This is a genomic window from Amycolatopsis thailandensis, assembly GCF_002234405.1.
Classification (GTDB): domain Bacteria; phylum Actinomycetota; class Actinomycetes; order Mycobacteriales; family Pseudonocardiaceae; genus Amycolatopsis; species Amycolatopsis thailandensis.
The window spans coordinates 1-57,671 of the sequence record NZ_NMQT01000099.1 but is presented as its reverse complement, the minus strand read 5'-3'; the positions used below and the strand labels follow the sequence as shown (position 1 = coordinate 57,671).

General features: G+C 64.9%; 51 protein-coding genes and 1 tRNA gene (1 of these 52 running past the window's edge). 23 read left to right on the top strand and 29 right to left on the bottom strand.

Translation table 11 applies throughout. The annotated features are described in order from the left end of the window. Both CFP71_RS27255 and CFP71_RS27250 read left to right on the top strand, forming a co-directional pair. Positions 1–861, top strand: partial view of a DUF5938 domain-containing protein gene (locus CFP71_RS27255; RefSeq protein WP_093936832.1) — the 3' portion only. The gene continues 267 nt to the left of window position 1, outside the view; the window shows 861 of its 1,128 coding nt (coding positions 268–1,128); its start codon lies beyond the left edge, outside the window; it ends in the stop codon at positions 859–861. Positions 862–877: 16 nt separating this feature from the next. Further along, a complete protein-coding gene (locus CFP71_RS27250) occupies positions 878–2,401 on the top strand; it encodes an AMP-binding protein (RefSeq protein WP_093936797.1) in 1,524 nt (507 codons plus the stop codon). Here CFP71_RS27250 and CFP71_RS27245 read toward each other — a convergent pair. After that, on the bottom strand, positions 2,398–3,303 hold the full coding sequence (locus tag CFP71_RS27245; RefSeq protein WP_093936796.1) for an Lrp/AsnC family transcriptional regulator: 906 nt from the start codon (positions 3,301–3,303) through the stop codon (positions 2,398–2,400). The genes CFP71_RS27250 and CFP71_RS27245 overlap by 4 nt on opposite strands. Positions 3,304–3,524: 221 nt before the next feature. Here CFP71_RS27245 and CFP71_RS27240 point away from each other — a divergent pair, with 221 nt between their 5' ends. Both CFP71_RS27240 and CFP71_RS27235 read left to right on the top strand, forming a co-directional pair. Continuing rightward, the gene (locus CFP71_RS27240) at positions 3,525–5,186 is read left to right on the top strand and encodes an amidohydrolase (protein WP_093936795.1); all 1,662 of its coding nucleotides are present in this window, start codon (positions 3,525–3,527) and stop codon (positions 5,184–5,186) included. Then, entirely contained in the window at positions 5,183–6,448 is a 1,266-nt protein-coding gene (locus CFP71_RS27235) for an MFS transporter (RefSeq protein ID WP_093936794.1), read from the top strand. Before CFP71_RS27240 ends, CFP71_RS27235 begins: the two co-directional genes overlap by 4 nt. Here CFP71_RS27235 and CFP71_RS27230 read toward each other — a convergent pair. From CFP71_RS27230 to CFP71_RS27220, 3 genes are all read right to left on the bottom strand, one after another. Then, a complete protein-coding gene (locus tag CFP71_RS27230; RefSeq protein WP_093936793.1) occupies positions 6,445–8,019 on the bottom strand; it encodes a succinic semialdehyde dehydrogenase in 1,575 nt (524 codons plus the stop codon). The genes CFP71_RS27235 and CFP71_RS27230 overlap by 4 nt on opposite strands. A 17-nt stretch (positions 8,020–8,036) precedes the next feature. Then, positions 8,037–9,665, bottom strand: coding sequence for a GMC family oxidoreductase (locus CFP71_RS27225; RefSeq protein ID WP_093936792.1), 1,629 nt, complete (start codon positions 9,663–9,665; stop codon positions 8,037–8,039). A 418-nt stretch (positions 9,666–10,083) separates the two neighbouring features. Beyond that, the gene (locus CFP71_RS27220) at positions 10,084–10,923 is read right to left on the bottom strand and encodes an LLM class F420-dependent oxidoreductase (protein ID WP_167406293.1); all 840 of its coding nucleotides are present in this window, start codon (positions 10,921–10,923) and stop codon (positions 10,084–10,086) included. A gap of 173 nt (positions 10,924–11,096) precedes the next feature. Here CFP71_RS27220 and CFP71_RS27215 point away from each other — a divergent pair, with 173 nt between their 5' ends. Further along, positions 11,097–11,435: a hypothetical protein gene (locus CFP71_RS27215; protein WP_093936791.1), complete on the top strand. Its 339-nt coding sequence runs from the start codon at positions 11,097–11,099 to the stop codon at positions 11,433–11,435. On the opposite strand, the gene CFP71_RS27210 is transcribed toward CFP71_RS27215, so the two are convergent. Beyond that, positions 11,428–12,084: a S1 family peptidase gene (locus CFP71_RS27210; RefSeq protein WP_093936790.1), complete on the bottom strand. Its 657-nt coding sequence runs from the start codon at positions 12,082–12,084 to the stop codon at positions 11,428–11,430. The genes CFP71_RS27215 and CFP71_RS27210 overlap by 8 nt on opposite strands. 75 nt (positions 12,085–12,159) lie before the next feature. Continuing rightward, positions 12,160–13,182 (bottom strand): LLM class flavin-dependent oxidoreductase, encoded by a 1,023-nt coding sequence (locus tag CFP71_RS27205; RefSeq protein ID WP_093936789.1) that lies wholly within the window; start codon positions 13,180–13,182, stop codon positions 12,160–12,162. A gap of 261 nt (positions 13,183–13,443) precedes the next feature. On the opposite strand from CFP71_RS27205, the gene CFP71_RS27200 reads away from it, so the two are divergent. Next, positions 13,444–13,527, top strand: a tRNA-Leu gene (locus CFP71_RS27200). Here the strand turns inward: CFP71_RS27200 and CFP71_RS27195 are convergent. The 6 genes from CFP71_RS27195 to CFP71_RS27170 all read right to left on the bottom strand — a co-directional run bounded on the left by CFP71_RS27195 (position 13,509) and on the right by CFP71_RS27170 (position 19,071). Then, entirely contained in the window at positions 13,509–15,266 is a 1,758-nt protein-coding gene (locus CFP71_RS27195; RefSeq protein WP_093936788.1) for a recombinase family protein, read from the bottom strand. The two genes, CFP71_RS27200 and CFP71_RS27195, sit on opposite strands and share 19 nt — an antisense overlap. Positions 15,267–15,413: 147 nt before the next feature. Next, entirely contained in the window at positions 15,414–17,543 is a 2,130-nt protein-coding gene (locus tag CFP71_RS27190) for a P-loop NTPase family protein (protein ID WP_093936787.1), read from the bottom strand. Then, a complete protein-coding gene (locus CFP71_RS27185) occupies positions 17,536–18,237 on the bottom strand; it encodes a hypothetical protein (RefSeq protein ID WP_093936786.1) in 702 nt (233 codons plus the stop codon). Before CFP71_RS27185 ends, CFP71_RS27190 begins: the two co-directional genes overlap by 8 nt. After that, a complete protein-coding gene (locus CFP71_RS45060; RefSeq protein WP_093936785.1) occupies positions 18,234–18,563 on the bottom strand; it encodes a hypothetical protein in 330 nt (109 codons plus the stop codon). Before CFP71_RS45060 ends, CFP71_RS27185 begins: the two co-directional genes overlap by 4 nt. Then, entirely contained in the window at positions 18,560–18,895 is a 336-nt protein-coding gene (locus CFP71_RS27175; protein WP_093936784.1) for a WhiB family transcriptional regulator, read from the bottom strand. Before CFP71_RS27175 ends, CFP71_RS45060 begins: the two co-directional genes overlap by 4 nt. Then, positions 18,871–19,071 (bottom strand): helix-turn-helix domain-containing protein, encoded by a 201-nt coding sequence (locus CFP71_RS27170; RefSeq protein WP_244199845.1) that lies wholly within the window; start codon positions 19,069–19,071, stop codon positions 18,871–18,873. The genes CFP71_RS27175 and CFP71_RS27170 overlap by 25 nt, the downstream gene beginning before the upstream one ends. A 168-nt stretch (positions 19,072–19,239) precedes the next feature. On the opposite strand from CFP71_RS27170, the gene CFP71_RS27165 reads away from it, so the two are divergent. The 3 genes from CFP71_RS27165 to CFP71_RS27155 all read left to right on the top strand — a co-directional run bounded on the left by CFP71_RS27165 (position 19,240) and on the right by CFP71_RS27155 (position 21,668). Further along, positions 19,240–19,620, top strand: a complete 381-nt coding sequence (locus tag CFP71_RS27165) for a helix-turn-helix domain-containing protein (RefSeq protein ID WP_093936782.1) — start codon at positions 19,240–19,242, stop codon at positions 19,618–19,620. Positions 19,621–19,764: 144 nt separating this feature from the next. Continuing rightward, the gene (locus tag CFP71_RS27160) at positions 19,765–21,321 is read left to right on the top strand and encodes a transcriptional regulator (RefSeq protein ID WP_167406292.1); all 1,557 of its coding nucleotides are present in this window, start codon (positions 19,765–19,767) and stop codon (positions 21,319–21,321) included. Next, the gene (locus CFP71_RS27155; protein ID WP_025584627.1) at positions 21,318–21,668 is read left to right on the top strand and encodes a hypothetical protein; all 351 of its coding nucleotides are present in this window, start codon (positions 21,318–21,320) and stop codon (positions 21,666–21,668) included. Before CFP71_RS27160 ends, CFP71_RS27155 begins: the two co-directional genes overlap by 4 nt. Here the strand turns inward: CFP71_RS27155 and CFP71_RS27150 are convergent. After that, positions 21,657–23,129, bottom strand: a complete 1,473-nt coding sequence (locus CFP71_RS27150) for a helix-turn-helix domain-containing protein (RefSeq protein ID WP_093936781.1) — start codon at positions 23,127–23,129, stop codon at positions 21,657–21,659. The genes CFP71_RS27155 and CFP71_RS27150 overlap by 12 nt on opposite strands. Before the next feature lie 827 nt (positions 23,130–23,956). Between CFP71_RS27150 and CFP71_RS27145 the strand changes: the two genes are divergently transcribed. Together CFP71_RS27145 and CFP71_RS27140 are read left to right on the top strand one after the other, a co-directional pair. Next, positions 23,957–24,307, top strand: a complete 351-nt coding sequence (locus CFP71_RS27145; protein WP_093936829.1) for a transcriptional regulator — start codon at positions 23,957–23,959, stop codon at positions 24,305–24,307. 197 nt (positions 24,308–24,504) lie between these two features. After that, positions 24,505–25,461 (top strand): helix-turn-helix domain-containing protein, encoded by a 957-nt coding sequence (locus CFP71_RS27140; RefSeq protein WP_093936780.1) that lies wholly within the window; start codon positions 24,505–24,507, stop codon positions 25,459–25,461. An 83-nt stretch (positions 25,462–25,544) separates the two neighbouring features. Here CFP71_RS27140 and CFP71_RS27135 read toward each other — a convergent pair whose 3' ends face one another. Next, positions 25,545–26,093: an NUDIX hydrolase gene (locus CFP71_RS27135; RefSeq protein ID WP_093936779.1), complete on the bottom strand. Its 549-nt coding sequence runs from the start codon at positions 26,091–26,093 to the stop codon at positions 25,545–25,547. 180 nt (positions 26,094–26,273) lie between these two features. Here CFP71_RS27135 and CFP71_RS43735 point away from each other — a divergent pair, with 180 nt between their 5' ends. Next, positions 26,274–27,086: a hypothetical protein gene (locus tag CFP71_RS43735; protein ID WP_143267170.1), complete on the top strand. Its 813-nt coding sequence runs from the start codon at positions 26,274–26,276 to the stop codon at positions 27,084–27,086. A 247-nt stretch (positions 27,087–27,333) separates the two neighbouring features. On the opposite strand, the gene CFP71_RS43730 is transcribed toward CFP71_RS43735, so the two are convergent. The 5 genes from CFP71_RS43730 to CFP71_RS27115 all read right to left on the bottom strand — a co-directional run bounded on the left by CFP71_RS43730 (position 27,334) and on the right by CFP71_RS27115 (position 33,528). After that, positions 27,334–28,776, bottom strand: coding sequence for a hypothetical protein (locus tag CFP71_RS43730; protein WP_143267169.1), 1,443 nt, complete (start codon positions 28,774–28,776; stop codon positions 27,334–27,336). Positions 28,777–29,522: 746 nt separating this feature from the next. After that, complete coding sequence (locus CFP71_RS45055; RefSeq protein ID WP_143267168.1) at positions 29,523–29,825, bottom strand: hypothetical protein; 303 nt, start codon at positions 29,823–29,825, stop codon at positions 29,523–29,525. A 68-nt stretch (positions 29,826–29,893) separates the two neighbouring features. Then, complete coding sequence (locus CFP71_RS43725) at positions 29,894–30,745, bottom strand: hypothetical protein (protein ID WP_143267167.1); 852 nt, start codon at positions 30,743–30,745, stop codon at positions 29,894–29,896. Beyond that, entirely contained in the window at positions 30,745–32,238 is a 1,494-nt protein-coding gene (locus tag CFP71_RS27120) for an AAA family ATPase (RefSeq protein WP_093936777.1), read from the bottom strand. Before CFP71_RS27120 ends, CFP71_RS43725 begins: the two co-directional genes overlap by 1 nt. A 174-nt stretch (positions 32,239–32,412) precedes the next feature. Beyond that, positions 32,413–33,528 carry a helix-turn-helix domain-containing protein gene (locus tag CFP71_RS27115; RefSeq protein WP_093936828.1) on the bottom strand — a complete coding sequence of 372 codons (1,116 nt, stop codon included), beginning with the start codon at positions 33,526–33,528 and terminating at the stop codon, positions 32,413–32,415. Between the two features lie 240 nt (positions 33,529–33,768). On the opposite strand from CFP71_RS27115, the gene CFP71_RS27110 reads away from it, so the two are divergent. The 7 genes from CFP71_RS27110 (at position 33,769) to CFP71_RS27080 (ending at position 40,926) form a co-directional block, all read left to right on the top strand. Beyond that, positions 33,769–34,674 (top strand): AAA family ATPase, encoded by a 906-nt coding sequence (locus CFP71_RS27110; RefSeq protein WP_093936776.1) that lies wholly within the window; start codon positions 33,769–33,771, stop codon positions 34,672–34,674. Positions 34,675–34,693: 19 nt separating this feature from the next. Next, positions 34,694–35,140 carry a hypothetical protein gene (locus CFP71_RS27105; protein WP_208636047.1) on the top strand — a complete coding sequence of 149 codons (447 nt, stop codon included), beginning with the start codon at positions 34,694–34,696 and terminating at the stop codon, positions 35,138–35,140. Beyond that, complete coding sequence (locus CFP71_RS27100; RefSeq protein WP_093936774.1) at positions 35,137–35,640, top strand: hypothetical protein; 504 nt, start codon at positions 35,137–35,139, stop codon at positions 35,638–35,640. The genes CFP71_RS27105 and CFP71_RS27100 overlap by 4 nt, the downstream gene beginning before the upstream one ends. A gap of 22 nt (positions 35,641–35,662) precedes the next feature. Further along, on the top strand, positions 35,663–36,529 hold the full coding sequence (locus tag CFP71_RS27095) for a CBASS oligonucleotide cyclase (RefSeq protein WP_093936773.1): 867 nt from the start codon (positions 35,663–35,665) through the stop codon (positions 36,527–36,529). Next, positions 36,526–37,488 (top strand): S-4TM family putative pore-forming effector, encoded by a 963-nt coding sequence (locus tag CFP71_RS27090; RefSeq protein ID WP_093936772.1) that lies wholly within the window; start codon positions 36,526–36,528, stop codon positions 37,486–37,488. The genes CFP71_RS27095 and CFP71_RS27090 overlap by 4 nt, the downstream gene beginning before the upstream one ends. 734 nt (positions 37,489–38,222) lie before the next feature. After that, positions 38,223–40,247, top strand: a complete 2,025-nt coding sequence (locus CFP71_RS43720) for a hypothetical protein (protein WP_143267166.1) — start codon at positions 38,223–38,225, stop codon at positions 40,245–40,247. Positions 40,248–40,572: 325 nt separating this feature from the next. Beyond that, on the top strand, positions 40,573–40,926 hold the full coding sequence (locus tag CFP71_RS27080) for a hypothetical protein (protein WP_093936770.1): 354 nt from the start codon (positions 40,573–40,575) through the stop codon (positions 40,924–40,926). Between the two features lie 147 nt (positions 40,927–41,073). Here the strand turns inward: CFP71_RS27080 and CFP71_RS27075 are convergent, their stop codons facing one another. The 3 genes from CFP71_RS27075 to CFP71_RS27065 all read right to left on the bottom strand — a co-directional run bounded on the left by CFP71_RS27075 (position 41,074) and on the right by CFP71_RS27065 (position 45,564). After that, positions 41,074–42,639 carry an HNH endonuclease gene (locus CFP71_RS27075; RefSeq protein WP_093936769.1) on the bottom strand — a complete coding sequence of 522 codons (1,566 nt, stop codon included), beginning with the start codon at positions 42,637–42,639 and terminating at the stop codon, positions 41,074–41,076. A 169-nt stretch (positions 42,640–42,808) separates the two neighbouring features. Then, entirely contained in the window at positions 42,809–43,261 is a 453-nt protein-coding gene (locus CFP71_RS27070) for a hypothetical protein (protein ID WP_093936768.1), read from the bottom strand. A 281-nt stretch (positions 43,262–43,542) separates the two neighbouring features. Continuing rightward, the gene (locus CFP71_RS27065) at positions 43,543–45,564 is read right to left on the bottom strand and encodes a hypothetical protein (RefSeq protein WP_143267165.1); all 2,022 of its coding nucleotides are present in this window, start codon (positions 45,562–45,564) and stop codon (positions 43,543–43,545) included. 2,695 nt (positions 45,565–48,259) lie between these two features. Between CFP71_RS27065 and CFP71_RS27060 the strand changes: the two genes are divergently transcribed. After that, positions 48,260–48,583 carry a hypothetical protein gene (locus CFP71_RS27060; protein ID WP_093936766.1) on the top strand — a complete coding sequence of 108 codons (324 nt, stop codon included), beginning with the start codon at positions 48,260–48,262 and terminating at the stop codon, positions 48,581–48,583. 486 nt (positions 48,584–49,069) lie between these two features. Here the strand turns inward: CFP71_RS27060 and CFP71_RS27055 are convergent, their stop codons facing one another. From CFP71_RS27055 to CFP71_RS27045, 3 genes are all read right to left on the bottom strand, one after another. Beyond that, positions 49,070–49,366 (bottom strand): YkvA family protein, encoded by a 297-nt coding sequence (locus CFP71_RS27055; protein WP_093936765.1) that lies wholly within the window; start codon positions 49,364–49,366, stop codon positions 49,070–49,072. Positions 49,367–49,600: 234 nt separating this feature from the next. Beyond that, a complete protein-coding gene (locus tag CFP71_RS27050; protein WP_093936764.1) occupies positions 49,601–50,260 on the bottom strand; it encodes a response regulator transcription factor in 660 nt (219 codons plus the stop codon). Continuing rightward, a complete protein-coding gene (locus tag CFP71_RS27045; protein ID WP_244199844.1) occupies positions 50,257–51,456 on the bottom strand; it encodes a sensor histidine kinase in 1,200 nt (399 codons plus the stop codon). Before CFP71_RS27045 ends, CFP71_RS27050 begins: the two co-directional genes overlap by 4 nt. Positions 51,457–51,697: 241 nt before the next feature. Here CFP71_RS27045 and CFP71_RS27040 point away from each other — a divergent pair, with 241 nt between their 5' ends. Continuing rightward, the gene (locus CFP71_RS27040; RefSeq protein ID WP_244199843.1) at positions 51,698–53,140 is read left to right on the top strand and encodes an alpha/beta hydrolase family protein; all 1,443 of its coding nucleotides are present in this window, start codon (positions 51,698–51,700) and stop codon (positions 53,138–53,140) included. A gap of 247 nt (positions 53,141–53,387) precedes the next feature. Here the strand turns inward: CFP71_RS27040 and CFP71_RS27035 are convergent, their stop codons facing one another. The 4 genes from CFP71_RS27035 to CFP71_RS27020 form a co-directional block, all read right to left on the bottom strand. Further along, complete coding sequence (locus tag CFP71_RS27035) at positions 53,388–54,206, bottom strand: hypothetical protein (RefSeq protein ID WP_093936761.1); 819 nt, start codon at positions 54,204–54,206, stop codon at positions 53,388–53,390. Beyond that, positions 54,203–54,583, bottom strand: coding sequence for a hypothetical protein (locus CFP71_RS27030; RefSeq protein ID WP_093936760.1), 381 nt, complete (start codon positions 54,581–54,583; stop codon positions 54,203–54,205). The genes CFP71_RS27035 and CFP71_RS27030 overlap by 4 nt, the downstream gene beginning before the upstream one ends. A 154-nt stretch (positions 54,584–54,737) precedes the next feature. Beyond that, complete coding sequence (locus tag CFP71_RS27025) at positions 54,738–55,394, bottom strand: response regulator (RefSeq protein WP_093936759.1); 657 nt, start codon at positions 55,392–55,394, stop codon at positions 54,738–54,740. Beyond that, the gene (locus CFP71_RS27020) at positions 55,391–56,533 is read right to left on the bottom strand and encodes a sensor histidine kinase (protein WP_093936758.1); all 1,143 of its coding nucleotides are present in this window, start codon (positions 56,531–56,533) and stop codon (positions 55,391–55,393) included. The genes CFP71_RS27025 and CFP71_RS27020 overlap by 4 nt, the downstream gene beginning before the upstream one ends. A gap of 162 nt (positions 56,534–56,695) precedes the next feature. On the opposite strand from CFP71_RS27020, the gene CFP71_RS27015 reads away from it, so the two are divergent. Both CFP71_RS27015 and CFP71_RS27010 read left to right on the top strand, forming a co-directional pair. Beyond that, positions 56,696–57,178: a DUF6326 family protein gene (locus CFP71_RS27015; RefSeq protein ID WP_093936757.1), complete on the top strand. Its 483-nt coding sequence runs from the start codon at positions 56,696–56,698 to the stop codon at positions 57,176–57,178. Positions 57,179–57,372: 194 nt separating this feature from the next. Beyond that, on the top strand, positions 57,373–57,594 hold the full coding sequence (locus CFP71_RS27010; protein ID WP_093936756.1) for a hypothetical protein: 222 nt from the start codon (positions 57,373–57,375) through the stop codon (positions 57,592–57,594). The last annotated feature ends 77 nt before the right edge of the window (positions 57,595–57,671 follow it).

The following is a 57,671-nucleotide window of genomic DNA, read 5'->3' as shown; positions in this document are numbered from 1 at the left end:
CACGAGGTCGTCGAAGCCTGCTTGCGCACCGGCACGCATTACCTCGACACCACCGGCGAACAGGACTGGCTGATCTCGGCCGAAGAGCGCTATGGCGCGCGGATGGCGGAGAAGGGGCTCCTGCTCTCCCCCGGCATCGCCCAGATGTACACCACCGGCGAGATCGCGGCGAACCTCTGCCTGGAGACCCCCGGACTGGACACTTTGGACATCCTGGTGTTCTGGAAGGGGTATCCCACGGTCGCTTCCACCAAGACCATCCTGGTCAACGCCGCGCTGTCGGCCGCGTACTACCTCGAACAGAACGAGTACCTGCCCTGGCCCGCGGACGGCGGCCTGCAGGACGTCACCGTGCCCGGCCACCACGAGACCGGTTTGGCCCTCCCCTGGGGCGGCACGTCGCATCCGGTCTGGTTCAAGAACGACGCCCGCGTGGCCAACGTCAAGGCCGTCGGCGGCGTCTTCGACCGCGCGCTCATGCAAGGCGTGCCGCAGATCGTCGCGGCCGTGCTGGAACAGGTGAAAGACCTGCCGCTGGACGAGAAGATGCGGGTACTGGCGGAACAGGCCGCCGCGGTGCGCGACGAGATGCCACCGCGTGAGAACCAGCGGCTCAACACCTCGCTCGATTCGGTGCACGCCTCGGGCCCGCTCGGCCGCGCGCACTGCGTCATCCACGGCACCTGCAACTACAAGCAGACCGGGCTGATGCAGGCCTACGGCGCCTATTCGCTGCTCCAGCAGCCTCCGAAACGGGTCGGCTTCGCCTCCGGCTGCCAGGCTTTCGGCCACCGCGAACTGCTCGGCGTGTTGCGGTCCTTCGGGCTGGTGTCCCATCCGGTCATGACCGTGCACAGCTAACCGGAAGGACGAGCGCGTGCGATTGACCGACTACCTCGACAAGGGCGCTTCCCTCGATCCGGCGGCACCCTGCCTCACCATGGGCGATGTGTCCCTCAGCTATGGCGACGTGCGGGAGCTGTCGTGGCGGGTGGGGCGGGCGCTGGCCCGGTCCGGCGTCGGGCCCGGTGACAAGGTGGCGATCCTGTCCGGGAACGACCCCTTGTCGTTCGCTTGTGTCTTCGGGATCAGCCGGGCGGGCGCCGTGTGGTGCCCGGTCAACCCGCGCAACGAGGCGGCCGAGAACAGGGAACTGCTCGACCTGTTCGACTGCACCTGCCTGCTGGTGCAGGAGTCCTTCGCACCGCTCGTCTCCCGGATGCTCCCCGAGTTGCCGAAACTGTCCACAGTGGTCTGTCTCGACGGCGAGATGCCCGGCGCCGTCCCGTTTCCCGAGTGGCTCGAAGACGCGGAGCCGTGGGAGGAGGCGCCGCCGGACGACCTGGTCATGCTCGTGGGCACCGGCGGCACCACCGGCCGTCCCAAGGCAGTGATGCTCACCGGCGCCAACGTGGAGACGATGTCCGCGCTCACGCTCATGAGCTACCCGTTCACCGGACGCCCGCGCTATCTGGCGCTCGCGCCGTTGACGCACGCGGCGGGGGTGCTCTGTTTCCCGGTCATGACACTCGGCGGGGAGATCGTCGTCATGCCCTCCCCCGATCTCGGCGAGTTCCTCGCCCTCGTGGAACGCCGCCGGATCACTCACACCTTCCTGCCACCGACGCTGATCTATCTCTTGCTCGACAACCCGGCGATGGACGGCACCGAACTCTCTTCGCTGCAATGCCTTTGGTACGGCGCCGCGCCGATGTCGGCCACCAAACTCGCCGAAGCGATCACCCGGATCGGCCCGGTCTTCGGGCAGCTGTTCGGGCAGAGCGAAGCGCCGATGATGATCTCCACCCTCTCCCCCGCCGAGCACGTCCATCCCGACGGATCACTCGCCTTCGAACGGTTCACGTCGGCGGGCAGGCCCACTCCGCTCACGCGGGTCGCGATCATGTCCGGCTCGGGCGAGCTGCTTCCCCCCGGCGAACGCGGCGAGATCGTCGTCCGCGGTTCGCTGGTGATGCCCGGTTACTACCGGAATCCCGCGGCCACGGCGGAGGCGAGCACGCACGGCTGGCATCACACGGGCGACATCGGCTACCTCGACGAGGACCATTACCTCTACATCGTCGACCGCGCCAAGGACATGATCATCACCGGCGGCTTCAACGTCTATTCGGCCGAGGTCGAGCAGGCGCTCATGACCCACGAAGCCGTCCAGGACTGCGCGGTGATCGGCCTGCCGCACGAGAAATGGGGCGAGCAGATCACCGCCGTGGTCCAGCTGCACACCGGAAAGAGCGCGGTCGCCGAAGAACTTCGTGCCACGGTCAAGGAACGGCTGGGCAGTGTCAAGACCCCCAAGGAGATCCTGATCTGGCCGGATCTCCCGAGGTCCAAGATCGGGAAGGTGCTCAAGACCGAGATCCGGAAAACCCTGCTGGACTAACGACGAGCCAGCTCGTCCGCGGTCGGCAACGGCCACTCGTAGCGTTCCTTGGCGATGCGAAGGTGGACCCACGTCTCCGCGGTCACCACGTCGGACCTGCCGCTGATCTCCTCGAGCGTCCGGTCGAGGTCGCGGGCGGACTGCGCCGCGATGGTGGCGACGACGTCGAACCGGCCGATGGTCCTGGCGAGGAATTCGGTGTCGTCGCGTGCGGCGAGCGCCGCGGTCACGCCGTCGCCGGCGCCCCGCACGTTCAGGCCGATCCCGCAGACCAGGCCCGCGTCCGGGCGGGCGCGGCTGAGCACCGGCGCGATCCGGATGACGTCGTGCTCCACGAGATGGCGCACGCGAGTGCGGGTGGCCGACGGCGACAGTCCCACGTGCTCGGCGGTCCGCGCGAAACTCTCCCGCCCGTCGGCCTGGAGCCGCAGCATGATGGCGAGATCGCGGTCGTCCAGCCGCAACCAGGGCGGAAGCGGACGCCCCGGCATGAACAGGCCTTTGACCACGTCCACGTAGACGAGGGTGTTGACCTGTTCCACCTCCGGCAGGCCCCGGATGTCCGCCACGGTGCGGTAGAGCTCGGGGGAATCGGGTAGGCGCAGTTCCGCGACGGTCTGGTACTCCCCGCTCACCGCGGATACGAACGCCGCGGCGGGCAGTGCCGCGATGGCGTCCGTCGTCGCCTGGGACCGGCCCGAGGTGCGGATCGCGAGGTGCGCGTACGCGGTGAGGCCGAGGAACTCGGGATGGACCGCGGCGACCACGTTGAGCGAACCGTCGGCCTTCAGCTGCTCCAGCCGGGCCGACACGGCCGAGCGTGACGCGCCGACCCGCTTGGCCAGATCGGCCACGCTCATCCGCCCGTCCGCGCGCAAAGCCGCGACCAGCGCGTCGTCCACGGCGGTTCTCCTCTGCTGAATTTCCGACGGCCGACCGCACCATATCACCGGCGAAAGTCCACTCCGGACAGCAGAGATAAAGCGTTATGCGACCGACAATGCGCATATCGTTCGCGAACACCGTCCGTGAACGAATGATCTGATTGCTTCACCGGCCGTCGTCGTTTACGTTCACCGCCGCGACCCCCCGCCTTCACCGTCGAACCCCAGGAGTCCGCGCGATGCGCCTGTTGCCCCTCGATCGTTCCGTCCTCGACGCGACAGCGACGATCCTGCTTCCCGACGAGCTGGTGACCGTCGACGACGCCACCGAAGGCGCCGCCGCGGTCCTCGTGTTCGGCGAGGAGATCGCCGCCGTCGGCTCGGTGGACGAATGCCGCGCCCGCGCCGCCGGTCTCGGCCGTCCGGACCCGGAGGTGCGGCGGCTGGCGGGCACGCTCCTGCCCGGTTTCATCGATCCTCACGCGCATCCCCTGATGTACGGGCAGATGATGACGTGGGTCGACTGCGGCCCCGAGCGGGCGTCGACCATCCCCGAGATCGTCGCGCTGCTGCGCGAGGCGGCCGAGAACACTCCGGCGGGCAGGCCCGTCCGGGGTTACGGCTACGAGCACCGCAACCTCGCCGAGAAACGCCACCCCCGCAAGGAAGAACTCGACGCGGTCGCCGAAGACCGCGAGGTCTACCTCATGAACGCCAGCGGGCACGGCGGCGTGGTCAACAGCTTCACGTTGCGGCGCAACGACATCACCCGCGACACCCCGGATCCCGACGGCGGCGTGTTCTTCCGGGACGAGCACGGCGAACTCACCGGGGAGCTCTCGGACGCGGCGTGCAACATCCTCACCGGGGTCACCGGGGTGAAGGTCGGGCGGCACGGGCCGAACTTCCATCTGGAGGACGAGCCGGAGGAGCACGCGCGGCAACTGGCGGCCGCGCAGGAGAAGTTCCTCGCCGCCGGGGTGACCGCGATCGGCGACGCGCAGGTCACGCGCCGCGAGTTCGACATGTACCTGCGGCTGGACGAAGCCGGGCGCCTGAAGACGCGCGTCCACATGTACCTGCTGTCGCATCTGCTCGACCAGGCCCTGGAAATGGGACTGCACGGCGCTTTCGGCACCACCCGGCTCGCGTTCGCGGGCATCAAGTTCTACGCCGACGGCACGCTCGGCGGCTGGACCGCGTACTTCCCGGACGGCTACGTCGGCGACCCGTGCCGCACCGGGCAGCTCTATCACGACCCCAAGGACTACTCCGCGCTGATCGACAAGGCGCACGAGGCCGGGCTCCAGACCGCGACCCACGCCCAGTCCCCCGACGCGATCGCCATGGTGCTCGACGCCATCGAGGACGCGCAGCGGCGGAATCCCCGGCCGGACGCCCGGCACCGCATCGAGCATTGCGGACTGCCGTCCCCGGACCAGGTCGAGCGGATGGCCGCCCTCGGCGTCCATCCGGTCAACCAGCCCCAGCACTACTTCAACTGGGGCGAAGGGGTCACCGACGCCGTCGGCACCCCCGGCGAGCGGTTCAACCCGCTCGGCGAGTTCCAGGCGGCGGGCGTACCGGTCACGCTCAGCTCGGACGCCCCGGTCGCGGAGCCGAACCCGCTCGAAGCCATCCAGACCGCGGTGACCAGGACGACCCGGCGCGGTCACCGGCTCGGCGGTGACGAGCTGCTGATCGACGTCCGCTCGGCCGTCGCCGCGCACACGATCGCCGGCGCCCGGGTGCTCGGGCGGGAACGCGATCTCGGCTCGATCACCCCCGGCAAACGCGCCGATTTCGTGCTCCTCGGCGAGAATCCCCTCACCTGCGATCCCGCGCGGATCGCGGGCATCGAGGTGCTGGAAACCTGGATCGACGGCGAGGTGGCCCGATGAACCACGACATCCGCCGGGCCCGCCGGGCCGGTCTCGCTGCCTTCGTCGGCACCACGATCGAGTGGTATGACTTCTACATCTACGCCACGGCCGCGAGCCTGGTGTTCGGCACCGTGTTCTTCCCCGAAACCGGTGACAGGCTGACCGGGGTCGCGGCGGGCTTCGCCACGTACGCGGTCGGATTCTTCGCCCGCCCTCTCGGCGGCATCGTGTTCGGGCACATCGGCGACCGGGTCGGCCGCAAGACCGCGCTCGTGGTGACCCTGACCATGATGGGAGCGGCGACCTTCCTGGTCGGCTGCCTGCCCGGATACGACCAGATCGGCACGTGGGCGCCCATCCTGCTCGTGGTGCTCAGGTTCGTCCAAGGGCTGGCCGTCGGCGGTGAATGGGGCGGCGCCGTGCTCATGGCGGTCGAACACGCGCCACCGGACAAGAAGACCTTCTACGGCGCCTTCGCGCAGGCGGGAAACCCGGCGGGCGCGCTGCTGGCCACCGGGCTGTTCAGCCTCCTGAGCACCGGCGGCACCGAATGGCTCGGCACGGTGGGCTGGCGAATCCCCTTCTTCGCGTCCGTGCTGCTCATCGGCGTCGGGCTCATCGTGCGCCTGAAGGTCGAAGAATCACCGGTCTTCGAGGAGACCGCGGAAGACACCGGCGTCCCCATCCTGTACGCGGTGCGGACGAACTGGAAGCCGATCCTGCTGGGCATCTGCGTGCTGCCGGTCGCGGTCGGCGGCTACTACCTCGTCACCACTTTCGCGACGGCCTACGCGACGGATCCGGCCGTCGGCGTCTCCGAATCGCTCGTGCTCAACGCGCTCACCATCGCCGCTTTCGTGGAACTGGCCGTGAGCTTCGGCGCGGCCTGGCTCGGTGATCGCTTCGGCCGGGTGCGGGTGGTCGTCATCGGCCTTGTCGGCGTGGCCGTGCTCGCGGCCCCGCAGTTCCTGGTGCTCTCGACCAAGAACGCGGTGCTGATCATCGCGGCGTTCGTCGCGATGCGCCTGGCGATGACGGCGACCTACAGCCCGATCGCCGCCATCCTGTCGCAGATGTTCCGGCCGCGGGCGCGGTACACGAGCATCTCGCTGTCGTATCAGCTGGCGGGCGCGCTCTTCGGCGGCCTCTCCCCGCTGGTGTCGACGTTGCTGTTCCAGGCGACCGGCAGTGTCTGGCCGGCGATCGGCCTGCTGATCGGCATGTGCGTGCTCAGCATCGCCTGTGTGCTGGCGGCGCCGCAGCACACCGACGACATCTAGCGGATGCGGAGGCGCCGCATCAGCTTCAGCCCGGAAAGCATCCCTTCGACGTACTTCTCGTAGGGCTGGCCGCCGCGGGGACCCATGACCTGCTTCTTGAGCACCGCCACGTTCTTCACGTCGGTGTACTTGAGCAGGCCCTGGTCCCCGTGGCGGGCACCGACGCCCGAGTTCTTGACGCCACCGGACGGTGTCCCCTTGGCCGCGAACGCGGTGGCCAGGATGTCGTTGATGTTGACGTTGCCGGACTCGATCCGCGCGGCCACGGCACGCGCGGCGCCGACGTCACCGCCCCAGACCGAGGCGTTGAGGCCGTACTCGGTGTCGTTGGCCAGCGCGACAGCCTCGTCCACGGTGCGGTACTTGTGCAGTGCGACAACGGGTCCGAAGGTTTCGGTGACGCCGCAGAGCATGTCCTTCGTGACGCCTTCGAGGATCGTCGGCTCGAAGAACGCCGGGCCGAGGTCGGGCCGGGGCTTCCCGCCACAAAGGACGGTGGCGCCCTTCGCGACGGCGTCCTCGACGTGCGACTTGACGCGGCCCATGTGGTCGGCTGAGACGAGCGAGCCCATGTCGGGGCCGAAGTCGTAGGCGGCGCGGACGTCGAGGGCCTCGGTCTTGGCCACGTACGCCGTCTTGAACTCCTCGTAGCGGGATTCCGGCAGGTAGATCCGCTCGATGTGCATGCAGATCTGGCCGGTGTTGCCGAAAGCGCCGAAGATCGCGCCCTGCACGGCCTCGGCCAGGTCGGCGTCCTCCAGCACGATCATCGGGTTCTTGCCGCCGAGTTCGAGGCAGCAGCCGATGAGGTTGCGGCCCGCCCGCTCCCCGATCACCCGGCCGGTGGCCGTGGAACCGGTGAACATCACGTAGTTCGCGTGGTCGATGAGCGTGGGTCCGACGTCCGGGCCCTCGCCGCACACCACCTGGAACAGCCCCTTCGGCAGCCCGGCCTGCTCCAGCAGTTCGATGCCGTACAGCGGGGAGAGCGCCGTCTTGTTGTCGGGTTTCAGCACGACCGCGTTGCCGGCCATCAGCGCCGGGATGGCGTCGGAAATGCCGGTGGCGAAAGGGAAATTCCACGGCGCGATGATGCCGACCACGCCCTTGGGCTGCCGGACCTCGGTCGACGTCGTGAGGAAGGGGACCGGGCCGCCGCGTTTGGTCGGCGCCAGCAGCTTCGCGGCCCGCGTCAGGTAATGGCTCATCACCATCGCCGGATCGCAGGTCTCCTCGATCGCCATCCGGCGGTTCTTGCCGCTCTCGACCTGGATGAGGTCGGTGACGGCCGGCGCGTTGTCGACGAAGAGCGTGTGCGCCCGCTTGAACACCTCCAGGCGGTTCTTGAGCGGCGTGGCGGCCCACTTCGCTTGCGCCGCGCGCGCCGTGGCGAAGGCCTCCTCGATGTCGGCGGGCGTCGATTGGGGCAGCTCGACGAGCAGGTCTCCGGTGTAGACCTCGGTGAGTTTCCAGGTCGTGCCGGACGAGCCCGGCACGCGGGCGGCGAGGCGCCGCAGGAACGCGTCGGTCACCGACGCCGGACGGGTGAGCGCGAGCGGTGTGACGGTCATGGCCCTCTTTCCGTCGGTCAGTTGTCCGAGAGCACGAGCTGCGCGCCCATCTCGCCGATCATGATGGCGGGCGCGTTGGTGTTGCCACCGGTGATCGACGGCATGATCGAGGCGTCGCAGACCCGCAGTCCTTCGACGCCGCGGACCTTGAGGTCGGGACCGACGACCGCGAGCTCGTCGACGCCCATCCGGCAGGTGCCGACGCCGTGGTAGACCGAGGTCGCGCGGTTCAGGATCGCGTCGCGCAGCTCCTGGCCCTGGAGTGCCTTGCCCGGGTGAAGCTCTTCCTTGATCGAGCCGTTGAACGCCTTTGAAGCGAAGATCTCGCGGACCATTTCCGAGCCCTCGCCGAGCACTTCGAGGTCGGCCGGGTCGGACAGGTACTGGAAGTCGATGAGCGGCGCCGCCGTGGGATCGGCGGAAGCGAGACGCAGCGTGCCGCGGCTCTTCGGGTAGATCAGCGTGGTCAGCACGGTGAGCGCGGGCCGCTTGTCGACGTCGTGCCGGATCGGCGCGTCCTGGTTGGGCGTCACGTACGCCCACGGCAGCAGGTGCAGCTGAAGGTCGGGGATCTCGGCGGCCTGGGACGTCTTGAGGAACGCGACCGCCTCGAAGACCGAGTTCGCCAGGAAGGTCGTGCCCGGCCGCATCAGCTCCCTGACCAGGCCGGTCGCGAAGTACGGCGGCGTGCCCTTGTTCTTGCTCGACGAGGCCCGGAACGTCAGCGCGTGGAACATGTGGTCGTGCAGGTTGTCGCCGACCGGCAGGTTCGCGACGACGTCGATGCCGTGTTCCTTCAGGTGTTCGGCGTGGCCGACCCCGGACAGCATCAGCAGTTGCGCGGATCCGACGAAGCCCGCCGAGAGGATGACCTCCTTGCCCGCGCGCAGCGTCCGCCGGCTTCCGTCCGCGTCGACGACCTCGACGCCGACGGCGCGGCCGTTCTCGATGAGGACCTTCTTCGCCAGCACCCCGGACTGGACCTGCAGGGTGGCGGGCGCGAGATCGTGGATGTATCCGCGCGAGGCGCTGTAGCGGAGGCCGTCGGCGGCGTTCTGCTGCATCCGGCTGACGCCCTCTTGCGACTCGGCGTTGTAGTCGTCGAGGATCTCGCAGCCGATCGCGTCCGCGGTCGCGTGGACGAACTGCAGCGTGCCTTCCTGCGGGATCTTGTTGCGGGTGACCCGGATCGGCCCGCCCTTACCCCGGAAGTCGCTCTCGCCGTCCTCGAAGTCCTCCATCCGCTTGTAGGCGGCGTTGACGCTGTCGGCGTCCCAGCCTTTGTTGCCCTCGGCGGCCCAGGAGTCGAAGTTGGCGCGGTTGCCCCGCACGTAGACCATGCCGTTGATGGAGCTGGAGCCGCCGACCACCTTGCCGCGCGGCACCGGCATCCGGCGATCGAGAACGTGTTTCTGCGGCACCGAGTAGTAACCCCAGTCGAAGGGTTTCTTGAGCTGGGGCACCGCGTGCATCGGGCCGACCAGCCCCGGTTTCCTGACGAGCATCCGCTCGTCGGTCTTGCCCGCTTCGAGCACGATCACGCTGGCACCGGACTCCGCCAGCCTGCCCGCGATCGCGGCGCCCGAGCTGCCCGATCCGACGACCACGTAGTCGGCCTCGTCGCCGCGCGCAGCCCTGTTCGCCATTTCCGCTCCTCGGTCCGCCCGCCGTCCAGAACTATAACCTGTTCTAGTTCTGTCACCGTATAGCGAGAGCGCCCGGTTACGCAATGGCGCTTCTCGCCGCGCGCACGGACCACTTAGTCGCACAGTTGAAAACTGAACCAAACCCGATTATTCGAGCCGAGATCCCAGAGATCAACTGACTGCGAAATCCGTAGCCCATGCGCGCCTGAACAGGTATTTCCGGCGACTTGCCTACTTTCAGTAGTCTCACCTGTTTCCAGCGTCACTGCCGCTCCCTAAAGTGATTAATCGCAAACGTTTCGACAGGGAGGGTCGGCGGATGCGAGGGGTCGGGCCTCGTACTGAAGAAGTGACCCTGGACGCGCGAACGGCCTGCACGCGGACGGGGAAATGTCCGCGTGCAGGCCGTTCTGCTCGCTCAGCGCAGCGGTTCGAGCGCCTTCGCCAGCGGTTCGAGAACGGCGGGCGTGTGCGGCGGCGGCAGGTAGATGATCGCCAGGTCGAGACCCGCTTCACCGAGGGCCTCGGCTTCCGCGGCGACCTTGGCGTAGTCACCGTCCGCGCCGAGGCGGACGTGCGAGGACAGCGTGATCTCGCTCGGGTCGCGGCCGATGTCCGCGCAGTGACGGTGCAGCACTTCACGCTTGTGCGTGAACTCCTCCGGCGTACCGCCGACGAAATTCCAGTGCTGGGCGTACTTCGCGGCCGTGCGCAGCGTCCGCTTCTCGCCGCTGCCACCGATGCAGATCGGCGGGTGCGGCTTCTGCACGCCCTTCGGTTCGCAGCGGGCGTCGGTCAGCTGGTAGTGCTCGCCCTGGAACGTGGTGGTCTCCTGGGTCAGCAGCCCGACGAGGACCTCGCAGCCCTCTTCGAACCGATCGCTCCGTTCCTTGATCGTCCCGAGCTCCATGCCGTACGCGCCGGACTCCTCTTCGTTCCAGCCGGCACCGATCCCGATCTCCAGGCGTCCGCCGGAAACGATGTCGAGCGTCGCGGCCATGTTGGCGAGCAGCGCGGGGTGGCGGTAGTGGATCCCGCTGACCAGCGTGCCCAGCCGGAGCCGTTTCGTGGCCTGGGCGAGCGCGGTGAGGGTCACCCACCCTTCCAGGCAAGGTCCGGTCGAATCGGAGAAAATGGGATAGAAATGGTCGAAAGTCCAGCCCGATTCGAAGAGTTCGATCTCGTCGGCGGCCTGCCAGACGGCGAGCATGTCGGACCAAACGGTGTCCTGGGGCGAAGTCTTGATGGCGAATCGCATGATCTTGATCGTAAACCTGGAGTTCCTCGAGCATCGGTCACCGATCGGGGTCGGCCACCCCACGATCAGGTCCGCCGCCCGCACCGGCGGGTGGACGTGCCCGCGATGTCTATCGGAGATGTCGATCTTCGTCTTACCGTCGAAGCATCCCGACTCTCCGAAAGGACTTCCACATGCGTCGCGTTTTCCTTGCTGTCACAGGCGTTGTCGCCCTGTTGCTCACGATCCCGGCCACGGCCTCCGCGGCCGAAGGCGAATTCACCTACCGCTACTACGACGAACACGAAGAGATCCAGGTCGGCGTCCTGGTCGATCCGCCCAGCGGCGAATGCATCGAGATCCCGGAAATCGCTGACTGGGACGTCGACGCCTTCCGCCCGCGCAACGACACCGGGTCCACCGCCGTGGTGTTTCTGGACGACGATTGCTCGAGCGACTCCTACTTTTCCCTTCGCCCCTACGGTGGCCGCGGCTCGGACAGACTTCTGTTGCGCTCGGTGATCTTCAGCTAGTCCCGGCGAGGATCGTCAGCCCGTAGGCCGACAAAACCCGGTTGACCGGGAGGAAGTACGTGGTGCCGCCGCTGGAGCAGTTTCCACTGCCGCCGACCAGCACCCCCTGCGCCTGCGTTCCGCTGACGAACGGCCCACCGTTGTCACCGGGCTCGGCGCAGACTGACGTCCGGGTCAGCCCGGTCAAAGTTCCACCTGGAAAGGTGATCGTCTGGTTCTTCCCCTGGATGGTTCCGCAATGCCAGCCGGTGGTCGAGCCGTACCGGCACACCGAGGCGCCGACCGCGGCTTCGGCGGAGCCGGTGATCGTCACCCGGCTGTCCGTGGGAGGGATGGACGCCACCAGCCGCCAGTCGGTCGTGTTGGTCACCCGGATGACGATCGCGCCGGTCGGCGGAGTCTGTTCCGCCAGGACCACCCCGACGACGCGGCCGCCGCTGCGAACGATGTCACCCGGCCTGCCGCAAGCGGAACTCGCGATCAGGAAACCGGTGTTGCCCGAGACAGCGGCGAATCCGGCCGTGCACCGGGTTTGCAGCACGCTCCCGCCACCGAGCGGGGCGGGAGCGTGCGCTTGCGCCGTGGACGGCAAGACCAGGCAGAGAGCCAGGACCAGGCCGGGCAAAGAGCGGAATCGGGGCAGCCTCATGGGACCCTCCGATGGCCGGGGATTGCGTCGATCTTAACCGGCGGAACACCCCGGCCCATCCGCCGAACCGCGCATTCAGCGCCAGCCGAGCTCCGGCGCCACGTGCGTGAGAATGCTTTCCAGCACGTGCGCGTTGTACTCGACACCGAGCTGGTTCGGGATGGTCAGCAGCAAGGTGTCCGCGGCCTGGATCGCCTCGTCCGCCTTGAGCTCCCGCACCAGCTCGTCCGGCTCGGCGGCGTACGACCGCCCGAAAATCGCCCTGGTCGTCTCGTCGATCATGCCGACCTGGTCACGCGAGCCGCGGTCGCGGCCGAAGTACGCGCGATCGAGGTCACTGGTCAACGCGAAGATGCTGCGGCTGACCGACACCCGCGGCTCACGCTCGTGACCGGCCGCCTTCCAGGCTTCGCGGTAGGCCTCGATCTGCTTGCGCTGCTGAACGTGCAGCGGCTCCCCCGTCTCGTCGTCCTTGAGCGTGGAACTCTGGAGGTTCATGCCCTGCTCCGCGGCCCAGACCGCCGTCGCGTTCGAACTGGATCCCCACCAGATCCGGTCGCGCAGCCCCTCGGAATACGGCTCGAGCCGGAGCAGCCCCGGCGGATTGGGGAACATCGGGCGCGGATTCGGCTGCGCGAAGCCCTCCCCCTCGAGCAGCTTGAGGAAGACCTCGGTGCGCTGCCGGGCCATGTCGGCCGCCGTCTGCCCCTCCGCGGGCCCGTAACCGAAGTACCGCCAGCCGTCGATCACCTGCTCCGGGGATCCCCGGCTGACGCCGAGCTGGAGCCTGCCCCTGGAGATGAGGTCGGCGGCGCCGGCGTCCTCGGCCATGTACATCGGGTTCTCGTAGCGCATGTCGATCACGCCGGTCCCGATCTCGATCTTCGAGGTCCGGGCCCCGATCGCCGACAGCAACGGGAACGGACTCCCCGCCTGGTGCGCGAAGTGGTGCACGCGGAAGTACGCGCCGTCCACGCCGAGTTCCTCGGCCGCTACGGCCAGGTCGATCGACTGATGCAGGAAGTCGGCCGCGGACCGGGTCTCGGAGTGCGCGCTCGCCGACCAGTGGCCGAAGGACAGAAAGCCAATCTTCTTCACGCCCTTGTAAGCGCCCGATGACCGGTTTTGATTCCCAGCCGATCCACCCCCACACTTGCGGCTAAATCACCGTGAGTCACCGGCCGTCACCTTACGCTTTTTCGACGGTCAACCTGGGGCTTGCCGGCGACTCACACCTCGCGCAAGGCTCGAGTGGTGTCACTGGGTAACCGATCATCATCTCAATGTGCGTCTCCGTGACCATAAGTACCCCCCTGATTCAGGGCCCCTGGGCGACGTATACTCTCTTCCTATCAGCAAGTCCGAGTGGCGGAATGGCAGACGCGCTAGCTTGAGGTGCTAGTGTCCTTAACGGACGTGGGGGTTCAAGTCCCCCCTCGGACACACGCATTAACCCTACGGGGTGGGCGGATGGTCACATCGACCGTCCGCTCTTTTGCGTTATAGACCATCTCCAGGCCGATCTCGCCGTAGAGCTCCTGCAGTCTCCTCGGACTCGCGTTCCCGACCTGCCTTCCCAGCTCGCCGAACGCATCGACCATCGCTTCGAGTTCAGCTCTGCCGACCGACTCCTCAGCCGGAGCACGCGCCAGATCCTCTTCGGCGGCGTCGCGCTCCTCCTTCGCCCGGTTCAACGGTTCGATCAGCGCTCCAGGGTCCGCACCCGCTTCGATCGCCTCCTGAAGCCTTGCGAGTCGCGTCTTGGCCTGCGAGAGCCGCCGCCGCGCTTCCTCGGATCGCTCCGGGTTCACAGCGACCTCACCCGCCACTCCGAGCATCGCAAGCACCGTCTTCTCGCGTTGCTCTGGCGAGAAGACCTGGCTGATGTACCCGTTGACCGGCTCGATGACGGCGGCCTCGGGCAGGTACACGTTCTTCGGGTGCTCCGCGAGAGCCGGCGAGCCGGGTACGAGTGTCCGCGCCGCGCACCGGTAGTAGATCCGGCTCTCGCGGGGCGTCCCTTCCATCTTGCGTAGACAGTGCCCGCACCGAACCCGACCGCGAAACGCGTACACCCACTTCGTGGCCCGCGGTCCGCGCTCCAGCTTCCGGCGAGCAGCCAGGCCGCCCGCCGCCCGTGACCGCCTGAGCAACTGGACTTCAGTGAAATCCTCGACCGAGACAATCTTGGGATGCGCGGGCTTACGCGAACGCACGACACGATCCGGTGCTGCCCTCCGGAACCTGGTCACGTTGCCCGCCGCGACATCATCCGGGTTCAACAGCATCTCTTGCCGGGACCATCGCCCGAAGAACGCGTAGCCCGTGTACCGGGGGTTCTCCAGGATCGACCGGATCGTGCTTCCTTGCCAGCCGTCAGCGAGTCGATGACGGTTCTGATCCGGCCGCCGCGCGGAGGGACACGGCACGCCATCGCGATTGAGCCCGTTCGCGATCGCCCGGTCCCCCTTGCCGTTCAAGTACTCCTCGAAGATTCGCCGAACGACGTCAGCCGACTCGTCCGGCACGAGCACCCGCAGTCGAAAGCCTTCGGCCGCCTTCCTCGGGTTCGGGTGCGGACCGGCATCGGTGACGACGTATCCGTACGGCGCTCGTCCTCCCTGATGTCGCCCTTCGTTGAGGACCTGGGCGTCCATTGCCGCTCGCACACGAGCTTGAACGTGCTGCCTCTCCGACTCGCTCATCCCTCCGAGCACGCTCATGAGCATCTTGTGTGAAGGATTCCGCGGGTCGAACCTCCCACCCAATTCAGGAACCCACAGTTCGACCCCGTAGGCAGCGAATCGGGGTGCGATCAGAGAGAACTGGTTACCGAACCAGCACCGTGTTCCCTCACCGACCACAACCGCGTTCCAACTGCGCCGCGGCTCCTTCAGCTCGGCGAGCAGCCGCGAAGCCTCCCGTCGTCGTTCCCACGGCACCGAGCGCGACTGCCCGATGTCGAAGAACTCGGCCTCTATGTGACCGCCCATCGGCTCGACGAACTTTCGAGCGTTACCGAGCTGCCAGCCAAGGGACGTCTCCGGGTCCTGATTGTCCTCGGTCGAGCATCGACCGTAGAACGCGACGGCGCCAATCCCGTCGTCGACCGGCTCAACAGCCTGAACGCCCAAGATCTCGTCCAGCGTCGCCCACGGATCATTGATGAAATCAGCCGCCATGCTCGGCCCCCTCTGTCCGGTCCAGCAAGTGAACCTCGCTCAACTCGATCAAGATCGCCAGGAGTGCACGAGCCACAGCTGGCGTCAAGTCGAACATCTCACCTGGCAGAGTAACCTTAACTGGCTCTACGCTCGAAGAGCTCGCACTCATGCGCGGCCACCCTCGGCGCTGTTACCGTATCGCCTGGCCAGCTCGGCGATAGCTCTCTTGATTTCAGCTGTTAGGTAACCGCGCACCTGCCGTGTCTCGCCGCTTTCGGTCGTGATCCGATCCCGCGTAGGCCGACATCCCGCCTCGCTCATCTGCTGGGCGAGCGTCATCCGGTCGATCTTCAGCACGTCCAAGAGCTCCGCGGTCGGCACGAAGTCGCGACCCTCCGGACCAAGGTCATCGCCGAAGTAGTCGACGATCGATGCGAACGGTTCAGGCAGCTCGCCAACCGCGTCACTGCCGCCACCTGTACCGATTTCCTTGACCACCACAGCGTGGTCGAGCACTGGCGTCAGGTCCTGGCCTGCCGCGTGCCCGGTCAACGTTCCCGCTGCTTCCCGCAGCGCCCGCCCCTGCTCGCAGATCGTTCGCCAGTCTTCGTTCGGCATGTAGTAGGTCCGGACGGTCATCGCGAGCACATCGGCTCCGGCCGCGGTGTCGCCGTCCGGGCGCAGGATCCCTACGCCTTTGTGCGACGGCAGCAGACGAGACGAATCGAACCCGCGCGTGTTCATCTGCTCGCCGAGCACGATGTTCGAGTCACGCCAGTCCATCACCCGGAGCGCGAACCGCGAGCCGAGCACCGCACGTAGGCCGGACGGAATCGTCTTCGAGTCCGGCCGCTGCGTCGCCAATACGAGCACAATCCCGGCAGCTGGCCCCTTCTTCGCCAACCACGTCAGCAACTCGCCGACGTACTCGCCCGCCGTCAGTCTCTTCCCCTGCACCTCGATAGATGTGCGGTCCTCAAGCGGGACTTGGACCTCATCGATGAAGATCGCCGTAATCGGCATGTTCAGCGCCTTGTCACGAGACATCTCCGGCGTGACCTTCGACTCCGGGCACGTCAGGTCATCGAGATCCCGCATCCGCCGAAACCTCGACTGAACCTCTGCGACCAGCTCAGCGAGCCAGCCGATGAGGGCCAGGACATGCTCGGATTCGTCGCCCGCCATGAACCGATGCGCGACCTTGCCGGCCGAGTCCCAGTCCTTGCCCGCCTTGAAGTCCGCGACGTACAGCCGCACCCACGCGTCCAGGATGAGTCCAGAAGCAGCGAGCCTGGCAGCGAATGTCTTGCCCTGCCGCGGAATCGCGCCCACGAGCAACGACGTCCACACCAGAGGGAGATCGATCCGCCGATCCCGCGCGTCTCTACCGAAAGGAACCGGACGCCACGCATCCCACTGGACCGCCCCGAGCAGCGGCGTCCGCAACGGTGGTGACGCGTACGGGTCTTCATCGGCGACCCACATCGCTACCCGCCCTGCATGACCACCGTTGCCTCGGACGCGTTCCACGATGAGCTGCACCTCATCGACCGCCAAGGCGGACGCGAGCGCGTCCCGGTTCTTCACGACATCCGCGGCCTTGCGGGTGGCGGGAAGGTCGACCGTGACGGCCCAGCCATCGCCAACCCGCGTTGCCCGCTCGACCAGCCTCAGCGACTCGTCCTTGCCGATGAGCTTCGCATCCCGAAACGCGTCCACCAGAACCTGCGGGTCCATCGTCCATGTCAGTGTGCGCGGACCTGCGAGCGCAGGTTTCCGTCCCGGACTCCCGTCTTTGCGTCGACCAAGAATCGCCAAGGCGACCGCTGCACCAGCCCCTGCCATCCACAATGGATCGGCGCCGTACAGGAGATCCACCATCGCGACCGCCAGAGCAACGACGGCGAGCACCAAGCCCGTGACTTTCCAGCGGAACAGCGTCAGCCCGCGAATCTCGGTGAACTTATCGGCCAGTTTCTCGGACTCCTCTGCCGCAGCTCGATAGTCCCGCACTGTCACCCAGCTACGCCACCACCGCGCACCGACCACCACCCCGCGAACAACCGCCCCGAGGAAGCGCACCGGTGACATGACCAGCCAAGCAACCGCGTCCTTCGCGGCTTGAACCGCTTGCGGTTTGCTCTTGAGCCACAACGGCACGCGTTGCGAGTGCAGCCACCACATCACCAGCCGGTTGCGACGTGTGCGGCGACGTGGTTGCGGCAACGTGTCATCGACCAGCTCGCCATCCAGCACGGGATCTGCCTCCACTGGCAGTGCGCTTGGCTCAGTCATCGGCCACCTCCGCGCGCAACGCACGTGCCAGCCGCGGCGACAACCCGCGCGAACATCCGGTCGCCTGCCGGATCCACGCCGGCGTGACGTCGACATCGGGTGACCAGCGTCGCCGAGCGTCGGCCAGGTAGTCGGCGAACAGCTTCCGGCGCCCGGCGTTCATGGACTCGCCCTGAACACCTCGCCGTTCACCGGCAGCCACGATGGCAGCATCGGTCAGCTTGTCGCGCAGATCAGTGATCGCCTCGACCGCGGCGAAGACGACCAGCGGAGGCACCGAGTGCAGGACGATCGCCGCTGGATCCCCCTCCGCATAGGACGTCCACGTGTTCATGACGTAGGTAGCGGCGAGCGTGAACCACTTCGCCCGCCGAACCCATCCACCGGTGCGAACCTGGTACCGGGCAGTCACCTGCTCCGCGCGAAGGATCGCTAGTAGTACGAGGGACACCGTCGGATCCAGGACCCACGCAGCCAGCCACGGCAGCGACCACGGCTGAGTCCCTGTCGAAGCGAAGGTCTGAACGTTCGTCATCGTGAACGCCAGTCCGAGGACAATCCCCGTCCAGCACATCCAGTCGACCTGCCGACGTACCCGCTCGATTCGGAGCGCCACAACGTCCGGATCGGTCTCGTACGCCCGAACCTCTGCGGCTTCGGCCGCGTCCTGGGCCAGCCGTTGCGCCCGCGTCATCGGCGACCACCCCGCTTCGAGGTGTCGACGGTCGTCACGGTCATAGCGCGAGTCAGCGCATGAGAGGCGAACAGCGCGGGCAGTCCGAGTACCGCGAGGCGCAGCCAGGAGCTGCTCGGATGTGAGATGACAACCCACTGAACAGCCACGATTAACCCAGCGTTGAAAAGCACGCGGCCGGCCAAGGAGACCAGACGTGCTCCACTGCGTGTCTTCTCCGCCGCGGCCTTCGCCCGGCGAGCGCCGGCCCGCCAAACCCAGAGCAGCACAACCAGCACGCCGACCCCGGCGAGTATCTGCGTTGGCGTCAAGGTGAGGCCACTCATCGTGCACCTCGCTCGATCCGGTCACCGCGCCGAAGCCAGTGCGGATGAAGTTCCCGACGATCGTCGTCGGTCATCCCGCCCCAGACACCGGCCGTGTCCGTCCCGGCAGTGCGCAGCTCCAGTTCTAGACACTCGTCCCGGACCGGACATCCTCCGCACAGTCGGTCGGCGAGCTGCTGATCGGTCTGCGCCGGCGGCGGTTCACCCTCCGCCGATGGCCACATGCAGACCCCTTCGCCGGTGACGATGGCGGTCAGGACGTCCGAGGGGATCCACCGCAGGCGGTCGAGCCGCCACGCGATCCCGATCAGCCGGAGGTCATCGGCGTGCATGCCGCACCTCCGTCCTGCTTCGTGGTGCCGAGCAGCCGAGCGAGTTCGGTCGACGACACCCGCAGACCGGACCGCGAGCGAATCGCCCTCAGCTGTCCGGTACGGATCGCCCGGCTCGCAGCCGAGCGCGGAACACCCAGAATCCAGGCGGCCTGCTGAATGGTGTGCAAAGTCATTTGCGAGTTCATAAAAAAGACCAATCTGATGATTTCAAGACTATGCTGTTGATTTCAGCGCTTCGAATGGCGCGTTCGCCCGACGCGCCGCCGCTAATGCGCTAGGCGACGCGATAAAAGCGCGATGAGCCGCTAATCTCAGCGCTGAGGCGGAGCGCGGAGGGATACGTGTCGGAAGACTGGGCGGCAGTCGCGAAGGCGATCAGCATGCGCGTCAACGAACTCGGCTGGCGGCAACGCGAGCTTGCTGAGCGGTCGCACGTGTCGCAGGCGATCGTGCGCGAGTTGCAGCACCACACTGTGGAGCGTCGACGGAGCGCCCGCACACTCGAAGCACTGTCGACGACGTTGGGCTGGCACCCGCAGCATCTGTTGGCAGTTCTGCAAAATCGCACTCCGCCCCATCCGGACGAGCCGGCTGACGACGGGCATGATCTCTGGCCTCGACTGGACGCTCTTGAACAGCGGCTGGCTGAGCTCACCGAGCGTCTCGAAGACGTTCAGTCGAACCTCGCGATCGTGGTCGAGCATGTCCGCTCGAAGCGTTGAAGGCGGGCGATTCGGGCTGGTGATCCAGGTGATTTCCATACCTAGAATTCAAGGCCGAATCGGCGCACGATCCCATGCACAACTGGTGCGGAAGCACTGCACAATCACTGCATATCCGCTGCATATCGGCTTTTCGGTGCACCGATGAGCCGAGCCAACGAATGGACCGGTCGATCAGCGTCGGCACTTCAAGCCGCACTGAGATTGAGCAACGAGCGGTTCGCCGAGAAGCTGGGCGTCGCCGCACGCACCGTGGCGTCATGGCGCAAGAAGCCGGACCTGGTCCAGCAGTCCGAGATGCAACAGGTGCTCGACACCGCGTTTGAGCAAGCGTCGGATGCGGAGCGTGCGCGCTTCGCCGAGCTGGTCGGCGAGGCGCCCGCCGCTCAGGCGGTATCGGGCATCACCGAGGACGAGCGGCTTACGACTGATCCACACATCGGCGCAGCCCTCGAATGGCTCGACCGCTCAGCCCGCTGGATCCCCGGCACAGCCCGCCGCGCGGTCGCTTCGCGCCTCGCCGACGTGACCGTCCAAGACCTCCACAACCGCGGAACCCGACGGAGTTGGGTGAGCCAGCGGGAGGTCGTCGACGCTCTCCGCCAGTACTACGGGCATCAAATCGAGAATCACGGTCTGTACTGCGGGCGAATCGGCGCTGACACCGTGAACACCAGCGTCCTGACCTGCGTCGATTGGCTGGATGTGGCCTGCGAGCTGCGGCCAGAGCAAGAGCGGTTCACGGCGACGAGTACCCGGCCGGACGCGAGCCTCGAGCTCGATGAACGCGCGGCGAGTCTCGCCGTTCAGCGCCTGGCGGAGACGCTGGCCATGAGCACCCGTCTCGTGAACAGTCCGATCTACCGCCTGCTCGGCACGGACATCCGCAAACACCAGCTCGGCGGCTCGTTCGGCGTCACTCACTTCGCGCACTACGCGCTGACGATGGACCTGCTCGAAGGCGAACTCATGGACGCCCTCGCGGCCGGCTCATCGTCCATGCCACTTCGCGACCGACACCTACCTGATCTTCGATCAGTGCTCGACGTCGCCAACCGGCTTTGCGCGGGAGGCGTACTCGCACTCACCGCCATCGCGCGCCCGGCTGACCCGTACCGGGGCGACGCGGACTATCTCCTGCTCGTACAGGAGCGTTCAGGTCACGTCCTAAACGCTGCGCGACGACTCGCGGTGATCCCGAAGGGCTTCCATCAGCCGCTGACCGACGTCCGCCGAGATGCCCAGGTGGGCGCAACACTCCGACGAGAGCTGGAAGAGGAGTTGTTCGGGCGGCCGGATATCGACAACACACTCGACGAGATGCTGACTGCGGACCCCATGCACCCAGCGCGCCGCTCTGAACCGATGCGCTGGCTTGCGGAGGAACCTGATCGCTTGCGATTGGAGTCCACAGGCTTCGGCCTGAACCTGGTCAGCGGAAACTACGAATTTGCAAGCCTGATAGTCATCGACGACGAAGAATTCTGGCAACGTTACGGCGGCATGGTCGAAGCGAACTGGGAATCAGCGACACTTCGGCAGTATTCGACAACCGATACAGAGCTCGTCACCGAGCTCCTGAGTGATGTAGCATGGAGCAACGAAGGACTCTTTGCGATGATGCAGGGCCTGCGACGGCTGGCGGAAATCGGAGGAGAGCGCGTGAAGTTGCCGCCGATAGAATGGGAAATAAGCACGTGAACGACGGCTGGACCGCCGGAAACGCCAATGAAGACGCAGCAGACACCCGCAGCTGGCTAGTCGGGCACTTCATCGACCCCTCCCATGGCGTCCGCTCATCGAAAGACGTGGAAGTCAAGTGGGCCAACCATCCTGCAGGCGACAAGCGCCCGGAGTGGACCTCCGATGACCAGCGGACGACGCTCGTAATTCTCATCTCCGGCCACTTTCGCGTCGATGTCACTGGCGGCGGCAAAACTATGACACGTCAAGGCGACTACATCATGTGGGGGCCAGGTATCGACCATTCCTGGGAAGCCATATCGGATTCTGTCGTATTGGCCGTGCGGTGGCCTTCAGCGACATAGTTCAATACTCGGAACCGCCAGCCGCTCACCGCTAATTTCTGCGAGTCGGCGCAGCCCTTGGAGCAGCGCGAACAAACCTTCGTTGCTCCACGATTCATCGGCAATCAGTCCGCCGATAAGATCGCCATCAAGCGTCGAATACGAGCGCAACTCAGTCGACTCCCAATTAGCCTCAACCTCGCCGCCGAAGCGGGACCAGAACTCGTCGTCGTCGATGACGACCAAGCTGGCGAGCTCGTAGTTCCCGCTGACAAGGTTGAGGCCGAACCCGGTGCACTCCATCCGCAGTCGTCCCGGTTGTTCGGTCAGCCACCTCATCGGCGCGGACAACCTGTGAGGGTGCATCGGATCAGCTGCTCGCTGACTGCCCGCGGTGTTGTCGACGTCGACCCGTCCGAACAGCTCGTTCTCCAGCGCACGCCGCAGGGTCGCTCCTATCCGAGCATCCGCGCGTTGATCCGTCGATGGCCGGTGGAACGCCTTCGGGATCACGGCCAAGCTTCCGGTCGCGTTCAGCACGTTCCTAGACCGCTCCTGGATGAGCAGCAGGTAGTCGCGACCACCGCGATACGGGTCCGCGGGCCGAGCGATCGCGGTCAAGGCAAGCACGCCGCCCGCGCACAACCGTCCGGCCAGGTCGAGCACCGTCGCGAGGTCCGGCAAGTACTTGTCCCGCAGGGGCACGTGGCCAGGACGCAAGGCCTTCTCCGCCGCCAGGGTCTCGAACATTTCGCGCTCAAGCAGGTCCAACGTCAAGGCGTACTCGATGAAGGGCACGACGTCCAAGCTGCCCGATAGAGCGCCACCGCCCACATCGAGCTCCGTCAGACGGTAGATCGGCACGTCAGCCAGCCGAACGCCGCCTTCAGCCGCTTCCGCGAGCCTTCCAACGGCCGCTTTCTCATTGATGCCGCAAGAGTCGCCCCCGATGCCAGGCCGCAGAAGCAGCTGGTCGTTCTCCGGCGTCAGCTGGCAGCTCAGGTCCAGCCAGTCTGACCGACTCAGAACGCTGGTCCGGACGCTTTGCTTTCCGTAACGCGCCTGGTAGAGCGCGTAGCCGACAGGCAGTTCGCCGTAGTAGCTCGCCAACGCGTCGGCGGCATGACTCCGATCGACTCGCGGCCCGCGCCGCCCGCCTGACGACACACGTGCCCCGACCCGTTCACGCGTAGTGCCAGCGCTCCAACCCACACGACGATCCAGCCAGCTGAACGCAGGTTCAAGCTCATGCGGCAGATCAGCCGCCGGCGAGCCCTCGAGCAGCACGCGCAACTCCTCCTGGGAGCGTCCCAACACTCTCGCTAACTTCGGCCGCTGGAACGGCAGGGGTGCGAAGTCGCCCGCCTCCCAGCGGATGACCGTCCGGCGATCGACGTCCATGATCTCAGCGAGCTTCTCCTGGCTCAGCCCCACAGTCTTACGAGCTGAAACCAGCCCGTCGCGTCGTCGGACGCCGATCATCGATCACCTCGCACTGCTTGACTTGCGGTTCAGCATATCAGCTATATACGCAGGTGAAGACCAAGAATGTCACCGCCCTGTCACCAAACTCTGACACTACCGCCCTGGCCTCCCAGCGTTGATCCATCTTTGATGATTTCAACACACAGGATGACCTCAGGAGCGGACGAGATGAGCGGCACGAGCAGGTCACAGCGGTCCCGTCCTTACGTCTGCTGGTACCGCTGCGTAGACGACAGGCTCGATCACGCCGTCACCGATGAAGCGTTCGCCCAAGGGCTTGAGGGCTTTTACCTGGCGGTCTGCGGTCATGTCGTCCTCATCGGCTCGTGCCTCGCGCCGCCTGGACCTCCATGCGTCGCGTGCGTCGCGGTGCTCCGGATCCTCAACCGCCCCATCAACCCCACGGCTGAGTCCGGACGACACCGGAAGGCTCACCGCTGGTGCCGCCTCTTCGGCCGCCATCAGACTCCGGCCGTCCCGCAGTCGCGCCCACGTCAACGCGCGCGTGCTACCCCCGAGCGGGACGGCCGGACCATTACGTCGGTGGATGCGGGGCGGCACCGCGCCCACCGTTCACTACGTGCGGCAGGGCGCCTGACAACGGACCAGCTGATCATCGCACCACCGCCCTGCGCTGCGGTTGAGTCCCAGCATGCCGCACGTCGCCTCCCGCAGAACGGCGGTACACCGCACAGTCCGGCCACGCACCGCGGCGAACACTTAGGCGCCGACCCACTTGAGCTGCAGAAAAGGCCAGCCGGGTCGCCCCTAGCCCTCCACCTCCGGCGACCCGACTCTCATGAGGCGACGAGTGGTGAGCAGTGATGCGGCCAACACTCCCTACGGCTCCGTCCTCCCACCGCGACCTCGATCCGCTTCTCCTCTTGCCGGTCCGCCTGTTCGTGATGTGCCTTCTCGCGGACCTGCACTGGCACGAGGCCGCGGTTCTGGCAAACACACTGCGAGTCAAGCCGCACTCCGTCTCGCTCCATGCTGAGCTCCTCGTCGCAGCCGGCTACGTGTCTATCCGGGTCACTGGTCGCCGTACCAAGATGCGTCTTACCCCGCTCGGGCTCGACCGACTGACCGGACACGTAACGGCCCTCCAGAAGGTCGCCAGCACAGCCGCGCTACTCGTCACCACACGACACGGCGCTCCTCGTTCGCCGACGTGACGGCTGACCGTTATCTCTCGCTACCGCCCTTCCTGCGGCCGATTCACGGCAGATGTGACGACGCGAAGCAAACCGACGCATACGTCACACGCGCTGTTTCCGCAGGTAGCCCGCTATCTCGTGCCGTCACAGCGCCCGTGACGGCCAAAGCAATCGTGGGACGGCCTGCCTCCCGCAACGACCTTAAGCAGGAGCCGGTGAAAGCGAAGAGGACACAGCAGCGGTCGACCGCAAAACAGAGGGAGCTCGGCGTCGAGCTACGGCGGATCCGCGTGCGCGCTGGCTACCTCGCGACGGACATGAGTCGCATGCTCGGGTGGCCTGCCTCCACCATCTCGCGCCTGGAAAGTGGTCTCCGCAACTACCAAGCCGGCGACGTCGCCATCTACCTCGCCCGCGCGAAGGCAACCCTTCACGAACTCGACGACCTTGTGGCCCTGGACCGCCTCCCCGACAACGGCTACCAGGTCAGAAGCCACCCTGCAGGCTTCCCCGACGATCTTCCGCTCATCAAGGTGCTCGACAGCGGCAGCCAGGCCATCGCGACCTACAACCCTGTCGAAATCCCGCGGCGACTCCAGATCGAGCCGTACATCCGAGAAGCCCTCTCTAGGAACGGTCACGCGGACGGCGCCACTCTCGACACGGCAGTGCACACGCGACTCACCAGCCAGGCAGCATCTCTCCAGGCACCTGCGTCCTTCACCTTCTACCTGCGCGAAACCGCGCTGTTCGCACACCGTGAAGAACCCGTCGTCAAACACGAGCAGATCCTGCACCTGCTGATCACGTCTTCGCTACCTCATCACCACATCCACCTCGTACCCGACCACCTCGCCCTGGCCAGCCTCCAGACAGGTTTCACCGTGTATCGACACGAACAGCACCTTCCACTCGTTCATCACCAACAGCCCACAACCAGCTTGTTCCTGGAGAACGACGATGACGTCGCCTTCTACGAAGGTCAGCTTGAGCGCATCGCCCGCGCGGCCCTAACTCGCCAACAAACCCGCGACTGGCTCATCAGACAGCTGACCGAGCTCGAGCTAGAGCTTGAACAACAGCCACTTATCTCAAAGGCAACCACCTCCAAGAACACGGCAAGGGTGTCAACCGCTAACTTAACTACCCCGCCGCCCGGTCCGCAGACGTAGAAGCAGCGCGCATGGGCGGCTTACCTGCCGGGTCAGCTCGGTGCGCTCCCGGCGCGAGATGAGCACCTCGAGGTTCACCCGTCTTACCTCGGGCGCAAGTTCATGTAGTAGAGCAGGGGCACCAATGTGCCTGACCCAAGCAACTTCTGCTGCCGTACAAGATGATTCACCTGCGCCAACGGCACCCACTCAACCCGGCCGACTTCTTCCGTGTCAGTAGGCTCGCCGATATACTCGGCTTCACGCCAAAGGTACACATCCACCGGCGCCGTGACTTGGCCTGGCAAAGGCTCGAAGCTCACCAGATGATCCGGTTCACCGATCGGACGCCAGCCAGATTCCTCAGCAGTTTCCCGTACGGCCGTCTCGACAGTGTCTTCTCCAGCTTCGACCATGCCACCCAATAGTTCATACCCCCATTGCTTCGTCGCGAACCGGTAGCGCCACAACATCAGCACCTCCTCCTCGTCGTTTACGATCAACGCGATAGCTATGCGTGCGAGGTGCACCACGTGATAGTCCCAGCGTTCACCATTTGGCGCCTCGATGTCCGCCAGCCCAACCTTTACCCACCGATTGTCATAAACCAGCCGCTCGCTGAACGTCTTCCACAACCCACGATCATCAGTCATGCCGCAAGTCTAGGACGCGATCTCACTTAACCTGGACAGCCGGCAAGACTTTTCGGAAGAACTCGCAGAAGTACGCATACTGTGTAACACAAGAGCCACCTGCGGCGACTACACGTAGCACCGTCGCCGAACACCGACTTCTCCACACGAGAAGTCGCAGATCCGGATTGGAAATTGCACATGAACGCCGAAAGGGAGCCATTCTTCAACATCGCTGAGACCGCCGGCTTTTACTCACAACTCGCAGGAGTGTTAGCAGGCTTTGCATTTGCCGGAATTATGGTGCTCCTCACTGCCAGAATGACCCCTTCCTCACGGTCAACCCAAGAGGTGCAGCCATTCGCTGGCGCAACTCGACTCCTAATAGTATCACTAGTAGGACTTATACTTTCGAGCCTTAACTATGCGATTCTCGCTGGCGATCTACCCGGATCGCATCGATCCGCATCTCTAGAACTCGTGTCCGGCGTGGGCTTTGGAGCCGCCGGGCTGTCTTTGATTTACGCAATAGTCTTAACTATTGACGGAGTCAATAGTGCCGCACACGACATCCACCAAGACTTGAAATCCGTTGGAGAATTCCTTCGCGCAGCTCTGGCAACGGTTCTAACCCCACTTATTTTTGCACTTATATATCTAGGCGTTCAAGATTTCACCTATACGGCCGCAGGGCCGGGTGTATACGCCATTGATATTGTTTCATGGATCTTGCTTGCAGTGCAGTTTATAACAGGAATCGTTAGCTACAGACAACATAGCCACTCTCGGCAACGAAAACGGCTAGGCCATCACGAGCGTGAGCGCCGCATTAAAATTGCGGCGACAGTTTCGTTCGGCGTAATGATCTCCACCACAATCTCTTTTGCAACACTGGCGGCAGCGCTCTACGATAACGCCGCTAATGGGCCTTGGCTAGTGCCGTATGTCGCGATAGCCATCTCATTTCTCGGCGCGATCAGCTTCGCGCGCCATCTAGCGCGAACTCGACCATAGGCAGCGACGCCTACAGCTTGCAACTCATTCTATGCAAAGGTGGCCGGAGACGCCGCCACTGCCGACTACGAGAGTAGATTTGATCCGAAGTCATCCCTGTGTGACCACTATTTTAGTCAGACTAAATCGCACGATAAGCACAATCGAGCGTTTGCCGCTACTCGACTTGCTGTCGAGCTAGGAGCTATTGACACTCTATATCGCCTGGGCATATTCATAACCGAGCTGAAAACATCCGGTCTTCAAACTACTTGCCGAACTGCTGGATTATCCGCTCAAGAAGGCGAGGCCGGAGAGACTTATCAATGCGCTCCGCAAGGTGAATAAGGCGCTGTTCGGTCACTGCGGCGCGCCAATATTTACGATTTTCAGATCGGACGAAAATTCGAAGCTTCCGTGTCAGATCGACGCATGCTCGACGAAGTTGCGGATCGTCCGGAGGCACTTTACTCAAAGCCTCCCAAGAACTCCGTACCCCCTTTTTGTCATTTTCAGAAACAATTGAATCAAGCCAGCTTGACTCGCCGGCGGCCAGAAGTGCGTTGGCATCATTTTTCCCAAAGTTGACGTCTTGAACAGTTACGAGGATCTCGATACCTGAGCTGTCGAGGGCCCGGTCGATCTTGCCGACCATGCCTGTTTTTCGAAGCTCTGATATCTGCTCGACGATCGCACTGCAAGCATCCTCTATCATTCCATAGCATGTCGCGAATTCCACCCTTTTTGCCAGTCTATCTCCAGGTTGCCGGAGATATTGGCGCGAATAGACCCATTCGGTGATGAATTTTCTTATCAAACGCGACTTAAGTAGCCTGCTGGTTCTCCAGCGGGGTAGAATAGGAGAGGATCCCCGAGGAAGCAGAAGCCGTCCTCGCCATTCAAGATCAGGTCGGCGCGCGACGCGTTTTATTTCATGTCGCCGAGGGAACTTCTGCAGTTTACGAGTACAATAGATCCGTATTTCGCGCAGCGCGTTGGACGACATCAGTAACGGGTAAGTGCAACCATGGAGCGCGAGCCTGCATGTCAGACTGGCAGTCTTATTGAGTTCGGCTCGCCCTCTGACATCACTATTCGCAATCGTATACATGACGGCAATCAATGCCCCAGCCGCTAGCACAACCGATAGCTGGATATTACCCAGTTTAATGCCGTTCATTAATTCGAAAGGCTCCCGCAGGAGTCCTAGATACCACAAAGTTATAAGCAATGAAATGAGACTGCTTACCCTGGGTTGGACCAGTTTCCACGCGAGCATAAATGGCAAGATGAGCAGTAATGCCGCCAGCATCAGTGGGGCGATGGTGCTGAATCTTATCGCATTAGATAGCCGGGTAAAAATTTGTGGCCCCGGCTTCGCGTGGGCGGTCAGATTTCGTCGCCGAGGCAGGGCTAGGAGCCGCGGCTTTCGTGATCGCAATAATCGAGTCCTGAACATGGTTGCCTCAAATTTCACGAAGAACCACGCTAAGGGCTCAGTGAAATCAGGGGGAAGTTTCGGCGCCAGGAAGTTCAGTGTCGCGCAAACTACAACATGAAAAGCTCTTACAAGTCCTCGGAAAGCATCAAAAGCAACTTCAATGACAATTCTTACAAGAATTACATACAAAACAAAGCGAAGCGGCACTGAAGCAGACTTCAACCCAACAGGTTCAAGCAGCTGCAGCCGGTAATGCAACTCGTCGATCAAGAACCGAAAGTCATTCAGTGAAAACAACACACTTGGAAGCTGGTCGACCAATATTCCTCCCACGATTCCAGTCGCCGACACGCTGCAGATAGTTCACGGCCCTCCCTCAAGACCACGAGCAGTACTTCCGGTCTCACAATATAAAATCAGCCCCTCCCGTCGTATCAATCTCTTCCTCGGCGCCATGCACATGACCCGTCCCGACATGCTTCCCACCATGAGAGCGCACGATGCCGTAGCGCGGCACGACTAGGGATCGCCAGATCTACCGTCTACGTTGCAATGGGGCCTGCTGACCACTCAGTCGGTGTAGCGACGCCAGCGACCGAGCTCGTCTAACTGCAAGGAAAGAGGTGTTCGACGACACCAGTCCACCACGAGAGATAGTGCCCGCACGAGTATGTCTGGCGTGTCGACAGCGGAGAGCGAAACACCAGGTGACGAGCCGGTACGCGCACCAACGACGTCCGGAACAGCTGTTGACATGATTGTCGTGCCCTGGTAAAGCACAGTTCGTGCGAGTGACCTGGAAAGTGCGGTGTTTGAGTATGACCTAACCGGCGCAAAGTCAATGTGGAAGAAGTCGCACGCCAGCATCGTCGAGGTCTGCGTGCACAGGAACTGCCGCCAGGTCGTGTCGGTGAGCCGGACCGCCGCCGGAGGTACGCATGCCCGCTTCAGAATCCGCCAGATCGTCGAGGCACCAACCCGGTGCCCCGAGCTTGAGCAGCTCACCCTGAATCCTCTTATAGCCCCAGCTGTGGCTCTCCGTGGCTATCCGTTCGATCAGCCTGGCAATCGAGTCGTCGACCGGTGGCCGGCCCGCCCGGCGTGGGCAGTGTCCACTTCGCGGGTACCAAGTGCCGATGCCAACTCAGGATCGTGCCCGGATTGACCAACCGGTGCGGCCACGGCAGCACGGCCTGCTCACCGAGGACCTTCTCCGCGCAGGTCAAGACGTCGATCTTGAGGTTCGGTCGTTCCGGTACCGCCTCGACGATCAGTTGCGCCGAAACCGGCAGCGCGCTGAGGTCGTCGACGATCGTCACTCGCGCGAGCACCTTGTCCGGGTGTCGGTGAGCTTGCCGCGCTCGGCGGCGCTGACCGCGGGGCTGTTTCAGGAACCGAGGCAACCTGTTGAGCAGAACCAGTCGCTAGTGGCCAAGGCCTGAAGTGTAACCGGCGTCCAATGATTCGGACTCATGGTCTCTCCTTCCTTCCAGCTGCAGGCGAGGTCTTCCAGGAAGTCACGGACAGCTCCGGCGCCTCCCACAGCGTGCTGACGCCGCGCTGATCCTTGCAGGCCGCCGACGAAGGTAGAGGCTTGTGCCCCATACAAAGCGCCGAGTCCCAAAATGTCGAAGTGGTGGCGAACGCGCGCTGCCAATAAACCGTCCCAAATGGGCGGTGTATTGACGAAGAAGGTCAGAAAGGTGGGGACTTGCTCAGCGACCACGGCGCCGAGCCATTGGACATCGCCGAGGTCGTCGAAGTATGGGTGAAGCGTCTCTTCTTCAGCACAGCCTGGAGCGGTGTCGCCCTTAGTCTTGTTGCAGTCGCTGCAAGCGGGGATCAAGTTCGCCGGAGCGACAGCGAGCAGAGAGAAACTGCTCTTGGGAAGGTGGTGGTCGAGCGTGGTTACCTCGCGATGGTCACACAGCGGGCACCGCGGTGGCGCCGTCTTCAACTCGTCGTAGATAGGTCTGGCCGGAGCGGCGACCCTGGCGAGACGCTGGGTGTAGTTTTTCAGCAGTTCGACATGGTCTTCCCGGGCGTCTGGCACGAAAGCTGCTGGGTCGAGTGTGTGCACACTGGTGGCACGAACCGCCATGCCGAAGACCGCATCCGCTTCGACTACCGCGTCCTCGAAGTCTGCCAGGCGTTGCCGGAGGCTGTCGTCGCGAATTCTGCTGATACACAGAGAGTAGGTATCGCGGGCGGTGTGCGCTGGTACCGGGAGTGGTCGCATCAGGGCAGGTGTTCCTGGCGGTCCCGGACGGAGATCAGCACCCTTACCAGGCTCTTGGCTTCGCTGCCGAGTTCTCCTCCAAAGCGTTCAACGACCTCGTTGTAGGCAAGGCCCTCGTTTACGGCCTGCTCTAGGTCCCGGTGGAAGCCCGATCGTGTGACTTCTAGCCCGAATGCCTCGTGGGTGAGGATTCCGACGTTCTCGCCGAAGGTCTCGATAGCGGGGCGCATAGCCCGCATGACTTGTCCGGACCGGCGCAGGACCCACACGCATTTGCGGGGCGTTTCTTGCAGGACCACGGGAGAGTGGGTCGCGATAACGGCAACGCCGTTGCGATCGGCGAGTAAGTCAGAGACGGCCCGGATGAAAGCAGCCAGCAGTGGTGGATGGAGGTGGGTTTCGGGCTCATCGATCAGGACCAGGGTGGTTTCGGTGACGAGGTCCGCGAGGTTGGTGACGGCGAGCAGTACGATCTTGTGCCCCGAGCTGAGCTTGTCGAATGCCGCTTCGGAATCAGCAGTGAAGTGCTCAGGAGCCATCCGCCTGGCTGCGGTTATGTCCGCATCTCGGAACAACGGGTCTGCCTCGGCCAGTGTGTCCAATGCGGTCTGCCAACGATCCCACCGGGCCCCGGTAAGTCCTAGCATCAATTGGGCGAAGCGCTGAGCGGGCGTCACGTCGTTGCTGTGGATGCTTCCGCGGGCAAGGGTGACATGGGCATGGTGTGTTCCGTTGGTCTCCTGTACAGGGGTGAGGAGATCGAACGCGCTGGAAGCAATAGAGACCATGTTGGTGAAGACCGGCCCCGTACCGGTCAGATTGGCGACCTGGCCGACTTCCTCCACGCTTGCGGAACCGTCCGCGACCGCTCTCGCCAGGTTGCTGAGCAGACGGGTTTTACCGACACCGTTGCTACCGATCAAGGCGTGCACGTTCGTCGGCGGTGACGCTCCCGGCTTCACCGTGAACGACAGGGTCAGGGGATCCACTTGCCCGATTCCCGTTTCCGGAGCCGTGTAGGAGAAATCGAACGGTGTCAGACGGGCACCGCCTCGGGCGATCCGGTGGAACTGATGGACAACCGTCTCCCGGGAGACCGAACGGAGCAGTGACACTTGGGTCACGTCTTCAGTGCTGGCTCTGACAAAAAGGGCCTGGTCATAGGCAATGTCGCGCAGAGAGCCCAGAACATCGAGTCGGACGTCGTCGCCCAGGCTGCGGAGCATCTCGTAGTACGTGTCGTCCTGTCCAAGAGAGAAGAACTCTTCATCGACCGACGCGAATTGATCGGTCAGCGTCGTACGCTCATACTCACGCATTCCGAACCGGCCGATCTTGACCTGCCCGGCCTTGTGAATTTCTGTTCCGTCGCTATAGAAAAGGATGAACGTCGTCTTGAAGTGGTAGTCGTCCCAATCGTCTTTGACCAGGTAACCTTGTCGCGGGCCAAGCCTCGGCGGCTGCGCCCGGACCGGCAGGACGGTGAACTGCAAGCTTCCTCCTTGAAGGACATCCTGCCGTGTCGACTATCAGGACAGTGTCCACTTCCACTCAAGATACTGCACCGCGCACCGGCATGACCAGAGCTTCCGGCGGGGTCTGAATACGCTCATCCAACCAGACGCCTTGCTGGTCACATGAGAATGCCCTCTGGACAACAGGTCGGATCAGAATTCCACGCGCGGACGTTCGACGATATCCCGACTTAGCAGAGCCCGAACGTCTGCTTCAGGAAGTCCGGAACGGTTGATGAAATCCTCGAAAGAGATTCCGGTTGTATCCATCAGTTCCAGCGCGCGCCGCAGCAGTACCGGAGCCTCTGGGTTCCCGAGAGAGCCTGGTTCCACCTTCCTCCACCCACGGGCGGACATCGCTTTCCATCCCTGCGCGTATTCATGCTCACTCAACACACCAAGGGCTTTCGCTCTAACAAGCAGGGCCGCGAGGGAGACGTGCCATTTTGCTTTCAAACGGAGAAATGCAGGCCAGTCTACCCGATCAGGGAGTTCAGGTCGGATATCATCGGCTGGCATGAGGAATGCGGCAGCGAACTCGTGCGCTTCGCTTTCTGTAGCCTTGTCTCCCATTTTCCCAGATACGCCATGCAATACTAGATGGCCGAGTTCGTGGGCCGCATCGAAGCGGGACCGGTCACGTAGCCCTTTGTCGGCCCCGAGAGCAACGACGGGCCGATCTGGAAAGTTGACGCAGAACGCGTCAACTTTTTCAATACTGACGCGAAACCGAACGACAACGACTCCATTCATTTCAAGCAGTCGTACAACGTCGCTAATCGGACCTCGTGGCACGTTCCAATGGTCTCGAACCCGAGCTGCCGCTTGCTCAATGTCGGCGGACCGAAGAGGCCGCCCGTCGCCGATCGGGACGCGCGGCAGATTGAGATCTGGCAACGCGACGTGCTTCTCAAGTTCGAGCGCAAGTTCCCGAGCGAGGTGCACATACGCGAGAGCTTGCTGGCGGTCTCGAGGCGAAGTCGATCGAAGGCTGCGAAAGAACCCGCCGACCTCTTCTTGAGCGGGAGGGCGCGCTGGCGCGGCGAAGAAGGTCAGCGGCACCCGCAACGCGACCGCAAGGCGGCGCAGAGTCGTCGTGGCAGGCTTGGTGTGCCCATTCTCGAACTGACTGACTGAGGCCGCGGTAACGGAGCCAGCTTCTCGCGCTAGCTGCACCTGGGTGAGGCCGCGGAGTTCCCGCGCCATCCGCAGTCTTGCCCGATCAAACAGGGCCGCGATATCGCCTGTGGCCAGTTGCGGCTCGTTCACGTCGCTCGTCTCCGCGCCAGTCGATGCCCGCCGATCCGCGGACAATTCTCGATCTTGCTACTCCGCTCGCATCTTAGGCACACCTTGGTTACCGGGCAGTCAGATCCTCTCGACCACCAGGACACGCCCGGGTGAAGTGTGCCGCAAAACACCTCCAGCCCACCGTGTACTGTGCCGTTCTCAAGGAAGATCGTGCACAAAACTGAGGTACCCGCCGCGCGTGGGGGACGGAGCTGAGGGATGAAGGTTCAGGAGTGCGTGCTGGCGGAGGGGGTGGTCTCCGCCGACTCGGCGGAGGGCACGCTGTGGGACGCCATCGTGGTGCCGGAGGCGATCAAGGAGCGGTTGCGCAACCAGACTTTGCTATCGCTGCTTGTCCGACCTAACCTGCCGTTCGCGGTGACGGCGTTGCACGGATTGTGCACACTCTACGGGCCGCCCGGCACCGGCAAGACCACCTTGGCGCGCGGTCTGCCGGCGCAGGTCGCGCAGTTCGTTCCCGGTCGCGAGGTGCGGCGGATTGAGATCAATCCCCACGGGCTGATGAGCGCCGAGCACGGCCAGTCTCAGCAGCGGGTCAGTGAACTGCTCGGCGAATACGTGCCGGAGCTAGCATCGGATGGCGTGCCGACGGTGGTGATCCTCGACGAGGTCGAGTCGATGGCGGTAGCTCGCTCGGCAGCGTCGCTAGCCGCTAACCCGGCCGATGTCCACCGCGCCACCGACGCGGTGCTCACGGCGCTGGATCTTAATGCCGCTGAGCACCCCCACCTGTTCTTCGTCGCAACCAGCAACTTCACCGCCGCCCTGGACGAGGCGTTCTTGTCCCGCTCCGACGCCGCCATCCTCGTCCCGCTCCCGGAACCGGAAGCTCTTCGGGAGATCTTGGCCTCCACGCTGCTTACGCTCGCCGACAAGTACCCCGCCCTCGGCGACCTGGCGCGCTCGTCGGCGATGACCCGCATCGCCGAGGCCGCGGACGGACTGGACGGCCGCCGCACGCGCAAGGTGGTCTTCGAGGCCTTGGCCCAGCGGCTGGACACGGTGCTTGACCCCGGCAACCTCACCGAGGATGACCTTGCCGCCGCGGTGGGCTACGCCGTCGCGGAGACAGGCAAGCCGGAGGTGTCCCGTGCGGCGCACTAGGGAAGTGGCGGCCTCACCCGTGCGCAGCGCCAGCGCGACCTGGCGGGTGATCGCGGACCTCGTGGCGGACACCGTGGCGCGATCCACCTCGCTATCCCGTGACGAGGCGGTGCAAGCAATGTCGGTAGCCGAGGCGGTTGGTCGAATGCTGGTCGCGGGAGGCCACCTGCAAAAGCACCCGATCACCCTGGTGGCCGGCCAGGTGCACTGCGAGATCACCACGGTGTCCGGCACAGCGGCGCTGACGCTAGAGGAGAACCTCAACCCCATCCCGGGCGCGGCGGGCGCCGACGACTTCACGGTCTACCTCCCGTCGCCCGCCCCGCTGCAGGAACAGGTAACGGCCGCTGCGGGCGGGCACGACCGGCTGTCGGATGCCGCTCCGCCCGCTACGGAGACGAAGACCGCCAGCTCGGCTCCGCTGATCGACCGTGAGGCCCTCCGCCGGGCGGCGCTTCAGCGATGACCTCGACCTATACCTACAGCTACACCCGTACCCACACCGCCACGCACCTCACCGACGTCATCCTCGGCGCCATCACCGACATCCTCGCCGACCTCGGGATCAACATGGACCGGCTGCACCGCGACTGGACCCAGAACGAGAACGCGATCAAGGCGTGGATTGAGGAGGGCTCCCTCGACACGGTCGTCCTCGAGTGCCACCAACCCTCCGGCGCCGTGGTGCCGGTGATCGAGTTCCCGGTGTCCTACACCAGCTCCGGGACGGGAGACGCCGAGTTCACCGCCTCCCGTGCCCGTCTCGCCCGCTTCCGCGCCAAGCTCGACCGGGTACCCACCGGCACCACCTACAAGCTGTTCTGCACCTTCAACGGGCCCCGCACTCCGCAACCGGGATGGGGGCCCGGCACGCGGGCAAGCACAGACGGCCTGCGCGGCATCACCTTCGGCACCCTCGGCTCCGCCCCGCACGCCTCGACCGGCATGCGGTACTACCACAACTGAGACCACGAGCAGGAAACCCGCCATGGGATACATCGACGACGCCTTCACCAAGCTCAAGCACAACCTGGAGATCACCCAGACCGAGCAGAACCTGGCCAAAGCACGACACGAGGCCATCCGCGACTTCGTCAAGTCGCACTGGGACCTCGACGACGACTTCCTGACGGGCAGCTACCGGCGCGACACCAAGACGAAAAAGCTCAAGGACATCGACATCTTCGTCGTCCTCGACGCGGACGGCGGCCAGTCCAGTTTCCGTGACCAGTCTCCGATCCAGGTCATCAACGCCCTGGAGACCCTGCTCCGCCAGAAGTGGTCGAGCGCCGCCCGCGACGGCATGGCCATCGTCGTCCCCTACGGCGCCGACGACGAGGTCATGTCGATCGACGTGGTCCCCGCCTTCAAACGGGAGGACGGCGGTTACTACATCCCCAATCCCTCGGCCGGGGACTGGCTCGAGACCAACCCCAAGCGCCACCACGAGCTGAGCATCGCCAAGAACGCCGACTGCGGTGGCAAGTACGTTCCCTTCGTCAAGATGATCAAGGGAATCAACCGCGAGCTCGGCGAACCCGTCTCGCCCTCCTTTCTGCTGGAGGTCATGGCCCAGTCCCTGGTGAAGCCGCCGATCGGGCGCTACCAGGACGAGATCATCTACTTCCTGGCCACCGCCGCCGAACGCATCGGCGACGAGTGGCCCGATCCAGCTGGTCTCGGCGGCGACGTCAATGCCGTCATGAACATGACACAGAAACTCGCCGCGGCCAACGCGCTCAACCGGGCCCGCGCTATCGCCGAGCGCGCGGTCGACCTGGAGGACGACGGCCAAGACCGGGCAGCCTACGACGAGTGGAAGACGCTCTTCGGGAACCGGATGACCAAGCCATGAACCTCTCCACCAACCCCGCCGGTGTCCGCGGGATACCGCCCCGAGCTATCCACGAACGGCAGCTCGACGACGACATGATCCTCCTGCAGCGTGCCGCGGCGGCGAGCCACCGACGGGGCCAGCTCCTCGAAGCCATTCGTGTCGACGCGGCCCTCGTGCTTGCCGTCGCCGGTGTCGTATTCACGCTGGTCGGGCAAGGCCGAACCTTGGTATTGATCGTCGGGTGCGTCTGGTTTGTCGTCTCCACGTTCCTGCTCAAAGGCCTCGCCGGGAACACCGCCCGCCAAGGGGCGCTGCTGCAGGAGATGTTCGACACCGCCCTGTTCCACATGCCCTGGCGCTCTACCGTGGCCGGAGACCCGATCCCCGAACCGGACGTCCGCCGCCTCGCACGCCAACTCCCCCAGGGAAGTAAGAAAGACAAGCGCATCACCGATGGCTGGTACGACCCCACCCACGACGTCCACCACCCCTACGACGTCTTCATTGCCCAGGAACAGAATCTCTCCTGGGACGCCCGCCTTCGCCGCCGCTACAGCTATCTCATCGCCACCGTTGCGTTCCTGTGGACCGCCATCGGCCTGTTCGCCGGCCTCGCGGTCGCGAACGCAACCATCGTTGACACCATCCTCAGCTTTGTCGTCCCCTCCCTCGCCGCCTACCAGATCGCCTACGACATCTGGTCAAGCCAGCGCAAAGTGGCCGGCGAACGCGAACGACTCATCAAGGTCGTCAACGCCGAACTGAGCAACGGCCACCCCGGCCCCGTGCCCGACACCGAATGGCACCGCCTACGAAACGTGGCACGCGACGTACAGGACGGCGTCCTCCGGACTCGCCTCGAGCCGGCCCGAGTACCCGAATGGTTCTACAAACGCTTCCGCGACGACGACGAACACGACTTCGGCGACACCGCAGAAGACCACCGCGTCCGTCTGGCCCAAGCCCCACCCTCGTAGCTCGTTGAAAGACACGGCAGTCAACCCACTAACGAACCGCCGCTGATGTTCCTCGCTATGACGACCGTCCGCCTCGATAGCTTTCTCAACGAGGTCATCGCCGAGCCTCGATAAGCCTGACCTCTTTTCAAGCGGTGGGACGGGTCAATCAGCTCAGGGTGGGGATTCGCGAGGACTTCGGGAGCTGCCGGTACGCGTGGACGCGTCGACGCCGACGGACTAGCACTTCTCTCGTCAGGCCGAGCCGCAAAGGTGAGCTCTCGGAGTAGTGCGGGGTTCGCTCTTCCCTGACACGGAAGTACTCGCTCGCCGTTGCCGACACACTTAACTGCTGAACGTCACATCAGCCAGAGGCGTGTGGATAGTGAGCAACTCGCCCCATGAACACAGATAGGGAGACGGCCGGCCACGTTACCGATGATTCGGGTTGCATGACAGTGCCCCCAGGTGCATCTCAGGTCGCGCCCCGGCGGGCCTCGATCCAGAACCGATCGGGGGAATCCGAGTCTCCTCGTTGAACGAGCAGCCCCGCAACAAGCGCTAGGCCTGCGCGTGGGTGTAGCATCGCGGCCGGCGGGCGCGGACCGCCACCGTGGAGGATCACTTGCGACCGGCAGCGAGCGATGCGATTCCCCTAGGGCTGTGCCCACCGCGCAGGCGACCTTGTGATCGGTGTACCTCGCTGTACTTGACGTCCTTGTCCGCCTGGCCGGAGGCAGAGCAGGGAGTCGTTCGTGCCTGGCAAGTTTCTGGATCAGATCACTCGGCTTATCGATGGTCTAACGATGCAACGACGCCGTACGATCAGTGCCTTCGTGCACCGGCTGAGCAGCCAACTGTCCGAGCCAGACCAGCGGGTACTCCTAAGGGCACTAGCCGATCCGTACCCCGCGGTTGGACGGCTTGAGTACGAACCGACGGTGCCGCACGTCGCGCGACACCGTCTCTTACCCGTAGCGGTGCACCGAGCTCAGCAGGAACTGGAGTCAGCGGTATTCCACGCGCTGTTGCAGGGGATGGTCCTGCTCGAGTCTCATCCGGTCGCCCGGGATTATCGGGTGGGCCATCTAGTTGACGACGTGCGGCCGTACCCGGATGAGTTGCGACTGCGACTCCATCCGGTGGTACTCGGTCCGTTACTGACAAATCTGTTGCCGATCGTGGATCCGGACGATCCAGCGGAACTTTACGGCACCGCTGGTGCACGGGTGTACTGGGACGACCTTGAACGTGTCGAGTTGTGGTTGGCGGACTTCAGCCCGCGGCCCCGCGTGGTGATCACGGGGATCTCGGAGACGGCGTGGAAAGCGGCTAAGGCTTATCTCGATGCTGAGCAATCGTCGGCACTGTTGCTGGCCGACGCTTATCCCCACAACTTGGCGCCGGCGGAGGCCGAGGTGCTGGCGCGGCGGCCGCGAGTATTCGGGCCGAATTCATTAGGAAGTGGGCTCCTACGCCGCATCGGCGTATTTCGCGATGCGTGGTGGGTCAAGTCCAGCGTACGTGGCGACGAATCGCTGGTGGTCGAGTGGCCCGACGCCCCATCGCAACTGAACGTGCTGGAACAGCTCTGCCACCGAGCGACCCAGCTCACTCCTGGCAGATTCCGCCTGGACATAGATCCCAGCGGACGCATTGTCGAGCTCCACGACATCGATAGTTCTGTGCCGCTACCCAACGATCCCGGTTGCAAACTGCTGCTCCGGAGAATTTCCACGACGCGCGAAGAATACCTGCGTTCTCGCCACCGATATACACCCGTGCCCGACCACTGGCAGGCATGGCAGAAAGTCTTCCAGGCCGGCAGGCGGGAAGTTCAGCTCGATCTGGCAGTGCTGTGGAATCGCTACACCGGCGAAGAGCTGCACCCCAGCTCGGACAGAGTGGTCAAGATCAGAAAAGCGGTAACCTCAACTCCGCACGGTAAGGCGATACCAGAAGCACATTCCACCGCGCAGAGAATCCTGGAGACGTCGCTGCTGTTGATGATTCGAGGATCCCAGCCTCCTTACAGCGGAGAGCGCTATCGTGGGCACCAGGTGTTTCGCGTGGTCAGCCCTCGACGCGATAAATTGGTTATCAACCTACACGAGAAGGTGGTGCATTGGTTCCTTCGCGCGATGCTCGCGCCCGTCCAGCCTCACCCAGGCGCAGACGGCATACCTGGGCTGCGCATCGTGCCACGGGAACATGCGCTCGAGCTTCGGTTACTCGATCACGATGGTGTATGCACCGATGCGTTAGTTGTGCTGGACGGAGTGGGTGCTAAACGCTGGCGAGAAATCTGGCCCAATATTCGCGACAGCGTGCATTATGACAGCGGCTGCGTCGACCCAGTGCTCATGACGAGCCCTCAGCTTAGCAACGGAGAGCGCGCCGGAATGAAATTCCATCGGCACAGCTGCGGGCCCGTCTCGCTCGGCAGCGCTTTCCTACGTCGGTTCGGCCTTGTCAGCTGTGCGTACGCCGTGGACGTCTGGACTGGTGGCGAAGGCCGAGATCTGCATGTCGAAATTGACCAAGGACCTTCCGTCCCCACACTTCTCGATGCCCTGGCGGATCCGGTCTTCGGTCTCGTCGACGGATCGGTCTCCATCGTGCACCCATCTCAACGGCACCCCCGCGTTCAGGACCAACGCGTCGTCCCGGACCGGTACATCGGACGGGAGAACCCGCCTCGACGACCACCGGCACTCATTTTGCGCCAGTTAGATCCCAGCACCAGACCGTCGGTGATGCCTAGTCCGGTGATCTCATGAGCGCACCACGCCGACCGCATACCCTGGCCGCCATCGCGGACAAAGTACTGGACTGCGATCAGCGGACCAGGCGAGCTAGCCGGCTCATGCTGACTGCCGCAGGATGTGTCACCTTGATACTGGCCGGCGCAGGGCTTCTTCTTACTCTTCTACCACTGCCGATCTATGTGACGGCGGGCGTATTCACGGCAGCTGCCGGAATTTCCGGTGTCTTATCACGCCGCCGCCGCTGACTTCGGTTTAGTCTTGTCTTGTGGGACTGTGACAGGTTGGCCAGCATGGGCGATTGATGAGAACAAGTATGCGTCACTTGAGGAGAAGAGTTATGGCACCGACGTGGGATGACATCGTGGATCCCGTAGTTCTGTTCGCGGACTCCGGCAACATGCTTGGACACATGTGGTGGGTAGGCGATCCATCCCTGGCGCTTGAGATGGTCGAGGGGTTTTTCGACGTCGCACACGCATATGATGGGCTCGCCCGTCCTCTGCGTCTCGTCCAGGACGGGGACGGGTTCACGTTCGAACTTGTTTCAAGCGAGCCACGCGAGGCCGAGATGCGCGCCCGCGTGTACTCGTACTACCGCAGATTCGCACGGAACCAAGCCCAGGAACCACCGGACGTATCCGACGTGCGGGAGTTCCTTTACGCGGTCGCGGACGACCATGTCGACGAGTAAGGCTATCGCGGGAAGCTCAGCTGGAAAACGCCACGATAGCCGATAACGGAGCAGGTCATCGGGTACCGCGTTATCGACGGAGTCTTCGAAGTCGAACCTGAGGCGCGTACCATGATGAGCTTCCCGAGTGGCGCCTGGAAGGCGAGGTTACGCAACTCCCCAGGCCGCTGTGACAGTGAGGTAGTGATCGCGGATGGCAGCCGGGTCTGGCCCCTTGACTACGGGCAGGCCGTCGAGTTTGGCGTAGTCGTCGTAGTCGGCCAGTGTCGGTGCGATAACGACGGTCCAGGTCTCGGGGTGGATGGCGAGCAGGCCGCGGTCGAACAGTTTGTGCACGTCGGCCCGCATGAGAAGACCGTCATCGTGGGATTCGTGTTCCGCGAACTTTCGCAGGTGCGCGGCTTCGAGCGCTTCCGCTGGGCACGGCCCTGTGATCGCGCAACGCAGGCCGTAGTCCGCGAGCAGGTTCTCCCGGAACTTGTCCTGACCGACGCGGACTTTTCCTCGTCCCTCGCGATGGCCGCCGGCAGGGACCGTCCGACGGCGAGTCCCCGGCATCGCCGGTGTAGGTACCGCCAGACCTTTCAGAAGCGCCAGTAACGCGTCGTGGTCGAGGGGGCGGATCGCGTTCTGCGGAGCGCGGTCCAGCATCCGGGTGCGCAGCTCATCGAGTGGTATCGCTCCATCGAGAGCGCGATATCCTGCGCCGTATACAGCGACGAACTGGGTGACCTCGACTGTCGTGTCACGCGGTTGGTCGAACTCGTGGTTACAGTTTGGCCGCCGACACCGATACTTGGGCACTTGTCGTCGACGCTCGTCGAACTGGCTCCCCGCGCACTCGGGACACACCCTTTGTCGCTTGAGCACCCCGCTCTGGGTATCGATCTTCTCGACCCTGCTGACACCATGGACCCGGTCACCGTCGCGGATGACGATCAAATCGCCGACCGCGAGTCGACGTGAGTTCGCTACCTGGTTGTCGTAGACGTACTGTTCTCCGAGGACGTCGGGGTAGCCGCCATTGCCGCCATACTTGCGTTCTCCCTCCGCACAGAACAGCGCCCACGCCTGCTCAGCGTTCGAGCGGCTCGACCTTACGGCGGCATCCGTACGGGAGCGGATCTCGGCGGCCTCGACCATCATCGCGACCTCATCTTGCTGGAACTCTTCCAAGACGCGCAGGTCGAGCTGACCGCCCTTGGTGGGGATCTTGGTGTACTCGGGCAGGCGCGTCTGCAGGTCATACAGCTTTCGCTGCACACTGTTGACCGACCGAAACTTGCCGCCGTACTGCCCCGCAGACCCGCTCACCCGTGTCCGAAGCAGTCGCGACAGCTCCTGAACGCGCGGGTCGCCGGCTTTCAACGCCTTCCGGCCGTTCTCGAACAACAAGGCGCACGCCAGCACGAGCTCATCTCGAGTCCAGTCGGGCAATCGAACCCTTCGCACGACGAATCCCAGGGACAGCAGCTTGTCCTTGACTGCCGCGGTGTCGGCGACGTCCGTAAGCGTCAACGGCGTGCCCTCGGGTAGGAACGCGTGCGCGGCCGCTACTAGCGCCTGGCTTCCATACCGTTGATCGCCGGCCACGACGATGTCATCACTGCCCTCTTCGAAGCCATAACGTACGCAGAACGCTTCCACTCCCAGCTCGTCATGCTCAGCCATCGCCGCGCGGACCGCGTGTTCGGTCAGATCCGAGATACCCACGGGGCCAGGCTAGCCAACACCACCGACAGAACCGCTCTCCCCTGAGCTGACGGCGCGCGAAGCGCCGAGCCACCCGTCTGACCGCGGTACTTCGCCGCCTTTGGACGCTCACACCCAGACTGCTGCGGTCCTCACCGCTTAGCTGCAACAGCGACGTCGCTCGAGGGTTCTATGCGATTCGTGCGGTCTTATCGCGCTCGCTCCGTGCCAGGTCGGCCTCGACGCTTCGCGTCGGGTAACCGGTGTAGAACGTGATGTCGGGGATAGTGACGCCGGCTTTCCGCATCCGCTCGACCACCGCCCTGCGGTGCCGGGTCCGCGGCGCGCGGCGCGCGGCCCGCGAGCGTTCCTCGGCGGTTGTGCCCGCCAGGAAGGTCGTATCGTCGAGGCTGACCTCGGCGAACTGGCGGCAGGCGGCGAGAGCGGGGCAGGCGGCACAGGTGGCGCGGGCGTTGGCGAGGAGACCAGGGTCATCGTTCTCCCCGTCGAAGACGGCCTGCTGGACCTGTCGGTCGGAAAACCCGGTCACCTCGCTCGAGCACACGCCACCACGCGGCGCGACGGCGATCGCGGTGAGCTCCGGGTAGAAGTAGTCGGCGACGTGGCGCCTCGGCAGGGACATTTCCGTACTCCGGTGGTCCGGAGCGTGGAGACCACTGTCCCGCTCGTAGGTCAATACAGAGCTGCCGCCGGGTCTCAGGCTCGTGGATCGGTCGGTTCGGACGTCGCCGTTCCGCCGCGTTGCTGTGCCGTAGCCGGCACCCACTGCGCCATCGGAGTGGTCCCCAACAGGGCTCCAAAATCTGTGACTCAGGGTACGGGCCGGAAGTCACGGATCCCGCAACATTTATAGCCCGATCGGGTGGCGGGTCACGCTTTGGCACGGCCCGCCACCCGATGGCCTCACGCGGTCGTGGTGTCCGGACGTTCCCGACGGGCGATCCTGCTGGCCAGACCGTCCCAGAACGTCAGACGATCACGCAGGGCTCCAAGCCGTTTGATCAACTCACCGGTCGCCCAGCCCTGAAGCTCCACCAGTGGCGTGCCACCGTTGTCGATGACTTCTTCGAGGTTCTCGACCTCCTGTTCGAGGATCGCGAGCTGACGTTCGATCGTCGTCTTGTGTCGAGCGAGCCGCATGGCAGGCGTTTCATTCTCCGGTGGGGTCGGCATCGGGCGATCTACCCCCGGGCGCGGGAACGCGTGGTAGCGCAGCCACCCGTTGGTGATCGTGATCTCGTCGCCGCCGGTTTCCTCGATCAAGCCGTCGCTACCGTCGAGGTGCCCGCGTACGAGGCGACCGTTCTCGTCCACCACCCGTGGCCTGCGTCCGGCACGGCCATCGACGATCGCCTGGTACAGCAGGTGGAGGCCTTGCGCTTCCTCGACCATCGCCCCGAGGACGTCGTTCGGCCCTCGCTTGTCGGCGTCGGTACCACCGCTGCCGTACGGTTCCCGACGCAGACTCCCAGAGCGGGTCAAGTGGAACTGCGCCAACGCCGCCAACTCGGCGCGAGCGGCGTGCTCCCCAGAACCGGCGGGCCCCCCGGTCGAGGACGTTAGCTCGACAAGGGCGGCTTCAAGCAGTTCCTGCGGTGTTCGACCGGTGACCTTCCAGTCCGTAGTGGCGTACAACCGAAGGCGGCAGCTACGCCGGTAGGACGCCTGCATGGCGTCGATCTGCGTTCGAACAGGGTCGCTCGCGGGAAGGCTCGTGGCCAGGCTCCGGATCGGCCGCAACGCTAGTTCCGCCGCAGCCTCGGCCTTGGTAGCCGGCATGGCCCTGGCCGCGGAGGTCACGTCTCGGATGGCCCGGGAGACGATCGGCATCAGACCGCGGTCGAGGATGGTCGCCAGGACGTAAGCCGCCTGAGCGTCCTGTTCCCCGGGAAAGCCCTTCTCCACCGCGGTCTTCGGGTCCATCAGCCCGGCGAGGTAGGCGTGCTCGTCCTCGCTGATGGCGTCCGCGTGGCGGAGCGCCCGCACGACGGATTCCGCCATCGCCTCGTTCTTGCCGGTGGTGGGCCAGGGGCGGGGGCCGTCGACATGCAGCATCCCCAGGTAGCCGCCCAGAGCCTGCGCGAAATCGTAGGTGGCTTCCGCCGCTGGCACGAACTTCAGGATTACCCGGGCACGAACGATCAGCGCGTTGCGCCGACCCCGGCGCTTGTCGACCGTACGAGCCGAGATACCCGGCTCCTTCGGGTCCTCCAGGAGAACGCCGTTCACGAACCGCCGAAGGTTGCTCTCCTCTCCGGGCAGGTCGTACATAACGGTCCTGACGTTCTCGACCCCGAGGACCGAGTGCGCGTTGGTGACACGACTCGAGCCCTCGGCGGTCACCAGAAGACACGCTGGGGGCTCCCCGTCGTCGTGACGGATCTCGTTATAGACCACGTCGACGGGCATCAGGATGCCCCGCTCCTTGATGGACGCGGCCAGCTTGTTGTCCGACATGATGAAGTTCCCGGCCCGCTCGGCTTCGGCCAGCACGTGTGAGACATCCCGAGCCTCGGTCACCAGAGTCGAGGTCTCACCGTCTTCCGACGTCGGACCGCGCAGCGGCCCCATCGCCCCGGGGGCTCCGGACGCCGGGTAGACCCGTTCGGCGAAGACCCGGTGATTGGTCACCATCGGCGACACGCCCGGAGTCCAGAGATCGACCTCGATGAACTCGAAGTTTCCGCCCACCACCGGCGTCGATCGAGGCGAGGACAAGGCCGCGCGCAGGCTGGCCGGGTCGGTCACCGCGGAAGCCAGAGCCCACGCGAAGTTCTTCGGCAGGCCGTAGGTCACGCCCGCATCGAACGCGCGCCTCACGGCCGCCATCTTCGGCAGCGTAGGCATCGGCTCGTTGTCCCAGCGACTCCACGCCGGCGGCGCGGGCAGCTCCTCCTCCGCGCCGGCGACGTCCTCAGACGCCACGGAGTCATCGTCGGGGAGCTGGGGATCAGACTCGTTGTCAATCACTTGAACCTCCTGTGGTCGTGGCGGTGTTCTCGCCTCGGCCCCGGAGCGGTCGCTCCGAGACTATGGGGCGGGACCCACGTGCCACGCCACCGACGTGACGGATTCCGCGAACCGCGGATGTGCGTCACGACGCGCCGGCATGAGAAGCCACCGCGAGGACATCGGTCATGAAGCTTGTCGCTTCCTGCCGCGTGCCCGCCGCTCACTATCGAGCGTCGGTCGGCCGTGGTGCCGGCATCGCACCCATAGTGGAGCACACGGCCTGGCCGAAACCCGCAAGTTCGGGCAAGTGATCGGGGCCTGCCTCAGGCCATGCTGCGGGGCCGTACAGCCGCTTGGCAGAGTCGCCGGGCATACGGCAACCCTCACATGCTTCCGGGGTGAGGGCTCGAGCCAAGCCTGTGTCCCGCGGACGATCACACCCCAGCTTGCTCAGATCAAATTCCAGCAAGTCACGACTGTAGGAAGGACGTCACCCCGCTGGCCGAGCTCAGTCACCGGTAGCCCCCTTTGATGATGGCCCCCGAGCGGCACCGGAGTGACAAACTCCGCGCCGCCGCAAGTCGAGCTCAGTTTGGTCGTAATGCTCACCGACATCGTTGCCGAGCGTCTATGCGTCTCTCGATGACTTCAGCGTGATCAGCAGGTTCGAACAGCCACCCTTCCACAGTCGGCGGTTGCATAGTCCTACGGCGGCCAGATTGACTTGTTCACCGACCTGCCCGATGGCCATGCTCACCGCCGAACTCCATAACTTTGATCTGCCGAGCAGCACGGGTTTGACACCTGGAGAACCTGAGATCTAGTCAGCGAGGAGCTAATATCGAATGAGCGATCATCCTATGCGGTTCTGGCAAATGGACCGACGCGCACTGTCCGATTCCATCTTCTATGTTCTCATCATCGCGACCACTGCCTTCATGGGCGGCTGGACATGGGCAGTCGCATTAGGTGTGGCACTTCTTCCCATACCTGCGTGCGTTCGACTATCTGACGCTACCCTGCGATCGCCCGACATCACCGCTGATCACCGCGCCAAAGCTTGGGAGTTACGCTTAAAGTCCTCTGTCATCCCAGCAGTTTCTGTCATCTTGGCGATATTAACGAAATCGATCAAAAGTGAATCTTACGGAACTGCGATTCTTATAGTCGCATCAGTCTCAGGTGTGGCAATGTGGACAATTCTAGTCGAAATATTTGCCCTTTGGGCTCGATACAAGAACCTCGACAGGTCAGCGGCATCCAATTCCACTGACTAACTCATGCATCTTTCAAATAACCATACTCGTGCCTGCAGGGCCGCGGTCCCGCAGGCACGAGTATGGAAATTATCGGCTAGCCGCAACGGAAATCTGAATCGAACGACAACTTCGCAGCTAGCACAAGTGACCCACCTCGACCGCACTATACTTTCGCCACACAAGTAGATTACCAATCGGAAGCAGCCGATCTTATCGAGGGTCGGAGCTCAAATATGCGGTCCAAATCTCATCGGAGGCCGATGTCCAGTCGAACTCAACATCGAACTCGTGTCCAACCTTTAACATCCGGTCACTGCACATAATGGCTCGCACCCTTGATCCGCATTCAAGAACGAGTTCTCCCTGGATATCGCAGATATACCCACGATCCTGGAATGTCGGCTCCTCAATCGACTCTACTGAGACAAGCTTCGCTGGAATTATCATGTCCAGGGGTGCAACGCCGGTTTCGCAGCAGCCCACTTTCGTCTTGAGTTGACGGGCATGTTGAGCCTGAAACCTGGCCATCTCAAATGGAACCCCCAAGAAATATTCACGACCACCTGAAGTGCGCCTACCCAAGTGCGCAAGTACTGACAGTAGATCTCTTTCCTGGGCTTCAAAACATTCTTCCGGGTCGGAGCTCCAGCTATTTGCTATACTCAGCCCATATCGAGCAGCATCCCGCCGATGTTGATCAATTCTCCGAACTGCATCCGAGCTGCTCCCAACCTTGATAACGTCGTTACTGAACTGAAGCACGTAGAGGTGCCCGTGCAAGGCCGGCTCGACAGCCGACCAAAGTTGCGCAGATCGTGTCACTTGCCGGAACCTACGGCAGACCCCCGACAGAAACGCTTCGCAACGCTTCCGACACCAGCGCTGTGCCACGCAGAGCTCCTGGTGGCAAGTCTGCGGGTTCCACGCGGTCAGAGATCGCGCGTGAGCTCAGCCCTTGACACCGCCTTGCGCCTACTGCCCCTCGTACACGCCATAGAACGTTTGATGACGCTAGAAGCCGGCATCGGCGCCCGCCGACGACGACCACCTTCGTATCATCGCGAACAGCGACGCGTAGCGAGCGAGCTACCCGGATGACGGCTCCACCCCAAGACCTGTCCCTTCGTCATCGTTGCCGCACGGAAGGGGCCACGTCTTAGCGTGCCCGGATACCGACACCAACTGCGGCGCCTGCGCCTCACCTCCTGTGCTGACCGATGATCCGTGCGGGCAATGAGGTTGGAGAAGTGTGGATGGTGTGCGATCACCCACTGGACACCACTTTTAGGTTAGATCCCAACTGTAGCGATCCGGTCTCACACATCCGCGGCGACGTAACAGAGCCGATGTGAACCCGACTGTCAGGCATGACACGAGTAAGGAAGAGTACGGTCGCGCGGGGAAAGTTCGTGGCCCGCCTGACGCTGGCGGTCTTCCTAGTTGTCTTCCTGGTGAATCACTGGTTCATTCCCGACACCGTGAACATCGAGGGCATCGCGAAGGGAGCTTGTGAGGTACTCAAGCAACGACCACCCGTCCGGGTAGCCCAAAGCGACGGCGAAGAGCGGTCAGGGTCACTGGTGTCGGCCGCCATCGTGATGTGGGACGGCTCGTGCCAGGCGAACTTCCGCGTGGCCGACGTACCCGAACGCAAGTCGTACCTGGTCACCGTTGGCCCGACCACCCGCCTGGTCGACGCGTTCTTGAACCAGTTCATCGTCTTCGAGATCTAAACCCAGGCCTCATAAAGGCCGGAACTGCCTTCCCAGGTCATCGAGCACGCGGGTCCGGAGAGCGCTGGCTTTCGATCTGCGCAGTGCATGAAATTCGTTCATGGCAGGTCAGGCGCTGCCAGTCGGTCCCGTAGACGGTGACCCTCGCTCTCTTGGCGCGTTGCGAGACACGGAAATTTCGCCTGTCAGCTCGTCAGTTGCAGTCGTGTGGATAGTGAGCAACACGCCCCTCGGACACAAGCATCAGCCCTACGGGGTGGGCGGATGGTCACATCGACCGTCCGCTCTTTTGCGCTACAGACCATCTCTCGCCACCCCCGGCATCCCGATACGAAGCCGTGACGTCAGGCCAAGGTACGGCTTCCAGACTTGACGCGGCCGTACGGCGATGCCCGAGCGACGCGGAGCCGAACGGGCCGATATGGACCGCATCACCACCGGCTCGCCCAGCCAAGCCTCGAAGCGCGCCCAGGGAACGGCCGCGTTTCAACTCGCCTGGCGGTCGTCGCGCGCCTTCTTGGTGAGCGACCTGCTGACGTAGACCAGTCCGCTGGTCAGGACCACGATGTCGTCGAAGTAGACCGGGTCGGGCAACAAGTCGAACGGGAACACCGTGTAGGCCAGGGAGATCCAGTAGGCGGCTTTGGTCGGCACCGGCACACCGGGCTGATGGACCTGACGGTGCTTCCGCACCAGTTTGATCGCGAGGAACAGCGCGACCAGCACGAGGACGGCGACCACCACCACGGCCACAACGCCGAAAGTCGTCCACAGAGATTCCATGTGATCCTCTCGTCACCACAACTCAGTCGCCGCCGCGAGACCGCCCGCGGTACAGATCCTGCCGTATCCCCGGAACGGGTTACACCCGCGGAATGTCCGAGCGTGCCGGGATTGTCGGTGCCGGATGTCATGATCTCCACGCTGGAGGTCTCCCGGGGCTGGGTGGGCCGCGTCGTCGCAAACCACGCTGCCCAGCACCCAGTTCGCGGAGCCTGCCCTGCCCACCCGGTGACCTCACGTCGGGTGGATCAGGCGGCTTTCATAGGCGAAGATTACGGCCTGGATCCGGTCGCGGAGTTCGAGTTTCTGCAGGATCCGCCCCAGGTGCGACTTCACGGTCGCCTCCGCGAGGTACAGGGTCGCCGCGATCTCGGAGTTGGACAGCCCGGCGCCCACCTGGACGAGTACCTCGTGCTCACGAGCGCTGAGCCGGCTCAGCCGCTCGTCGCGTCCGGTGCCGCCCTCGGGGATGTGCGGACGGAACTTCTCCAGCAGACGGCGGGTGATCCGCGGCGAGATCACCGCGTCGCCCAGGGCAACGTGGCGGATCGCGGTGAGCAGCTCCTCGGGCCTGGTGTTCTTCAGCAGGAAGCCCGAGGCTCCCGCTTTGAGCCCGGCGAAGGCGTACTCGTCGAGGTCGAAGGTGGTGAGGATCAGCACCCGGGTCCCCGGGCAGTTCCTGACGACCTGCCGGGTCGCCTCGATCCCGTCGGTCCCGGGCATCCGGACGTCCATGAGCACTATGTCGGGACGCAGTTCCCGGGCGAGGCGGATGGCCTGGGCGCCGTCTTCGGCTTCGCCGACCGCCGCCATGTCGGGCTGGGCTTCCAGAACCGTGCTGAAGGCCAAGCGGAGCAGTGCTTCGTCGTCGGCGATCAGGACGCGGATCGTCACGCGGACACCGCCCCGGTGCCGGCGAGGAACAGGCGGGTGTGGACGCCCCAGCCACCGTCCGGAAGCGGCCCGGCCCGCAACGTTCCTCCGTAGGCGGCCGCGCGCTCTCGCATACCGGTGATGCCGTGGCCGGGCCGGGTGGCGGCGAGGGCCGGCGGGAGGGGTCCACTGTCGGTGACGTCCACGATGACGGACTCGGTCGAGCACTCGATCCGGACCTTCGCGTGAGTACCGGCGGGGGTGTGCTTGAGAGTGTTGGTCAAGGCTTCCTGGACCAGGCGGTAGACGGTCAGTTCCGCGGTGGCGGGTACGTGGGCGTGACCGCCGTGGATGTCGATACGGGTCGGCAGTCCGGCGGCGCCCATCTGGTCGGCAAGAGCCGTCAGCTGGGCGATCCCGGGCAACGGGTGGCGCAGCGCGTCCGGTTCGCCGGCGCGCAGAACGCCCAGGGAACGCCGCATGTCGGTCAAGGCCTGCCTGCCTGTCTCGGAGATCTGGAGCATCGCGGTGGTCGCCTTGCCGGGCGACCGGTGCTGCGCGTAAACGGCGGCGTCGGTGAGCGCGACCATGACGGACAGGTTGTGGGTGACGATGTCGTGCATCTCCCGGGTGATCCGGGTCCGCTCTTCGGCGACGGCCACCCGCGCCTGCTGATCGTGGTCCCGCTCCAAACGCACGGCCCGTTCCTCGACGGCCGCGAGGTAGGCGCGGTGGATCCGCACGTGCACACCGAGGACGCCGACCGCGACGATCATCGCGGTGACCGCGACGAACGGGGTGAGGAACGCGCCGTCGGTGGTCCAGCGCAGACAAGCCAGCAGTCCCCCGACCTCCAGAACCGCCCCGGCGACCAAGGCGTCGCGCAGGTCCGCGCGCACGGCCACCGTGTACAGAGCCACCAGCAGGGCGATGTCCGCCGGTAGCTGGATGTCCAGCAGCCACTGGACCGCGGCCACGGCAGCCACGGTGGCGAACACCGTGCGCGGGGCCCGGTGCCGCCACACCAAGGGCAGCAGGAGAACGACGGTCAAGGTCACGGCCATCGGCAGCTCCCGCGACGGCCGGGTGGTCACGACGTTGAGCAGGAGCAGCGACGACAGCAGCGAACCCCACACCACCGGCGGCAGCAGGGAAGCCCGGCGCCAGGCGGATTTCCCCAGCCGCACCGGCCAAACGGCTGTTCTCGCGGAGCGCACCCGGTGAGCGTAGGCCGCGGGCACCGCCACGCACATGAGCCCGGGGTCTGACCTCGTGGGGCCGGATTGCGACCTGAGGAGGAGTTCCCTTACCTCCTGCGGTCGCAACGGAGCCGTCGATCCGGCCTGCTCGCTTGCCACTCCCGTCGCACGGCACGTGCTCCGGATTGCGCTCCCAGTCGCCCGTGCCGACGACCCGGGAGCGATGTGGTCGTCCCCACCCGGCGCCGACGATGGCCGGGTGACCGAGATCATCACGGGACTGGACCTGTCCCTCCTGGAAATCCTTGCCTTGCTTGGTGCCATCGCGCTGGTGATGGCGCGCTGGCTTCCGCCCGCCGCCCGCTCACGTGCCACGATCACGGCGGGGGCGGTACTCGTGGCATCCGCGATCGCGCTCACCGCGACGGGGATCCGCTGGCAGATGCTGCCGGTACTGGCAGGCGCCGTCCTCGCGGCGCCGTTCGCCTTCTCCCCCTTGCTGCGACGTCGTACCGGCCGGCCGGTACGACGGGCCCGCTGGTGGCTCGCGTTGCCGGGATCGATGGCCTGTGCCGGGCTGATCGCCGCGGGCGCCGTGGCCGCCTGTGCCTTTCCCGTCCCCGTATTCCCCGCCCCCACGGGGTCATTCGCGGTCGGCACCCGCGTGCTGCAGTGGACCGACCCGCTCCGCCCCGAGACCTTCACCGCCGATCCGCTCGACCGACGCACTGTCGTGGTCCAGCTCTGGTACCCCGCGCAGGACAGCCCCATCGACACACCTCGGGCCCCGTACCTCGGACGCACGGGGGACGAAGCACGCACCGTCTCCGAAGCCCTCGCCCGCGCGACCGGCCTGCCGGGGTTCCTCTTGGACGACGTCACGCGTGCCCGAACCCATTCGGTCTTCGGCGCCCCGGTCGCCCGTGAAGGACGGTTCCCGATCGTGCTGTTCTCCCCCGGTTCCAGCGGAGTTCGCACCCAGAACACCGCGTGGGCCGAGGAACTGGCAAGCCACGGCTACGTGGTCGCCGCCCTCGACCACCCCTACGACTCCGCTGCCGTCGTCCTCGCCGACGGGCGGACGATCACCACCGAGACCGTCTCCAGCGGCGACCGAGGTAAGGACGAGGAACTCGCGGCCGGCTGGACCGCCGTCCGGGCCGCAGACCTCAGCTTCGTGCTCTCCCGGTTAGCGGATCTGGACCGCGCAGACCCGCTAACCGGACGCCTGGACACCGGCAGGGTCGCCGCGGCCGGTCATTCCCTCGGTGGCGCCGCCGCCCTGCAGGCCGTCCGGCAGGACCGCCGGTTCACGGCCGTCATCGATCTGGACGGCTACCCGCACGGCCCGGTATCGCCCGCCCTTGACCGACCGGCGCTCGCATTCACCCAGGCCATCACCCCGGACACCGACCCGCGATACCTGCCGCGTCTCAGCGAGGTGCTTGAGCGCGGTACCGCGACGAGCTACCGGCTCACCATTCCCGGCGCCGCCCACCTCACGTTCACGGACGGCCCCCTGTACCTGCCGCCGGTGCCGTCGATAGCCGGTTCCCTGGGCCGCACCGAAAGCCCACGCGTCGTCACCGCGGCCACTCTCGCCTTCCTGGACGCCGTTCTCCGAGAAACCTCCGCAGACCTGCCCAGCGTGCTCGACGCCTACGGCGACCTCAGCGTCCACCACCCGGACACCACCCGATGACGTACCTGACGTCGAATTCGTTCTCACGACACGGCTGTGACCTCCACCAGAGCAGCCGCGGCGGGTGTGCACGTCTCCCGGATCCTGACCAAACTCGGCGGCGACCGGGATGAGGGGACTCGGTGGTCACCGGGACTGTCGTGCGGGGATAGGACGCCGACACCGCGCTCGAACGCGCCACCTTCGACTGAATCGCGGTTGTTCCCGACCTCTTGGATTCTGTGCGAGAGGCCGGGAACAACGGGTGTCAGCGGAGCCGGTAGGCGTGAACGAGGCTCTGGGTCGTGGTGTTCCCGTCGGCGTCGGCGGCTTTCGCGCGCAAGGAGACAGATCCGGCTGCCGGGTGGCGGAGCTCGACGTCGTACCGGCCGTTCTGTCCGCTCACCTTCGCGGGCCGCCAGGTGACGCCACCGTCGTAGGACGCGTCGACCTCCAGGCCAGTGATCGCGGCGGGACCGTCCTGCCGGGACACGGTGACCGGGACGGTGAAGGGGCGGCCGCCCGGCGCGCTGTTGGCCAGATCCACCACCGGGTTGTACCGCACCTCCAGCAGCGGCAGCGCTTGGCTCGGTCCCTGGACGTACCCGCTGCGGAAGGTCCATTCGGCGGAGACCTTGGTGGACAACGGCGCCCAGGGTTCGTCGCGCTCCGCCTCGGTAGTCAGCCGGTAACCGGCTTCCTCGGCAGGTGCCACGAACACCGCGCGCCCGGGGGTCGCCTGGCTACCGAAAAGCCTGCCTTCGCGGTAGAGCGCGGTGCTGCCGCGGTCGCCCGGCGCGTCCAAGTCCGCAGTTCCGGTGTGCCCGGCGCCGTCGGAGAACAACGGGATGCTGATGTCGATCTCCTGCGCGGCCCGTCCGGCCCAGGGGCTGTCGGCCGGATAGGCGCGCTTGCCGCGGAAGCCGGGGCCGGTGACCGCACCGTTCCAGGCCAGCCGGTAGCTTTTGCCCGCCGCGAAGAGCTCCTCCCCTCGCAGATCACCGCCGACACTCGGCGTCTGGCTCACCAACGTGTTGAGGAAGGCCCAAGTGCCCGGCGTGTAGTACTCCTGACGTTCCGCTCTCACGAGCCCTGGCGTTCCATAGCCAGCCGGGACGTTCCCAGGCGTACTCCCGCCACCTGGTGGATCGCGTGCAGCTGAGGCGGGGACTCCGCCGAGTAGCCGTGGAAGGCCATGGTCACCGCCGCGAGCTCGGACTTGCGCACCGACTGCTCGAGTTGTGCCGGGATCCGCCCGGTGGCAGGAAAGGACAATTCATAGGCGTCCCGGATCTCCGGGCGGGCGATCACGGCCGCGGTGCCGCCACCGGTCCGGGCCAGCGCGGCGAACCGCTCGGCGTTCGCGCCGGTGATCTGGACAGTCGGCAATACCGGCAGCTCGGCGGTCTTGGCGCCGGTCAGTTCTCTGGACGGTTTCGCGGCAGCCGCGATTCGACTCTCCACCCGGAGACACCGATCACGCGACTGCCTGCGGAGACGCCGAAACCCAAGCCAGCGTAAGTGCCCGCCGCAAGCGGGTCCTTGGCCCCGAGCATCCGGTGCCCGAAAGCTCTCCGCTCGAACCACCAACGATCGATCAGCGGCATGGGCTTTCGGTTCAGTCCCCCGCCCTGCCGGTGTCGTACGCCCACATCGCGATCTCGACCCTGTTTCGGGCGCCGATTTTGGTCAGCAGGCTGGCGACGTGGGTCTTGGCTGTCGTCAAGCCGATGTACAGCTCAGCGGCGATCTCGGCGTTCGTGCGGCCACGGGCGACCAGCGTCAGCACCTCCTCCTCGCGATCGGTGAGCGGCTCGATCGGTTGGGTCCGCCGGCTCGCCGGTTCCCTGGCGGCGAGCGTGGCCAGCAGTCGCCGGGTGATGTTCGGCGCGATCAGGGCATCGCCGACGGCAGCGGCATGAACGGCCTGGACGAGCAGTGCCGTCCCGGCGTCCTTGAGCAGAAAGCCTCGGGCACCGGCTCGGAGCGCACCATGGATGTACTCGTCGAGGTCGAAGGTCGTGATCACGACTACCGCGATCGGGTCCGGGACGCCCCGCCCGGCGAGGAGCTTGGTCACCTCGATGCCGTCGAGTCCGGGCATCAAGATGTCGACCAGGCACACGTCGGGGCGGAGCCGTTGCGCCAGTTCGACGGCTGCGTGGCCGTCGGCGGCCTGGCCGACGACCTCGATGCCGGGCTGAGCCTCAAGGATCATCGAAAGGCCGGTGCGCACCAGATCCTGGTCGTCGGCCACCAGCACGCGCACCGTCATCGGCGTACTTTAGTCGGCAGTTCGGCGTCGACCGTCCACCCGCCCTCGGGTGCCGGCCCGGCACCCAGCGTGCCGCCGAGTAGCTGCACGCGCTCGGTCATCCCCAGCAGCCCGAAGCCGTGGTTCACCGACCGTGCCGGGTCGATCTGTCCGTCGTCTGTCACGCATAGTCGCAACCTTCCCGCGCCCTCCACGACCCGGATCTCCACACGCGAGGCGTTGCGGGCGTGCCGCAGGGCGTTGGTCAGCGCCTCTTGCGCCAGCCGGTAGACCGCGGCGTCGATCTGGGGCGGAAGTTCGTCCAGGGCATCCGGCAATTCCACGTCGACGACAGGAACCGGGGCGCGTCTGGCGAGGGAGACCAGGTCGGCAACTCCGGGCTGAGGGGCGTACCCCACCGGCGCTCCATCGCGCAGCACGCCGACCATCGCCCGCATCTCCGCGAGCGTCCGCGACGCTTCCCCTTCGATCGCCGCCAGCACCTCGAGTGCCGCCTCAGGTCGCTGCCCGGCCATCGCCTGGCCCGCCTGCGCCTGCACAGCGATCGCCGAGACGTGGTGGGCGACGATGTCGTGCAACTCGCGCGCGAGACCGACCCTCTCCTGGCCGCGGATCTGGTCCAGCTCCCGGCGCCGGCTCTCGGCGCGGTAGCGGAACGCCGCTCCGCCCGCCGCCGCCGCCGCGAGGATGGCGAACCCGCCGAAGACCTCGGCCGGCACGATGTGGTCGGGGACCATACCGATTCCCGCGGCGATCGCCACCACCGCCAGCCCGATCACGATCTCGCGCCCTGAGCCCCAGCGGACCAGCGCGTAGACGAACACCAGGACGTAGATCATCGTGTCGAGGCCCACGCTCGGAGCCCCGCCCAGCAGGCTCGCCAGTCCCAACGCCATCGCGATGCCGAAGGCCACCCCTGCACAGGCCAACGGGCGCGTACGCCGCCACAGCAGCAACGGCGCGAGTCCGGCCGCCACGATCGTCGCGAACGGCCGCCAGGCGACGTCGTCCCGGAGGAGTCCCTCGAGCAGCGCGGTCACCATCAACGCCCCGACCAGCACCCAGTCGCGCCACACCCGTTCGGGAACGTTCGTGGCGCGCGGCTCGGCCCACAGCGAGCGCAGGGCAGTGGTGGTCACGCACCCAGCCTAGGGACCGCCGAGGCGTCGGGGACCGACCGAAAGAACGAGACGCCGCTCCTCCTCACAGCCGGGGCGTGTCCGGCCTCGACGAGGATGTGCCCGCCGCCGGGCTCGGCGATCGTTGGCCCACCGATCCTCACCACGACAACGGAGCCCACGATGAGAACACGTCGCCCCACCACGACCACACTGGACGAGCAGCGGATCCCGGTGAGAGCCAAGCTCGCCGCGGCGTGGGCGAGCCTCGTGCTCCTGTACGCCTACGTGGACATCCTCGCCTTCTTCAAACCTGGCGTCATCAAAGACATCGAAGCCGGCGTCGTCTTCGAGTTCGACATCAGCCAGACGTTGTTCACCGTCTTCCTCACGCTCATGGCGATCCCGACCCTCATGGTCGTGCTGTCGATGACCCTGCCCGCCCGGGCCAACCGCACCACGAACCTCATCGTGGCCTCGATACAGGTCCCCTTCGCGGCGTTCAACGCGGTGGGCGAATCCTGGAGATACTTCTACGGCCTCGGCGTCGCACTGGAATTGATCGTTCTCGTCCTCATTCTGCGGTACGCCTGGACCTGGCCCCGCACCACGCCGCCGGCGTCCACGGGCACCAGCCCGGGCCGTGAAACCGTTCGCGCCCAGTAGAAAGACCGAAACCCAAGCCCAGCCACCGTCCAGACTCTCCAGCGGATAGGTTCGCACTCCAGCCTTCCCGTTCGGCCTAACGCGATTGGAGCGTTCGGCGCAACATCGCCCGCGATCCGGCGCGCGTGGGTTTGGCGGCTGGATGACGCGGGCATCTGCTCCTCACCTCGCAAACTTGATCAAGGAGTCGAACAGTGGCTTCGTACCGTGTGAAACCGTCCAAGCCCGTCGCGATCGTCGGTGCGCTGATCGGCATCGGGATGCTTGTCGTCGTGTTCGTCAACGGGATCGGCCGCGGCAACGGCTTCATCTGGCTATGGGCGGCGGCGTGCGTGGCCATCGTCGGGTTCAATCTGTGGGCGGCGTTCAGCAAGAACGGAGCCACGGAAGTGATCGAACGCCGGAGTACCGAATAGGTCCTTTCGCACGAGTTCGACGACCGGCGCGACCGTGGAGGAATTGGGACGTTCAGCGTCCCAATTCCTCCACGGTC

What these genes read in the sequence shown, in the direction of transcription:
- CFP71_RS27240 (WP_093936795.1), top strand. Translation starts at nt 3,525, where the DNA reads ATGCGCCTGTTGCCCCTCGATCGTTCCGTCCTCGACGCGACAGCGACG.
- CFP71_RS27235 (WP_093936794.1), top strand. Translation starts at nt 5,183, where the DNA reads ATGAACCACGACATCCGCCGGGCCCGCCGGGCCGGTCTCGCTGCCTTC.
- CFP71_RS27230 (WP_093936793.1), bottom strand. Translation starts at nt 8,019, where the DNA reads ATGACCGTCACACCGCTCGCGCTCACCCGTCCGGCGTCGGTGACCGAC.
- CFP71_RS27225 (WP_093936792.1), bottom strand. Translation starts at nt 9,665, where the DNA reads ATGGCGAACAGGGCTGCGCGCGGCGACGAGGCCGACTACGTGGTCGTC.
- CFP71_RS27220 (WP_167406293.1), bottom strand. Translation starts at nt 10,923, where the DNA reads ATGCGATTCGCCATCAAGACTTCGCCCCAGGACACCGTTTGGTCCGAC.
- CFP71_RS27215 (WP_093936791.1), top strand. Translation starts at nt 11,097, where the DNA reads ATGCGTCGCGTTTTCCTTGCTGTCACAGGCGTTGTCGCCCTGTTGCTC.
- CFP71_RS27210 (WP_093936790.1), bottom strand. Translation starts at nt 12,084, where the DNA reads ATGAGGCTGCCCCGATTCCGCTCTTTGCCCGGCCTGGTCCTGGCTCTC.
- CFP71_RS27195 (WP_093936788.1), bottom strand. Translation starts at nt 15,266, where the DNA reads ATGGCGGCTGATTTCATCAATGATCCGTGGGCGACGCTGGACGAGATC.
- CFP71_RS27190 (WP_093936787.1), bottom strand. Translation starts at nt 17,543, where the DNA reads ATGACTGAGCCAAGCGCACTGCCAGTGGAGGCAGATCCCGTGCTGGAT.
- CFP71_RS27185 (WP_093936786.1), bottom strand. Translation starts at nt 18,237, where the DNA reads ATGACGCGGGCGCAACGGCTGGCCCAGGACGCGGCCGAAGCCGCAGAG.
- CFP71_RS45060 (WP_093936785.1), bottom strand. Translation starts at nt 18,563, where the DNA reads ATGAGTGGCCTCACCTTGACGCCAACGCAGATACTCGCCGGGGTCGGC.
- CFP71_RS27175 (WP_093936784.1), bottom strand. Translation starts at nt 18,895, where the DNA reads ATGCACGCCGATGACCTCCGGCTGATCGGGATCGCGTGGCGGCTCGAC.
- CFP71_RS27170 (WP_244199845.1), bottom strand. Translation starts at nt 19,071, where the DNA reads ATGACTTTGCACACCATTCAGCAGGCCGCCTGGATTCTGGGTGTTCCG.
- CFP71_RS27160 (WP_167406292.1), top strand. Translation starts at nt 19,765, where the DNA reads ATGAGCCGAGCCAACGAATGGACCGGTCGATCAGCGTCGGCACTTCAA.
- CFP71_RS27150 (WP_093936781.1), bottom strand. Translation starts at nt 23,129, where the DNA reads ATGATCGGCGTCCGACGACGCGACGGGCTGGTTTCAGCTCGTAAGACT.
- CFP71_RS27145 (WP_093936829.1), top strand. Translation starts at nt 23,957, where the DNA reads ATGCGGCCAACACTCCCTACGGCTCCGTCCTCCCACCGCGACCTCGAT.
- CFP71_RS27135 (WP_093936779.1), bottom strand. Translation starts at nt 26,093, where the DNA reads ATGACTGATGATCGTGGGTTGTGGAAGACGTTCAGCGAGCGGCTGGTT.
- CFP71_RS43735 (WP_143267170.1), top strand. Translation starts at nt 26,274, where the DNA reads ATGAACGCCGAAAGGGAGCCATTCTTCAACATCGCTGAGACCGCCGGC.
- CFP71_RS43725 (WP_143267167.1), bottom strand. Translation starts at nt 30,745, where the DNA reads ATGCGACCACTCCCGGTACCAGCGCACACCGCCCGCGATACCTACTCT.
- CFP71_RS27110 (WP_093936776.1), top strand. Translation starts at nt 33,769, where the DNA reads ATGAAGGTTCAGGAGTGCGTGCTGGCGGAGGGGGTGGTCTCCGCCGAC.
- CFP71_RS27100 (WP_093936774.1), top strand. Translation starts at nt 35,137, where the DNA reads ATGACCTCGACCTATACCTACAGCTACACCCGTACCCACACCGCCACG.
- CFP71_RS27095 (WP_093936773.1), top strand. Translation starts at nt 35,663, where the DNA reads ATGGGATACATCGACGACGCCTTCACCAAGCTCAAGCACAACCTGGAG.
- CFP71_RS27090 (WP_093936772.1), top strand. Translation starts at nt 36,526, where the DNA reads ATGAACCTCTCCACCAACCCCGCCGGTGTCCGCGGGATACCGCCCCGA.
- CFP71_RS27080 (WP_093936770.1), top strand. Translation starts at nt 40,573, where the DNA reads ATGGCACCGACGTGGGATGACATCGTGGATCCCGTAGTTCTGTTCGCG.
- CFP71_RS27070 (WP_093936768.1), bottom strand. Translation starts at nt 43,261, where the DNA reads ATGTCCCTGCCGAGGCGCCACGTCGCCGACTACTTCTACCCGGAGCTC.
- CFP71_RS27055 (WP_093936765.1), bottom strand. Translation starts at nt 49,366, where the DNA reads ATGGAATCTCTGTGGACGACTTTCGGCGTTGTGGCCGTGGTGGTGGTC.
- CFP71_RS27025 (WP_093936759.1), bottom strand. Translation starts at nt 55,394, where the DNA reads ATGACGGTGCGCGTGCTGGTGGCCGACGACCAGGATCTGGTGCGCACC.
- CFP71_RS27015 (WP_093936757.1), top strand. Translation starts at nt 56,696, where the DNA reads ATGAGAACACGTCGCCCCACCACGACCACACTGGACGAGCAGCGGATC.